This is a genomic window from Sphingomonas sp. 77B (genome assembly GCF_056497825.1).
Window position 1 is genome coordinate 2,213,789 of the sequence record NZ_JBWMBY010000001.1, and the last position, 55,359, is coordinate 2,269,147.

Annotated in this window: 56 protein-coding genes and 1 tRNA gene (2 of these 57 only partly in view); 26 read left to right on the forward strand and 31 right to left on the reverse strand. The window is 66.7% G+C overall.

Annotated features, from left to right (window positions below; all coding sequences use genetic code 11):
- A protein-coding gene (locus AC1GI4_RS10415) for a class I SAM-dependent methyltransferase (RefSeq protein WP_433909417.1) crosses the window boundary here: on the reverse strand, positions 1-38 show its start. 577 nt of this gene lie to the left of the window's left edge; only the first 38 of its 615 coding nucleotides appear in the window; its start codon is at positions 36-38; its stop codon lies off the left edge, out of view.
- A gap of 147 nt (positions 39-185) precedes the next feature.
- Between AC1GI4_RS10415 and AC1GI4_RS10420 the strand changes: the two genes are divergently transcribed.
- Positions 186-506, forward strand: coding sequence for an antibiotic biosynthesis monooxygenase family protein (locus tag AC1GI4_RS10420; protein WP_479629448.1), 321 nt, complete (start codon positions 186-188; stop codon positions 504-506).
- A gap of 211 nt (positions 507-717) precedes the next feature.
- Here AC1GI4_RS10420 and AC1GI4_RS10425 read toward each other — a convergent pair whose 3' ends face one another.
- A complete protein-coding gene (locus AC1GI4_RS10425) occupies positions 718-3,009 on the reverse strand; it encodes a CDC48 family AAA ATPase (protein WP_433909415.1) in 2,292 nt (763 codons plus the stop codon).
- Between the two features lie 262 nt (positions 3,010-3,271).
- Here AC1GI4_RS10425 and AC1GI4_RS10430 point away from each other — a divergent pair, with 262 nt between their 5' ends.
- Entirely contained in the window at positions 3,272-4,162 is an 891-nt protein-coding gene (locus AC1GI4_RS10430) for a LysR substrate-binding domain-containing protein (RefSeq protein WP_294268735.1), read from the forward strand.
- 228 nt (positions 4,163-4,390) lie between these two features.
- Here the strand turns inward: AC1GI4_RS10430 and rpmG are convergent, their stop codons facing one another.
- Complete coding sequence (gene rpmG / locus AC1GI4_RS10435) at positions 4,391-4,558, reverse strand: 50S ribosomal protein L33 (protein WP_007407030.1); 168 nt, start codon at positions 4,556-4,558, stop codon at positions 4,391-4,393.
- 172 nt (positions 4,559-4,730) lie between these two features.
- On the opposite strand from rpmG, the gene AC1GI4_RS10440 reads away from it, so the two are divergent.
- The 4 genes from AC1GI4_RS10440 to AC1GI4_RS10455 all read left to right on the forward strand — a co-directional run bounded on the left by AC1GI4_RS10440 (position 4,731) and on the right by AC1GI4_RS10455 (position 6,953).
- Positions 4,731-5,114, forward strand: coding sequence for a hypothetical protein (locus tag AC1GI4_RS10440; protein ID WP_479629449.1), 384 nt, complete (start codon positions 4,731-4,733; stop codon positions 5,112-5,114).
- Positions 5,114-5,683 (forward strand): TMEM165/GDT1 family protein, encoded by a 570-nt coding sequence (locus AC1GI4_RS10445; protein ID WP_479629450.1) that lies wholly within the window; start codon positions 5,114-5,116, stop codon positions 5,681-5,683. The genes AC1GI4_RS10440 and AC1GI4_RS10445 overlap by 1 nt, the downstream gene beginning before the upstream one ends.
- A 103-nt stretch (positions 5,684-5,786) precedes the next feature.
- Positions 5,787-6,284, forward strand: coding sequence for a Dps family protein (locus AC1GI4_RS10450; protein ID WP_294270314.1), 498 nt, complete (start codon positions 5,787-5,789; stop codon positions 6,282-6,284).
- 309 nt (positions 6,285-6,593) lie between these two features.
- A complete protein-coding gene (locus AC1GI4_RS10455) occupies positions 6,594-6,953 on the forward strand; it encodes a hypothetical protein (RefSeq protein ID WP_479629451.1) in 360 nt (119 codons plus the stop codon).
- Positions 6,954-7,013: 60 nt separating this feature from the next.
- Here the strand turns inward: AC1GI4_RS10455 and AC1GI4_RS10460 are convergent, their stop codons facing one another.
- Positions 7,014-7,376 (reverse strand): hypothetical protein, encoded by a 363-nt coding sequence (locus AC1GI4_RS10460; RefSeq protein WP_433909409.1) that lies wholly within the window; start codon positions 7,374-7,376, stop codon positions 7,014-7,016.
- Positions 7,377-7,509: 133 nt separating this feature from the next.
- On the opposite strand from AC1GI4_RS10460, the gene AC1GI4_RS10465 reads away from it, so the two are divergent.
- A complete protein-coding gene (locus AC1GI4_RS10465) occupies positions 7,510-7,695 on the forward strand; it encodes a DUF1328 domain-containing protein (protein ID WP_007407044.1) in 186 nt (61 codons plus the stop codon).
- A gap of 7 nt (positions 7,696-7,702) precedes the next feature.
- Positions 7,703-9,295 carry a cisplatin damage response ATP-dependent DNA ligase gene (locus AC1GI4_RS10470; protein WP_479629452.1) on the forward strand — a complete coding sequence of 531 codons (1,593 nt, stop codon included), beginning with the start codon at positions 7,703-7,705 and terminating at the stop codon, positions 9,293-9,295.
- 142 nt (positions 9,296-9,437) lie between these two features.
- Here AC1GI4_RS10470 and murA read toward each other — a convergent pair whose 3' ends face one another.
- Complete coding sequence (gene murA, locus AC1GI4_RS10475; protein WP_433909407.1) at positions 9,438-10,718, reverse strand: UDP-N-acetylglucosamine 1-carboxyvinyltransferase; 1,281 nt, start codon at positions 10,716-10,718, stop codon at positions 9,438-9,440.
- A gap of 160 nt (positions 10,719-10,878) precedes the next feature.
- On the opposite strand from murA, the gene AC1GI4_RS10480 reads away from it, so the two are divergent.
- Positions 10,879-11,619, forward strand: coding sequence for a Crp/Fnr family transcriptional regulator (locus tag AC1GI4_RS10480; RefSeq protein ID WP_479629453.1), 741 nt, complete (start codon positions 10,879-10,881; stop codon positions 11,617-11,619).
- A 36-nt stretch (positions 11,620-11,655) separates the two neighbouring features.
- Here AC1GI4_RS10480 and AC1GI4_RS10485 read toward each other — a convergent pair whose 3' ends face one another.
- Together AC1GI4_RS10485 and katG are read right to left on the reverse strand one after the other, a co-directional pair.
- Positions 11,656-12,006, reverse strand: a complete 351-nt coding sequence (locus AC1GI4_RS10485) for a thiol-disulfide oxidoreductase DCC family protein (protein ID WP_433909405.1) — start codon at positions 12,004-12,006, stop codon at positions 11,656-11,658.
- Between the two features lie 49 nt (positions 12,007-12,055).
- A complete protein-coding gene (gene katG, locus AC1GI4_RS10490) occupies positions 12,056-14,317 on the reverse strand; it encodes a catalase/peroxidase HPI (protein WP_479629454.1) in 2,262 nt (753 codons plus the stop codon).
- A gap of 332 nt (positions 14,318-14,649) precedes the next feature.
- Between katG and AC1GI4_RS10495 the strand changes: the two genes are divergently transcribed.
- Positions 14,650-15,600 carry an NAD(P)/FAD-dependent oxidoreductase gene (locus AC1GI4_RS10495; RefSeq protein WP_479629455.1) on the forward strand — a complete coding sequence of 317 codons (951 nt, stop codon included), beginning with the start codon at positions 14,650-14,652 and terminating at the stop codon, positions 15,598-15,600.
- A 33-nt stretch (positions 15,601-15,633) separates the two neighbouring features.
- Here AC1GI4_RS10495 and clpS read toward each other — a convergent pair whose 3' ends face one another.
- The 4 genes from clpS to AC1GI4_RS10515 all read right to left on the reverse strand — a co-directional run bounded on the left by clpS (position 15,634) and on the right by AC1GI4_RS10515 (position 21,945).
- Positions 15,634-15,978 (reverse strand): ATP-dependent Clp protease adapter ClpS, encoded by a 345-nt coding sequence (gene clpS, locus AC1GI4_RS10500; RefSeq protein WP_219021377.1) that lies wholly within the window; start codon positions 15,976-15,978, stop codon positions 15,634-15,636.
- Positions 15,979-16,293: 315 nt separating this feature from the next.
- Positions 16,294-19,593 carry an error-prone DNA polymerase gene (locus AC1GI4_RS10505; RefSeq protein WP_479629456.1) on the reverse strand — a complete coding sequence of 1,100 codons (3,300 nt, stop codon included), beginning with the start codon at positions 19,591-19,593 and terminating at the stop codon, positions 16,294-16,296.
- A 146-nt stretch (positions 19,594-19,739) separates the two neighbouring features.
- Positions 19,740-21,293, reverse strand: coding sequence for a Y-family DNA polymerase (locus AC1GI4_RS10510; RefSeq protein ID WP_479629457.1), 1,554 nt, complete (start codon positions 21,291-21,293; stop codon positions 19,740-19,742).
- Positions 21,184-21,945, reverse strand: a complete 762-nt coding sequence (locus tag AC1GI4_RS10515; RefSeq protein ID WP_479629458.1) for a hypothetical protein — start codon at positions 21,943-21,945, stop codon at positions 21,184-21,186. Before AC1GI4_RS10515 ends, AC1GI4_RS10510 begins: the two co-directional genes overlap by 110 nt.
- Before the next feature lie 131 nt (positions 21,946-22,076).
- Between AC1GI4_RS10515 and AC1GI4_RS10520 the strand changes: the two genes are divergently transcribed.
- Positions 22,077-22,151: transfer RNA gene (locus AC1GI4_RS10520), tRNA-Gly, on the forward strand.
- A 131-nt stretch (positions 22,152-22,282) separates the two neighbouring features.
- Here the strand turns inward: AC1GI4_RS10520 and AC1GI4_RS10525 are convergent.
- Entirely contained in the window at positions 22,283-22,996 is a 714-nt protein-coding gene (locus tag AC1GI4_RS10525) for a hypothetical protein (protein ID WP_479629459.1), read from the reverse strand.
- Positions 22,997-23,062: 66 nt separating this feature from the next.
- Between AC1GI4_RS10525 and AC1GI4_RS10530 the strand changes: the two genes are divergently transcribed.
- Positions 23,063-23,569 (forward strand): N-acetyltransferase family protein, encoded by a 507-nt coding sequence (locus tag AC1GI4_RS10530; RefSeq protein ID WP_479629460.1) that lies wholly within the window; start codon positions 23,063-23,065, stop codon positions 23,567-23,569.
- A gap of 3 nt (positions 23,570-23,572) precedes the next feature.
- On the opposite strand, the gene AC1GI4_RS10535 is transcribed toward AC1GI4_RS10530, so the two are convergent.
- A complete protein-coding gene (locus AC1GI4_RS10535) occupies positions 23,573-24,322 on the reverse strand; it encodes an SDR family NAD(P)-dependent oxidoreductase (RefSeq protein WP_479629461.1) in 750 nt (249 codons plus the stop codon).
- Between the two features lie 193 nt (positions 24,323-24,515).
- Here AC1GI4_RS10535 and AC1GI4_RS10540 point away from each other — a divergent pair, with 193 nt between their 5' ends.
- The 7 genes from AC1GI4_RS10540 (at position 24,516) to ribA (ending at position 30,442) form a co-directional block, all read left to right on the forward strand.
- Complete coding sequence (locus AC1GI4_RS10540; RefSeq protein ID WP_433909382.1) at positions 24,516-24,725, forward strand: hypothetical protein; 210 nt, start codon at positions 24,516-24,518, stop codon at positions 24,723-24,725.
- An 80-nt stretch (positions 24,726-24,805) separates the two neighbouring features.
- Positions 24,806-25,462, forward strand: a complete 657-nt coding sequence (locus tag AC1GI4_RS10545; RefSeq protein WP_479629462.1) for a DsbA family oxidoreductase — start codon at positions 24,806-24,808, stop codon at positions 25,460-25,462.
- A gap of 21 nt (positions 25,463-25,483) precedes the next feature.
- A complete protein-coding gene (gene msrB / locus AC1GI4_RS10550; RefSeq protein WP_479629463.1) occupies positions 25,484-25,945 on the forward strand; it encodes a peptide-methionine (R)-S-oxide reductase MsrB in 462 nt (153 codons plus the stop codon).
- 211 nt (positions 25,946-26,156) lie between these two features.
- Positions 26,157-27,557, forward strand: coding sequence for a carbohydrate porin (locus tag AC1GI4_RS10555; protein WP_479629464.1), 1,401 nt, complete (start codon positions 26,157-26,159; stop codon positions 27,555-27,557).
- A gap of 67 nt (positions 27,558-27,624) precedes the next feature.
- Positions 27,625-28,257, forward strand: coding sequence for a LolA family protein (locus AC1GI4_RS10560; RefSeq protein ID WP_479629465.1), 633 nt, complete (start codon positions 27,625-27,627; stop codon positions 28,255-28,257).
- A gap of 356 nt (positions 28,258-28,613) precedes the next feature.
- Positions 28,614-29,396 carry an exodeoxyribonuclease III gene (locus AC1GI4_RS10565; RefSeq protein ID WP_479629466.1) on the forward strand — a complete coding sequence of 261 codons (783 nt, stop codon included), beginning with the start codon at positions 28,614-28,616 and terminating at the stop codon, positions 29,394-29,396.
- On the forward strand, positions 29,393-30,442 hold the full coding sequence (gene ribA, locus AC1GI4_RS10570) for a GTP cyclohydrolase II (RefSeq protein ID WP_479629467.1): 1,050 nt from the start codon (positions 29,393-29,395) through the stop codon (positions 30,440-30,442). The genes AC1GI4_RS10565 and ribA overlap by 4 nt, the downstream gene beginning before the upstream one ends.
- Positions 30,443-30,626: 184 nt before the next feature.
- Here the strand turns inward: ribA and holA are convergent, their stop codons facing one another.
- Genes holA through AC1GI4_RS10590 form a run of 4 tightly spaced genes read right to left on the reverse strand, consistent with a single transcriptional unit; the run spans position 30,627 to position 35,132 of the window.
- Positions 30,627-31,646: a DNA polymerase III subunit delta gene (holA, locus tag AC1GI4_RS10575; RefSeq protein WP_479629468.1), complete on the reverse strand. Its 1,020-nt coding sequence runs from the start codon at positions 31,644-31,646 to the stop codon at positions 30,627-30,629.
- 13 nt (positions 31,647-31,659) lie between these two features.
- Positions 31,660-32,187 carry an LPS assembly lipoprotein LptE gene (gene lptE / locus AC1GI4_RS10580; RefSeq protein WP_479629469.1) on the reverse strand — a complete coding sequence of 176 codons (528 nt, stop codon included), beginning with the start codon at positions 32,185-32,187 and terminating at the stop codon, positions 31,660-31,662.
- Positions 32,184-34,685, reverse strand: a complete 2,502-nt coding sequence (gene leuS / locus AC1GI4_RS10585) for a leucine--tRNA ligase (protein ID WP_479629470.1) — start codon at positions 34,683-34,685, stop codon at positions 32,184-32,186. Before leuS ends, lptE begins: the two co-directional genes overlap by 4 nt.
- 12 nt (positions 34,686-34,697) lie before the next feature.
- The gene (locus AC1GI4_RS10590) at positions 34,698-35,132 is read right to left on the reverse strand and encodes a DUF3576 domain-containing protein (RefSeq protein WP_175311146.1); all 435 of its coding nucleotides are present in this window, start codon (positions 35,130-35,132) and stop codon (positions 34,698-34,700) included.
- 229 nt (positions 35,133-35,361) lie between these two features.
- Here AC1GI4_RS10590 and AC1GI4_RS10595 point away from each other — a divergent pair, with 229 nt between their 5' ends.
- Complete coding sequence (locus AC1GI4_RS10595; protein WP_433909373.1) at positions 35,362-36,072, forward strand: hypothetical protein; 711 nt, start codon at positions 35,362-35,364, stop codon at positions 36,070-36,072.
- A 28-nt stretch (positions 36,073-36,100) separates the two neighbouring features.
- On the opposite strand, the gene AC1GI4_RS10600 is transcribed toward AC1GI4_RS10595, so the two are convergent.
- On the reverse strand, positions 36,101-36,583 hold the full coding sequence (locus AC1GI4_RS10600; protein ID WP_479629471.1) for a hypothetical protein: 483 nt from the start codon (positions 36,581-36,583) through the stop codon (positions 36,101-36,103).
- Positions 36,584-36,649: 66 nt separating this feature from the next.
- Positions 36,650-37,147, reverse strand: a complete 498-nt coding sequence (locus AC1GI4_RS10605) for a thiamine phosphate synthase (protein ID WP_479629472.1) — start codon at positions 37,145-37,147, stop codon at positions 36,650-36,652.
- 40 nt (positions 37,148-37,187) lie between these two features.
- Between AC1GI4_RS10605 and AC1GI4_RS10610 the strand changes: the two genes are divergently transcribed.
- Positions 37,188-37,847, forward strand: coding sequence for a YggS family pyridoxal phosphate-dependent enzyme (locus tag AC1GI4_RS10610; RefSeq protein ID WP_479629473.1), 660 nt, complete (start codon positions 37,188-37,190; stop codon positions 37,845-37,847).
- Positions 37,844-38,512 carry an HAD family hydrolase gene (locus tag AC1GI4_RS10615; protein WP_479629474.1) on the forward strand — a complete coding sequence of 223 codons (669 nt, stop codon included), beginning with the start codon at positions 37,844-37,846 and terminating at the stop codon, positions 38,510-38,512. The genes AC1GI4_RS10610 and AC1GI4_RS10615 overlap by 4 nt, the downstream gene beginning before the upstream one ends.
- Positions 38,513-38,695: 183 nt before the next feature.
- Here the strand turns inward: AC1GI4_RS10615 and AC1GI4_RS10620 are convergent, their stop codons facing one another.
- The 6 genes from AC1GI4_RS10620 to AC1GI4_RS10645 form a co-directional block, all read right to left on the reverse strand.
- Positions 38,696-39,622: a ParB/RepB/Spo0J family partition protein gene (locus tag AC1GI4_RS10620; protein ID WP_479629475.1), complete on the reverse strand. Its 927-nt coding sequence runs from the start codon at positions 39,620-39,622 to the stop codon at positions 38,696-38,698.
- Complete coding sequence (locus tag AC1GI4_RS10625) at positions 39,619-40,410, reverse strand: ParA family protein (RefSeq protein WP_294269155.1); 792 nt, start codon at positions 40,408-40,410, stop codon at positions 39,619-39,621. The genes AC1GI4_RS10620 and AC1GI4_RS10625 overlap by 4 nt, the downstream gene beginning before the upstream one ends.
- Complete coding sequence (gene rsmG, locus AC1GI4_RS10630) at positions 40,407-41,021, reverse strand: 16S rRNA (guanine(527)-N(7))-methyltransferase RsmG (protein WP_479629476.1); 615 nt, start codon at positions 41,019-41,021, stop codon at positions 40,407-40,409. The genes AC1GI4_RS10625 and rsmG overlap by 4 nt, the downstream gene beginning before the upstream one ends.
- Positions 41,018-42,853: a tRNA uridine-5-carboxymethylaminomethyl(34) synthesis enzyme MnmG gene (mnmG, locus tag AC1GI4_RS10635; protein WP_479629477.1), complete on the reverse strand. Its 1,836-nt coding sequence runs from the start codon at positions 42,851-42,853 to the stop codon at positions 41,018-41,020. Before mnmG ends, rsmG begins: the two co-directional genes overlap by 4 nt.
- A gap of 68 nt (positions 42,854-42,921) precedes the next feature.
- Entirely contained in the window at positions 42,922-44,208 is a 1,287-nt protein-coding gene (mnmE, locus tag AC1GI4_RS10640; RefSeq protein ID WP_294269144.1) for a tRNA uridine-5-carboxymethylaminomethyl(34) synthesis GTPase MnmE, read from the reverse strand.
- A 7-nt stretch (positions 44,209-44,215) separates the two neighbouring features.
- Positions 44,216-44,440 (reverse strand): DUF6489 family protein, encoded by a 225-nt coding sequence (locus AC1GI4_RS10645; RefSeq protein ID WP_042486898.1) that lies wholly within the window; start codon positions 44,438-44,440, stop codon positions 44,216-44,218.
- A 70-nt stretch (positions 44,441-44,510) separates the two neighbouring features.
- Here AC1GI4_RS10645 and AC1GI4_RS10650 point away from each other — a divergent pair, with 70 nt between their 5' ends.
- Positions 44,511-45,212 (forward strand): dienelactone hydrolase family protein, encoded by a 702-nt coding sequence (locus tag AC1GI4_RS10650; protein WP_294269142.1) that lies wholly within the window; start codon positions 44,511-44,513, stop codon positions 45,210-45,212.
- A 125-nt stretch (positions 45,213-45,337) separates the two neighbouring features.
- Here the strand turns inward: AC1GI4_RS10650 and AC1GI4_RS10655 are convergent, their stop codons facing one another.
- Positions 45,338-46,909, reverse strand: a complete 1,572-nt coding sequence (locus AC1GI4_RS10655) for a lysine--tRNA ligase (protein WP_479629478.1) — start codon at positions 46,907-46,909, stop codon at positions 45,338-45,340.
- 377 nt (positions 46,910-47,286) lie between these two features.
- On the opposite strand from AC1GI4_RS10655, the gene AC1GI4_RS10660 reads away from it, so the two are divergent.
- Together AC1GI4_RS10660 and AC1GI4_RS10665 are read left to right on the forward strand one after the other, a co-directional pair.
- Positions 47,287-50,022, forward strand: a complete 2,736-nt coding sequence (locus AC1GI4_RS10660; RefSeq protein WP_479629479.1) for an ATP-dependent DNA helicase — start codon at positions 47,287-47,289, stop codon at positions 50,020-50,022.
- A complete protein-coding gene (locus AC1GI4_RS10665) occupies positions 50,019-50,552 on the forward strand; it encodes a SixA phosphatase family protein (RefSeq protein ID WP_479629480.1) in 534 nt (177 codons plus the stop codon). The genes AC1GI4_RS10660 and AC1GI4_RS10665 overlap by 4 nt, the downstream gene beginning before the upstream one ends.
- Before the next feature lie 72 nt (positions 50,553-50,624).
- Here AC1GI4_RS10665 and AC1GI4_RS10670 read toward each other — a convergent pair whose 3' ends face one another.
- Together AC1GI4_RS10670 and AC1GI4_RS10675 are read right to left on the reverse strand one after the other, a co-directional pair.
- On the reverse strand, positions 50,625-51,152 hold the full coding sequence (locus AC1GI4_RS10670; RefSeq protein WP_479629481.1) for a YceD family protein: 528 nt from the start codon (positions 51,150-51,152) through the stop codon (positions 50,625-50,627).
- Positions 51,149-51,682: a ubiquinol-cytochrome C chaperone family protein gene (locus tag AC1GI4_RS10675; RefSeq protein WP_433909359.1), complete on the reverse strand. Its 534-nt coding sequence runs from the start codon at positions 51,680-51,682 to the stop codon at positions 51,149-51,151. Before AC1GI4_RS10675 ends, AC1GI4_RS10670 begins: the two co-directional genes overlap by 4 nt.
- A gap of 144 nt (positions 51,683-51,826) precedes the next feature.
- Between AC1GI4_RS10675 and AC1GI4_RS10680 the strand changes: the two genes are divergently transcribed.
- Positions 51,827-52,321 carry an outer membrane protein assembly factor BamE gene (locus AC1GI4_RS10680; protein ID WP_433909358.1) on the forward strand — a complete coding sequence of 165 codons (495 nt, stop codon included), beginning with the start codon at positions 51,827-51,829 and terminating at the stop codon, positions 52,319-52,321.
- 352 nt (positions 52,322-52,673) lie between these two features.
- Here the strand turns inward: AC1GI4_RS10680 and rho are convergent, their stop codons facing one another.
- The 3 genes from rho to hemE form a co-directional block, all read right to left on the reverse strand.
- The gene (rho, locus tag AC1GI4_RS10685) at positions 52,674-53,930 is read right to left on the reverse strand and encodes a transcription termination factor Rho (protein ID WP_042486922.1); all 1,257 of its coding nucleotides are present in this window, start codon (positions 53,928-53,930) and stop codon (positions 52,674-52,676) included.
- 348 nt (positions 53,931-54,278) lie between these two features.
- Positions 54,279-54,740: a CopD family protein gene (locus tag AC1GI4_RS10690; RefSeq protein ID WP_294272066.1), complete on the reverse strand. Its 462-nt coding sequence runs from the start codon at positions 54,738-54,740 to the stop codon at positions 54,279-54,281.
- Positions 54,737-55,359, reverse strand: partial view of a uroporphyrinogen decarboxylase gene (gene hemE / locus AC1GI4_RS10695; protein WP_479630391.1) — the 3' portion only. It continues 400 nt past the right edge of the window; only the last 623 of its 1,023 coding nucleotides appear in the window; its start codon lies off the right edge, out of view; the stop codon is at positions 54,737-54,739. The genes AC1GI4_RS10690 and hemE overlap by 4 nt, the downstream gene beginning before the upstream one ends.

Sequence of the window (55,359 nt, forward strand, 5' to 3'; positions counted from 1 at the left end):
GTGCGGGACTTGCGCGCGGCGGTGGTCGAGCTGGGCATCGAGTTCCTGTCGTTCGTGATCCCCGCGTAAGGGACGCGCGAGGGAAATCCCCTCGTCGCACAGGTGCCGAACGACTTTCAAGCTATTGGGTTGCGCAGGAGGGGTGCATTCCGTCGCAAAGCGGATCGGAAAAAGGGCTGGGAACAATGGATCGGACGGGCCAGATCGCGGTGATTTTCGTGTCGCAGCGGACGCTTAACGACGACCAGGGCTATGCCGAAGCGGCCGAGGCGATGGACGCGCTCGTCGCGCGGCAGCCGGGCTATCGCGGCGTCGACAGCGTGCGCGGGGCGAACGGGTTGGGCATTACCATCAGCTGGTGGGCGGATGAGGCGAGCGCGTTGGCGTGGCGGGCGCATCCCGAACATGCGGCGATCCGCGAGCATGGGCGGGCGGAATGGTATTCGCGATATGAGGTTGCCGTGGCCGAGGTGGGGCGGAGTTACGGGTGGAGTGACAAATCCTAACCGCCGACCTTGCCGCTCCCCTCCCGCAGGCGGGAGGGGATGGGGGAGGGATCGGAGTCTCACCGAGACCATAGCTGGCGGCAAAGCCCCCTCCCCAAACCCAGTTTCAGGTAAACGATGCCCCGCATCGTTTAGGTCATGCCGGGGGCATGACCGACCTGAAACTCCCGTTCCGGAGGAGGGGCTTAAGTAGGAGGAGAGGCTTAGGAAATTACGGCTGCTTGTCCCCTCTCGGCGTCAGCATGCCCGGTGCGATGAAGCCGATCGGCTGGATCGCGGCGGCTTCCTGTTTCAGCTTGGCGGCGATCTGTTCGTAATCGCGCTCCATCTCCGGGGTCACGCTGGCCCGCGCCTCGGTCAGTGCCTCGTCGAAGGCGGCCATGTCGACCTGTTGCACGGTCAGCGATTTGCGTAGCGCGATCAGGCCTGCCCGGCGCACCACGTCGCCCAGGTCGGCCCCGGTGAACCGCTCGGTACGCGCCGCGACATCGTCCAGATCCACGTCATCGGCGAGCGGCATCTTGGCGGTCTGGATGCCCAAGATTCGTCGACGCCCCGCCTTGTCGGGCACGCCGACATAGATCAGCTCGTCGAACCGGCCGGGACGGAGCAGCGCGGGGTCGACGAGGTTGGGCCGGTTGGTCGCGCCGATCACGACAACCGACTGCAATTCCTCCAACCCGTCCATCTCGGCGAGGATGGTGTTGACTACCCGCTCGGTCACCTGCGGCTCGCCCAGCCCGCCGCCGCGTGCGGGCACCAGCGAGTCGAGTTCGTCGATGAAGATCACCGTTGGCGCCACCTGCCGTGCACGGGCGAATAGCCGGGTGATCTGCTGCTCGCTCTCACCATACCATTTGGACAGCAAATCGCTCGACTTGGTGGCGATGAAATTGGCCTGCGCCTCGCGTGCCACCGCCTTGGCCAGCAACGTCTTGCCGGTGCCGGGCGGGCCATAGAGCAGGAAGCCCTTGGCTGGCCGGATACCCAGGCGCCGGAACGCGTCCGGGTCCTTCAGCGGCAGCTCGACGCCCTCCTTCAGCTTCATCTGCGCGGTGTCGAGCCCGCCGACATCCTCCCAGCGGACGGTGGGGGCCTGCACCATCACCTCACGCATCGCCGAGGGCTGGACGCGCTTCAACGCCTCGAGGAAATCCTCGCGCGTCACCGACAGCGTGTCGAGCACCTCGGCCGGGATGGTCCGCTCCTCCAGGTTCAGGCGCGGCATGATCCGCCGCACCGCCTCGATCGCCGCCTCGCGGGTCAGCGCGGCCAGGTCCGCGCCGACAAACCCGAAGGTGGTGCGTGCCAGCTCGTTCAGGTCGACCCGATCGCCCAGCGGCATGCCGCGCGTGTGGATGCCCAGGATCTCACGCCGCCCACGTTCGTCGGGGACGCCGACGACGATCTCGCGGTCGAACCGGCCCGGCCGCCTGAGCGCCTCGTCGATCGCCTCGGGCCGGTTGGTGGCCGCGATGATGACCAGATTCGCGCGCGCCTCCAGCCCGTCCATCAGGGTCAGCAACTGCGCGACGAGACGCTTCTCGGCCTCGCCCTGCACGCGGTCACGTTTCGGGGCGATCGAGTCGATCTCGTCGATGAACACGATCGAGGGGGCAGACTTGGTCGCCTCCTCGAAGATGTCGCGCAGGCGCTGTTCGGACTCGCCATACGCCGAACCCATGATCTCGGGCCCGTTGATGAGGAAGAACTGCGCGTCCGATTCGTTGGCCACCGCCCGCGCGAGCCGCGTCTTGCCGGTGCCGGGCGGGCCATGGAGCAGCACGCCCTTGGGCGGCTCGACACCCAGCCGCTCGAACAATTCGGGGTAGCGCAGCGGCAATTCGACCATTTCGCGCAGCTGGTCGATGGTCGAGGCCATGCCGCCGATATCGTCATAGGTGACGTCGGCGCGCCGCGCCTCGCGCGGCTCCTCATATTCGGGGCGCAGCTCGACCTCGGTATTCTCGTCGATATGCACCACGCCCTTGGGGCTGGCAGCGACGACCGCGAGTCGGATTTCCTGCAAAGCGTAAGCGGGCGCGTTCATGAACTGCGCCACGCCCGGCGGCATGTTGGTGACGCGCTGCTGCCCCGCCGTCGCCACCACATCGCCCTGACAGAGCGGACGGTTGAAGAAGGTTCGCTTGAGCGCCTGGGCCGAGCCTTGAAGCCGCAGATTCTGCTGCGCGGGGGCGAAAACGACGCGAGTCGCGGGCTTCGATTCGACTTTCCGCACCTCGACGAAATCGCCCGAGCCAACGCCCGCATTGGCGCGCTGCAACCCGTCGATGCGCAACAGATCGAGGCCCTCGTCCTCCTGATAGGGGGCAACGGCCCGCGCAGGGGTCGCCTGCTTGCCGACGATCTCGACCACGTCGCCCTCGGTGATGCCGAGCGCGGCCATCAGGCTGCGCGGCATGTGGGCGAGCCCCCGGCCCGAATCCTCGGGGCGGCTGTTGGCCACCTGTATCTTGCGGGTCGGCGCGTCGCTGTCGGCCATGATCGTCCCTTGGCAAAGTGTCTGAAACACGAAAGCGCGGGACGTGGGGGCAGGTTCCGGCCGGTGAAAGGGCGGACGGTCGAGCCGAGGCAAAAAAAAGGGCCGATCGAAACGACCAGCCCATGAAAGTTTTTAGGAGAGGATGCCTGAAAGGCCCGTTCCTTTTGCGGTGCGAAACGTTATGTTGCAAGTGCGAAAAGCTTGGCTATGATTGCAGTTTGTGCAATCCTCTGACCAATAGGTCAACGAGTACAGGTACACCATGCGCAGGCTCCCCCCGCTCGGTGCGATCGAAGCATTTGTCCAGGTCGTGCGCCTGGGCTCCATCAAGGCCGCGGCCGAGGAGCTGGCGCTGTCCGCCCCCGCGCTCAGCCGCCGGGTGCAGACGCTGGAACGCTTCGTCGGCAAGCCGCTGTTCGCTCGGCGGCACCAGGCGATGGTGCCCAATGAAGACGGCCAGCGCCTGATGGAACAGATCGCGCCGCTGCTCGACCAGTTGTCCGATGCGGTGGAGGCGATGACCAGTGGGCAGGAAGTGCTGCGCCTGCGACTCGGCGTCCTGCCGCTCTATGCCTCGCAGCGCTTGTTTCCGCACATGGGGCTGCTCCGCGCGGCGCATCCCGAACTGCATCTGGACATCGACACCGCCGGGCATGGCATCGCGCGACTGGGCGAAGGGCTGGATGCGGTGATCGCGCTGGGCCGCGAGATCGATCCCTCGCTTTATGCCAAGCGACTCGACCGCAACAAGGTCTATGTCATCGGTGCCAAGCGGTTGCTCGAAGGCCCCAATCCCTTGCTTCGCCCCGAGCAGATGAACGGCATGACCGCTTTGCTGCACCGCGAAATGCCCGACGCCTTTACCGCCTGGTGCCAGGCCGCCGGGCTGAACGACATCAAGCCCAAGGCGATCGACTTCTTCGATTCGGGCGGCCTGATGCTGGAGGCGGTGGCGCAGGGGCTGGGCATCGCCTTCATGCATGCCAGCCATTTCGAACACGCCCACGACCCGCGCCTGGTGCGGCTGTTCGACATCGAGGTCGACAGCCCCTACAGCCACTGGTTCGTCTGCCGCCCGCGTGCGCTGCAGCAGAAGTCGGTAAAGCTGTTCCACGACTGGCTGATCGCCACGCTGTATCCGGAAGCGGCCTGATTCCTCCCCCTCCCGCAGGCGGGAGGGGGTCGGGGGGAGGGCTGGAAGTCTCACCGAGACAAGCGCTCGTGGCCTTCCCTCCCCCATCCCCTCCCGCCTGCGGGAGGGGAGCGGCAAGATCATCGTTCAGCGCAAGAACCAACGACAAAACGCCGCGCGCCCTCTCGGACGGCGGCTTCACGCCTTCAAGCATCCACGGGGCGACGCGAACGGCCGCCCCCGCGCGAATTACTTGATCTTGGCTTCCTTGAACTCGACATGCTTGCGCACGACCGGGTCGTACTTGTTGAAGCTCAGCTTCTCGGTCTTGGTGCGCGGGTTCTTCTTGGTGACGTAAAAGAAGCCGGTATCAGCCGAGCTGACGAGCTTGATCTTGACGGTGGTCGGCTTGGCCATGACCTGGTTCCTGTATGCGTGAAAAAGCGAAAGCGGCAGCCGGAGCCGCCGCTATATAAGGGCCGCCCATGGCCCATGGCCCCGCCCGAGTCAAGCATTTCACCCGATTTAAGCCCCTCTTTACGGCCAATGCCTATGGTAACGGGGGCGCTTACCGCTAACGGGGCCGGGCATGATAGCGACGATCATCACGAGGGAAGCGGGCGAATCACCCGATCGCGGTAGGGATCCCGACGGGGATCACCACAGGGCCGGTGCCGAGATTCGCATCCAGTTGTGCGCGCGGATCGCCGCGCTCGACGTGTCGGCCCCCTATGCGCGTGCGACCGACCTGATCGACGGGGTGGAGGCGATTCGCCGAATCGCCCATCGCCACGGCCTGACCTCCGTGGTCACCGTCACCCATTTCATCGACCGCGCCCTGATGCGGGAACGGAACGAGCTGCCGGTCCATGGCTGGTTCGCGATCCTGAACGACGCGATCGCCAGCGAACGACAGGATTGGCAGAGCGCGAACGCTTTTGCCGAGGCCTGCTCGGTGCGTCTGGCCAGCTGATGGACGCGTTGATGATCGTTCTGGTCGCCACCTTGCTGTCACAGGCAGGCGGGCGGCTGAGCGGTTTTACCGAGCGGCTGGTCGAGCGAACCGATCGTGCCCTGCCGGTGCTGGCCGGGGTCATGCTGGCGCAAGGGGTGCTGGCGGCGGCGGCGATTCGGATCGGGATGCTGCTGGCGCCGCAGGTGACGCCCGAGTCGCGCAGCGTGTTGCTGGCGGTCGCGTTGGTCCTGCTGGGGATCGGCATGATGGGGCGGTTGCCGCGCCCCGGCTCGACCTTCGGTTCGCCGCGACTGGGCATGTTCGGCACCGCAAGCCTGGGGGCCGCGGTGATCCTGTTGGCGGATTCGGGATTGATGCTGGTCGCTGCCGCCGCCGCGCGCTCCCCCCTGCCCTGGGCCGCATGGCCGGGCGCCATGCTGGGGCTGCTGGGCGCGTTGCTGCCTGCGATCCTGCTGGGCGCACGCGAATGGCGACGCCTGCCCTGGCGCGCGATCCGCGTGGCGGCAGGCAGCGTGATGATCCTGATCGGGCTCATCATCGTGCTATCGACGAACGGATTGATCTAGCCGGTCGATCAGACAGCACGGGCATTGTCCTTGGACAGCGGGGGAGCATTTCCGCCATCGGATCGTTTACGCAACGATCCCATCCAGACAGCGGGAGCATGTCATGTCCGATATCAATCCGGCGCTCGATACGCCGACCGATCTCAACCGCAACGCCACCGCCAGCGTCGCCGACGCGCTGAACGGCGCGCTGGCCGATTGCTATGCGCTGTACCTGAAGACCAAGAATTTCCACTGGCACGTCTCGGGCCCGCATTTCCGCGACTATCACCTGATGCTCGACGATCAGGCGGCGCAGATCCTGGGCGTGACCGACGCCATTGCCGAGCGGGTGCGCAAGACCGGCAACGTCACGCTGCGCTCGATCGGCGACATCGCCCGCCGTCAGACGATCGCCGACAATGATCGCGAGTTCGTGTCGGCGGCCGACATGCTGGTCGAGCTGCGCGACGACAATCTGAAGCTCGTCGAACGCTTCCGCGCGGTCAAGGACGCCGCCGAAGAGGCCAAGGACAATGCCACCAGCGGCATCGTCGACGAATGGACCGACCAGGCCGAGGAACGCGCCTGGTTCCTGTTCGAGGCGGGCCGCAAGGGCTGAGCCTGTCCGCGGTCTCGTGACAAAAAGCCCCGGTGAGAGCCGGGGCTTTTTGTGGGCGATGCCCGGATACCTGCAGTGGGAGCACGCGGTATGTCCGCTATTGGTGAATAACGAAACGACGGCTTTCGGCACTGCGAGACACCAAGCTGCCTATCCGCTATCGTGGTTCGCGATCAGAAGTGAAAGACGGGGTAAGACATGCATACCCGCGCGACGATATTCTGGCTTTCGTTTTCAGCGCTTTATCAAGGATCGGCGAATGCGGCCGCCCCGCAGATTGAAGGGCAGTGGACAACGGAATATTAGATAGTGGATGTCAGCAACTCGGCCGCCCACCCGAACGCCCTCAAGTCATTGAAGATGTGGATCGGCCACAAGTATGGCGGCTCAAATTGCGTGACGGCGGGTGATACATCGAGCCTACTGCGATCGGCTTATCCATGGGACACGAAATCAAAGCCCGGCGTGAGCTTTGATGAATATGGCGGATTGAGATCGACCAACCGCTATTTCGGAGGGTTCGCTATTCCAGGCCACGGAACAGAAACGATCGTCGGAGCTGTCGATGGTGACCACCTCATCGGTGTGGTGGACATCGATCTTGACTGGGAAGGCGGGACCCACGTTCGTTCCGTCATGAGGGCGACGCGATCAGGTCCATGTAAATGACGCGCTCTCCGTCGACCGCTTAGGGGAACGCGAGGAAACCCTGAACGGCAATGTCTGGGGCTACCGAACGTTTGACGTAGATGGCGCAGAACAGGTTGAAGCAATCTTCGGGGGCTGCTTCCCGCCAAAGCCAATCGGCATTGGAAACCACGTGTCCCGCAGCTTTTCGCCGGGCGTGGCGATTGGCCATCTTAGCCGATGAACCCATGCCAGCATGTCTCTGTCGGCCTGCGCGTCCCGCGTACTCGCGAGAATATAGGCACCGTTCACATCGCCCTTCTTCGATACATTTATACACACAGCACCCGAGGCGTTTAACAGCGTGGCAGGAACTGGCGGCAATTCCTGTGCGACGGCCGGCATGGCGACGGCCTGAACGGACAGCGCAACGACGAGGGCGAGGCGGGCCAGGCGGATGAACATCCAAGGACAATGGCAGGACTGACGATTGTCCGCAAATGGGCGAAACCCGTCTTTCGCGCGCCCCCCCTATCCGTAACCGGAACACCAACCCTCCCCGCCAGTTAACCCCTTATCAGGTCAGGAGGATTGCCCCATGCTCAAGCTCGCCATCACGTTTCTGGTCGTCGGATTGATCCTCGGCGCGCTCGGTTTCGGCGGCATCGGCGGCGCGTTCGTCGGTATCGCCAAGATCCTGTTCTTCATCGCGATCGCACTGTTCGTCATCTTCCTGGTGCTCGGGCTGGTCGCGGGCAAGTCGGTGAAGAACGCGATCGACTGACGCGTTCATGCGCGCACTCGCGGAGCTGCTCGATGCGCTGATCTATACGCGCTCGCGCAACGCCAAGCTGAAGCTGGTCGCGGATTACCTCGCCGCCACGCCCGATCCCGACCGGGGTTGGGCGATGGCGGCGTTGACGGGGGACCTGGACCTGCCCGGCGTCAAGCCCGCGCTGATCCGCGCGCTGATCGAACAGCGGGTCGACCCCGTCCTCTTCCGCATGAGCCGCGACTATGTCGGCGACACGGCCGAGACGGTCGCACTGCTCTGGCCCGCCCCCGAGCGCCCCCTCGATCCCGAACCGCTCTCGGTCAGCGCAGTGGTCGAGCGGTTGCGGCATCTTTCGCGCTCCGACGCGCCTGCCGTGCTGGCTGACATGCTCGACCGGCTGACCGCCGAGGAGCGGTTCGCGCTCCTCAAGATGGCGACCGGGGGCCTGCGCATCGGCCTGTCCGCGCGGCTCGCCAAGACCGCCTTTGCGGAAGCTTACGGGCTGGATGTCGAGGCGGTCGAGGAGGTCTGGCACGGCCTGTCCCCGCCCTATGCCGAACTGTTCGCCTGGGGCGAGGGCACCGGCGCGCAGCCGACGCCCGCCGATGTGCCGGTCTTCCGCCCCTTCATGCTGGCCCATCCGCTGGAGGATCTGCGGGTCGACCTGACCGACTATGCCGCCGAATGGAAATGGGACGGCATCCGGGTGCAGATCGTCCATGTCGCCGGGCAGACGCGCCTCTACAGCCGCACCGGCGACGATGTGACCCACGCCTTTCCCGATGTCGCGCAGGCGTTCGACGCCGTGGGTGCGGTCGATGGCGAGTTGCTGGTCAAGGGCGAGCATCAGGGCGGCACGCTGGAGGATGGCGGGGGTGCCGCCAGCTTCAACGCGCTGCAACAGAGGCTCGGGCGCAAGACGGTGTCGGCGAAGATGCTGGCGGACTACCCCGCCTTCGTCCGGCTCTACGATATATTGGTGGACGGGACCGAGGATGTCCGCGCCCTCCCCTGGACCGAACGGCGTCAACGGCTGGAGGCGTTCACGGCGAAGCTCGACCCCGATCGCTTCGATGTCAGCGCAGTGATCGAGGCGGAGGATTTCACCGCGCTGGAGGCCTTGCGCGCCACCGCCCGCGATGCCGCGATCGAGGGGGTGATGCTCAAGCGCCGCGATTCCCCCTATAGCGGCGGGCGGCGTGTCGGCCTTTGGTACAAATGGAAGCGTGATCCGCTGACCGCCGACTGCGTGATGATGTACGCACAGCGCGGCAATGGCCGGCGGTCGAGCTATTATAGCGACTATACCTTTGGCTGCTGGACCGATGAGGGCGAATTGCTGCCGGTCGGCAAGGCCTATTCGGGGATCACCGACGAGGAGCTGCGTGCATTAGACCGCTTCGTGCGCGCGCATACCGTCCAGCGCTTCGGCCCCGTGCGCGAGGTGGAAAAGACGCTGGTGCTGGAGATCGCGTTCGATTCGATCCACGAGTCGAAACGGCACAAATCAGGCGTCGCGATGCGCTTCCCCCGCATCGCGCGCATCCGCACCGACAAGCCCGCCGAGGAAGCGGATCGGGTGGAGACGCTCAAGCGGCTGGTGACGTAGGCAGGTTCGTTCCTCCCCTGCAAGGGGAGGTGGCAGGGCGAAGCCCTGACGGAGGGGTGTCACGGCTGGCGATCTGGCCCCTCCACCACCTGGCTCCGCCGGGCGGTCCCCCTCCCCAAGCACAGCTTGGGGAGGATTTTGGTCAGTCGCCGACGCGTTCGATATCGGCACCGACCGCCGACAGCTTCTCTTCCAGACGCTCATAACCACGGTCGAGGTGGTATACACGGCTGACCGCGGTCTCGCCCTCGGCGGCCAGACCCGCCAGGATCAGGCTCATCGAGGCGCGCAGGTCGGTAGCCATCACCGGCGCGCCGGTCAGCTTCTCGACGCCCTTCACCATCGCGGTGCGGCCATGGACCTGGATGTCCGCACCCATCCGCGCCAGCTCGGGCACGTGCATGTAGCGGTTCTCGAAGATCGTCTCGGTCAGGGTGCTGGTGCCGCCGGCCTTGCACAGCATCGCCATGAACTGCGCCTGCATGTCGGTGGCGAAGCCCGGATAGGGCGCAGTCGACAGGGTCAGCGGCTGGAGCGGGCCATCCGCCTTCACGCGGATCGAATCGCGGCTCTCCTCGACGGTCACGCCCGCCTCGGTCAGCGCCGAAAGGGTCGCGCGCATATCCTCGGCACAGGCGCCGACCAGTTCCAGGTCGCCGCCGGTGATCGCGGCGGCACAGGCATAGGAACCCGCCTCGATCCGGTCGGGCATCACCGAATAGGTCGCACCGTGCAGCCGGTCGACACCCTCGATGGTCAGCGTCTCGGTGCCGACGCCATCGATCCGCGCGCCCATCGCGATCAGCAGGCGGCACAAATCGACGATCTCGGGCTCACGCGCGGCATTGCCCAGCACCGACGTGCCCTTGGCCGTCACCGCGGCCATCAGCGCATTCTCGGTCGCGCCGACCGACACCACCGGGAAGGTGTAGCGCCCGCCCGACAGGCGTCCGCCCGGCGCGCTGGCCTTCACATAACCGGCGGTCAGCTCGATCTCGGCGCCCAGCGCTTCCAGCGCCTTCAGGTGCAGGTCGATCGGACGATTGCCGATCGCGCAGCCGCCGGGCAGAGATACCCGCGCCTCGCCCATGCGCGCCAGGATGGGGCCGAGCACCAGAATCGACGCGCGCATCTTGCGCACGATGTCATAGGGCGCCTCGGTCGAGAAGAGCTGGCCCGCCCGGATCGTCATGACCCGGCCGAAATCCTCCGGTCGCGTCCCCTCGACCCGCGTCGACGCGCCGATCTGGTTCAGCAGATGGCCGAAGCCGTCGACATCGGCGAGGCGCGGCAGGTTGCGCAGCGTGACCGGCTCGTCGGTCAGGATCGCGCAGGGCATCAGGGTGAGCGCGGCGTTCTTCGCGCCCGAGATCTTCAGGCGGCCCGACAGCCGGTTGCCGCCGCGAATAAGGATACGGTCCATAGACCCGCCCTCCTAGCGGACCTCCGGGGCATCGCCAAGGGTCGCACCCCGTCCGTCCGCTCGAAAGGCGGTCGAAAAGCCAAGAAAAGGGTCGGTTGATCGATATCAATGCGTGACCACACCCTTGGTGGCTAAGGCTTTCCTCCGCTCGGGGGATGAGGTGTCAGTGTCAAATTGCGGGCTTGCCGATCGGCTGAACAGATGGGTTGCGCTGACCCCGGCCGAACGCGATGCCCTGGCACGGCTGGAGGAGCGGCCAAGGGCGATCCGGCGCGGCGCGGTGCTGATGGAGGAACAGGCGCGCAGCGATGAGCTGTTCGTCGTGCAGCAGGGCATGCTGATGTGCTATATCCTGCTCGACGATGGCAGCCGACAGGTCGTGCGCTTCCTGTTCCCCGGTGATCTGTTCGCGTTGTCGGCGCTGGTCTATGGCCGCTCGCCCGACACGGTGGTCGCCGTTTCCAACGCGGTCGTCTGTCCGTTCGACCGCAGCCATTTCGCGATCCTGGCGACCGAGCATCCCCGTCTGTCCAGCCTGGTCCTCGTGCTCAACCAGATCGAGAGGGTCATCACCACCGACCGTCTGGCGGGACTCGGCCGCACCTCGGCGCGGGTGCGGGTCGCGACGCTGCTGCTGTCGCTGCGTGGCCAGATGCGCCACGCGGGGCTGGCGGTCGACACCTCCTTTGCCCTCGGCCTGACCCAGGAGGAGATGGGCGACGCGATCGGCCTGACCGCCGTCCACGTCAACCGAATGCTTCGCCAGCTGGAGGACGATGCCCTCATCAAGCGGGAGGGCGGCCGAGTCTATCTGCTCGACGAAGCGCGACTGGTGCGCGAGGCGGGCTATATCGATCGGTTCGAGGGACTGGACCTCAGCTGGCTGCCGCCGGGGCGGTAGGCATATTTGTTCCTCCCCTTGCAGGGGTAGGAATGTTCAGGCGCCCGCCCAACGTTGCAGACGCGGCCGGACCTTGAGGAAACGCCGATAGCCGCGCTCGAGCAACGCCAGGATGCGGGGCGAGCGGGCCGCCAGGCCCAGCGGGCGGAGCAGCGGGATCGCCCGCCACATCGCGGCAAAGGCTGCCGCGCCCGACAGCATCCGCCCGTCCTCGCGTGCATGGAAACGCGAGAGCAGCGTGTCGCGATCGATCGGGCACTGGTCGGGCCCCTCGCCGCCGATCGGGACAAAATCGATCCGCCCGCGCACATCCAGCCGCCGCATCAGTGCGATCTCGCGCCGACACAGCGGACAGGCGGCATCATACCAGACGGTGACGGTCGTCATGCTCTTCTCCGGCAAGGGCGGCCCGATCACGATCGGGCCGCCTCCACCATCAGAAAAGATCGGCGGTCATCACCTTGTTCCAGACCTTCACGAAGTCACGGACCATCCGGGGATGACCGTCTTCGGCGGCATAGAATTCGGCGATGTTGCGCAGCTGCGAATTGGCCCCGAAGACCAGGTCGTTGCGCGTCGCGGTGTAGCGCGTCTCACCGCTATCGCGGTCGTCCAGGGTAAAGCGCAGGCCCTTCTCGTCCGTCTTGGTCCAGACATAGTCCATGCTGGTCAGCACGCGGAAGAAGTCGTTGCTCAGCACGCCCACCCGGTCGGTGAACACGCCCGCCTCGCTTTCGTCCCAGTTCGCGCCCAGCGCGCGCAGGCCGCCGGTCAGCACCACCCATTCGGGGGCACTGAGCTTCAGCAGCGCCGCCTTGTCGAGGAACAGCTCCTCCGGTGCGACGCGGCCCTGGGTGATGGTGTCGAACTGATCGTCGACATAGTTGCGGAAGCCGTCGACCACCGGCTTCAGCCATTCGAAGCTGTCGGCGTCGGTCAGGTCGTCGGTGGTGTCGCGACGCCCGGCGGTGAAGGCCACCGCTTCCGCCACGCCCGCATCCGCCGCCGCCTTCTCGACCGCCGCCGTGCCGCCCAGCACGATCAGGTCGGCCAGCGAGACGCGCTTGCCGCCGGTCGCGCCGTCGTTGAACGCGCCCATGATCTCGCGGAGCTTCGCGATGACGGGCACGGTACGACGATTGACCGCCCAGTCCTTTTGCGGGGCGAGCGCGAGGCGCGCACCGTTGGCCCCGCCGCGCTTGTCGCTGTCACGATAGGTGACGGCGGCGGAGAAGGCGGTGAACACCAGGTCCGACACCGACACGCCGCTGTTGAGGATCTGCTGCTTCAGGGTCGCGATGTCGGCGGCGTCGATCAGTTCGTAATCGCGCGCGGGAATCGGGTCCTGCCAGAGCAGGTCGGGTTCGATCGTGACCTCGGGCCCGACATAGCGCTCGCGCGGCCCCATGTCGCGGTGGGTCAGCTTGTACCACGCCTTCGAGAACTGCTCGGTGAAATAGTCGAAGTCGTTCAGGAAGCGCTCGCAGATGGGGCGATAGACGGGATCGACCTTCAGCGCGATGTCGCTGGTCATCATCATCAGCGCATGGGTCTTGCCCTCGATATGCGCATCCGGTGTGCGCGGCGCGTCCCCGCTGACCGGCGTCCATTGCAGCGCGCCCGCCGGGCTGCGCGTCTGTTCCCACTCCAGGCCCAGCAGGTTTTCAAGATAGCTATTGTCCCACTGGGTCGGGTTCTGGGTCCAGCTGCCCTCGATGCCGTTGGTCATCGTGAACTCGGCATTGCCGGTGCCCTCGGGGTTGTGCCAGCCGAGCCCCATCTCCTCAATCGCGGCGATCTCGGGCGGCGCGCCGATGCGGTCGGCCTTCACCATGCCATGGCTCTTGCCGAAGGCATGGCCGCCCGCGATCAGCGCCACCGTCTCCTCGTCGTTCATCGCCATGCGGGTGAAGGTGATGCGGATGTCCCGCGCCGAGGCCATCGGATCGCCGCTGGCATAGGGGCCTTCGGGGTTCACATAGATGAGCGACTGGTGCGAGGCGGCCAGCGGCTGCTCCAGGTCATAGTCGGCGTCGCCATTCTGCCCGCGCCAGCGCTTGTCGCGATTGACCATCTCGTCGAACGAATCGACCTTGGTCATGTCGAAGACTTCGGGGCCCCAATAGGTGGCGTCGTCGGCCTCCCACGCATCCTCGCGCCCGCCGCCGAAACCATAGGTCGGCAACCCCATGATCTCGAGCGAGCAGTTGCCGGTCAGGACGATCAGGTCCGCCCAGGACAGCGCCGCGCCATATTTCTGCTTGATCGGCCAGAGCAGGCGACGCGACTTGTCGACATTGCCATTGTCCCACCAGCTGTTGATCGGCGCGAAACGCTGCATCGCCTCACCTGCGCCGCCGCGTCCGTCGGCGATGCGATAGCTGCCCGCCGAGTGCCACGACATACGGATCATCTGCGGCCCGTAATTGCCATAGTCGGACGGCCACCACGCCACCGAGCTGGTCAGGAAGCGCTTGATCTCGGCCTTCAGCGTATCGAGGTCGATCTTGGCGAATGCGGCGCGATAATCGAAATCCTCCCCCTGCGGATTGGCGCGGGGGCCATGGCGGTGCAGCTGCTCGACCCGAAGGCGGTTGGGATACCATTCGGCCAGCGTCGGCGGCGTGGTGAAGGCACCACCGATCCGGTCACCGCCAAAGGGGCACTTGCCTTCGAGTACCGTCTTATAGTCTTCCATGCCGCAAGCTCTCCGGGTTCGTCCTGTAAAAACTCCGGGCGCACGAAGAAACGACGAGCGACAGGCTCGCCAGCACGCCCGATGGGCGCGATTATGTCAGCTTTGTCATGAACATAGGCCGCGCATGGTCTTCCCTCGAGCGATGGAAACCACCGCTCGCCGCCATCACAACGTCGGGCTCGCCCGGTCGATCCTTGCCGACACCGCCGGGCATCCAAAAATTCTAGCCTGGATCAGTCCGGTTACTTGGGCCGATGCCCGGGGCGGCTCACCGATGAGACGGATCGTTCGGCGGCACCGGGCGTAACGGTCGATTGGCCCGATAGGGGCGAATGACGAGGGAACGGGATATGGCCGGATCGGCGGCGATCGTCGGCGCAGGGATGGCGGGTCTATCCTGCGCCACGCGGCTGGCGGAGGCGGGATGGCGGGTTGCGCTGTTCGACAAGGGACGCCGGCCGGGCGGCCGTATGGCGAGCAAGGTCGTGACGGCGCAAGGGCTGTGCTTCGCCTTCGACTATGGCGCGCAATATCTGACTGCGCGCGATCCCGCCTTCGTCGCGCAGGTTCGGGACTGGGAGCGGCAGGGCGTCGCGGCGCGCTGGCCAGCGGCGGGCGAGGATGGCTGGGTCGGGATGCCCGCCATGAATGCGCTCGTCGCGCATATCGCCGAACCGCTGGGCGTGGCATGGTCGACCCATATTCGGGCCATCCGACGGGACCATGACGGATGGTGGCTCAGCCATGACGAGCGCACCGAGGGGCCGTTCGATGTTCTGGTGCTGGCGCTACCCGCGGACCAGGTTCCGGCGCTGGCGGCGGAGCATGACCCGGCGCTGGTCGAACTGGCCGAGGCGCATCCATCGGAGCCGTGCTGGACGGTGCTGCTCGGTTTCGAGACGCGCCTGTCCGCCCCTGACATCCTGTCCGCCGCCGACCCGATCGACTGGGCCGCGCGCAACGGTGCCAAGCCCGGTCGCGAAGGCGGCGAGGCTTGGACGATCCATGCCACGCCCGACTGGTCGCAACGCCATGTCGAAAGCGACCGGACCTCGGTGACGGCCTCGCTCCTGCGCGCGCTGGAGGAACAGGTGGGCACGCTGCCCGTGCCGGTCCATGCGACGGCGCATCGCTGGCGCTATGCCCGGTCGGACAAGGCGGGGATCGGCGCCTATCACCGCCCCGACATCGCATTGGCGGCCTGCGGCGACTGGCTGATCGCACCGCGCGTGGAAAGCGCCTGGCTGTCGGGACGTCAGGCGGCGGACACGCTGATCGGATGATCTTCCCCTATAGGGAGGAGGGTCGGCTCTGGGTTACGCCTTTTCCAGCGTACACTGGAGCGGATGCTGGTTGGCGCGGGCGAAGTCGATCACCTGCGCCACCTTGGTCTCGGCGACTTCGTAGGAAAAGACGCCGCACACGCCGACACCGCGCTGGTGGACGTGCAGCATGACGCGGGTCGCATCGTCCATGCTCATGCGGAAGAAACGCTGCAGGCACAGCACGACGAATTCCATCGGCGTATAGTCGTCGTTGAGCATCAGGACCCGGTACGGCGTCGGCTGCTTGGTACGTGTCCGGGTGCGCGTCGCGACGCCCAGCCCCGTGCCCTCGTCATCGCCATGATCGGGACCATGCCCCGGGCCATCGCCCGCCATTCCCAGAGGATGGGTGAGAGTGTCGCTGTTCTGGGCCATGACGGTAAAATATGGCATGGCGGGGGGTGCGCACAAGCCCTTGGGGACAGGGTCGAACGTATAAATCGGAACGTTCGGGCCAAGGCGGATTGATATTAAGGACGGTCCTTCCCTCATTCCTCCCCTCGCAGGGGAGGGGGACCATGCGGAGCATGGTGGAGGGGTGTCCACGGTGGCGAGCGTCGACCAGCTTCTCCCACCGGGACACCCCTCCGTCAGGCCTGCGGCCTGCCACCTCCCCTGCCAGGGGAGGAATAGGGTGAATGACGATCACCGCTAATGGAAATCGCGCGAGCGGGGCAGCAGGCGGACATCGCGAGGATGCACGCCGCGCTGCGCCGGGGTTCCGCGCGGGTCGTGCGAGCGGGTGGGCGCGACCGGCACGTCCTCCAGCCGCGAGAGCATCATACTGCGATCCTCGACGCCCGCCGTCATCAGATGGACGACGCCCTCCTCGCTGCGCTGGACGACGCCGTGGATCAGCATCAGCCGCGAAGCCATTACGGCCCGCCGGTTCGCCTCGAAATCGCGCGCCCATAGCAGCGCGTTGACGATGCCCGTCTCGTCCTCGATCGTGATGAAGATCGCATTGCCCTTGCCCGGTCGCTGACGGACCAGCACCACGCCCGCCACCTTGGCGCGCCGCCCATCGGCCAGACGATTCAGATCGGCGGCCGACAGGATACCCTCCCCCGCCAGCTCACGACGCAGGAACGCCATGGGATGGCCCTTCAGCGACAGTCGCGTCGCCCGGTAATCGGCGCTGACCTGTTCGGACAGCGGCATGGGCGGCAGCGTGACATCGGGTTCGGCCGCCATTTCGGGCGCCTCCATCGCGGCGAACAGCGGCAGCTGCACCGACTTCATCCGCCGCGCCTCCCACTGCCCCTCGCGCCGCCCGCGCCCCAATGAGCGATAGGCGTCGGCCTGCGCCAGCAGATCGAGTGCGCGACGGGGCAGGTGCGCGCGGATCGCGACCGACTCGATGGTGTCATAAGGAGCATGGGTGGCGATTTCTGTGCCCCAAGCCTCCCGAAAACCATCGACCTGCCGAAAGCCCAGCCGCAACGCCAACGCCCCGTCCGCGCGCCGCTCCAGCCGATTGTCCCAGCCACTGGCATTCACATCGACCGGCCGCACTTCGACCCCGCCATTTTCGCGCGCGTCGCGGACCAGCTGCGCGGGCGCATAGAATCCCATGGGCTGCGCATTCAGCAGCGCACAGGTGAAGATCGCGGGCTGGTGGCATTTCAGCCAAGCCGAGACATAGACCAGCCGTGCAAAGGACAGCGCATGGCTTTCGGGGAAACCATAGGAACCGAACCCCTCGATCTGCTTGAAGCAGCGTTCGGCGAATTCGGGATTATATCCCCGCGCGACCATGCCGCCGATCATCTTGTCGCGGAAACCCTTGATCGTCCCGACATTGCGGAAGGTCGCCATCGCGCGGCGCAGGCCATTGGCCTCGTCGGGGGTGAAATTGGCCGCGACGATGGCCAGCTTCATCGCCTGTTCCTGGAACAGCGGCACGCCGTATGTCTTGCCGAGCAGGGTACGTAGCTCGTCCGCCGGGCCATGATCGGGATGCGGCGAGGGATAGGTGACGGCCTCCTTCTCCGCCCGCCGCCGCAGATAGGGATGGACCATATCGCCCTCGATCGGCCCCGGCCGGACGATCGCGACCTGCACGACCAGGTCGTAAAACTCCCGGGGCTTCAGACGCGGCAGCATATTGATCTGCGCACGGCTCTCCACCTGGAACACGCCGATGCTGTCGCCCTTTTGCAGCATCTTGTAGACCCGCTCGTCCTCGTCCTGCGCCAGATCGTCGAGGGTCGGACGCGGCAGCCCGTTGGCCTCCATCAGGTCGAACGCCTTGCGGATGCAGGTCAGCATGCCGAGCGCCAATATGTCGACCTTCATGATCTTCAGCTCGTCGATATCGTCCTTGTCCCATTCGATGAAGGTCCGCCCCTCCATCGCGCCGTTATGGATCGGCACGGTCTCGTCGAGCCGTCCTTGGGTCAGCACGAAGCCGCCGACATGCTGCGACAGATGGCGCGGTGCGCCGAGCAGCCGGTCGACCAGCGTGCGCAGCCGTGCGATCTCGGGATTGTCGGGCGAGAAGCCGGTCTCGTGGAAGCGCTTTTCCTCGAACTGTTTGGAAAAGCTGCCCCACACGGTACTGGTCAGCCTTTGCGTCACATCCTCGCTCAGCCCCAGCGCACGGCCGACCTCGCGCACCGTGCTGCGCGGGCGGTAATGGATGACGGTCGCGGCGATGGCGGCGCGGTGGCGGCCATAGCGGCCATAGATATACTGGATCACCTCCTCGCGCCGCTCATGCTCGAAATCGATGTCGATATCGGGCGGCTCCTTGCGCTCGGTCGACACAAAGCGCGAGAAGAGCAGGTCATGCTTGGTCGGGTCGACCGAGGTGACGCCCAGGATCCAGCACACCGCCGAATTGGCCGCCGAGCCCCGCCCCTGGCAGAGAATGGGCTGCGGCCGACTGCGCGCGAAACGCACCACATCATGCACGGTCAGGAAATATTGGGCGTAGCCGCAATCGCGGATAAGCGTCAGTTCCTCGGCCAACGTGGCTTGCAGCTTGGCGGGCACCCCATCCGGAAAACGCTCGGCCGCCCCCCGCCGCACCAGCTCCTCCAGCCAGTCCTGCGCCGCCCACCCCTCGGGCACCGGCTCATGCGGATAGTCGTAGGACAGATGGTCCAGCCGGAATAGGATCCGGTCGAGGATCGCCATGCTCTCCGCCACCGCGCCCGGACGGTCGGCGAACAGGCGCGCCATCTCGTGCGCAGGCTTCAGGTGTCGCTCGGCATTGGCCGCCAGCCGCCGTCCGCCGGTACGGATGGTCAACCCTTCGCGAATACAGGTCAGTATATCCTGTACCGGACGGTCTGCGGGGCTCGCGAACAGCGTATCGGTGGTGGCGAGCAACGGCACCCCCCGCGCCTCGGCCAGTGTGGCATGCGCCATCAGCCGCCGCCGATCCGCGCCCTGTCGCGGCATGGTCACCCCCAGCCACACCCGCCCCGGCGCCACCGCCACCAGCCGGTCGAGCGTCGCCGCCAGTCCCGGATCGGCGCGCTGCGGGGGCAGCATCGCGTCGACCATCGGCTCGCAGGGCCGCGCGCTCGATGTCGGCAGCGCGATCAGCAGCAGATTCTCGGCATGGCGGATCAGGTCGCCCAGCCCCAGGATACAGCCGCCCTTGCGCGCCCGCTTGTTGCCCAGCGTGAGCAATCGGGTCAGCCGTCCCCAGCCCGTCCGGTCGACCGGATAGGCGACGATGTCGGGTGTGCCATCGGCAAAGACCAGGCGCGCGCCGACGACCAATGTCGGCGGTGGCGGAGCCCCGATCTCTTCGGCCAGGGCGCAGGCCTTTCGCCAGGCCCTGAGCGCCCGCACCACCCCCGCCACGGTATTGCGATCGGCAATGCCGATGCCCTTGAGGCCCAGTTCATGGGCGCGAGCCACCACGTCCTCGGCCGCACTCGCCCCGTCGAGGAAGGAATAATGCGTCGCCGCGACCAGTTCGGCGAACCCGGGCATTTAATCCTCCCCGGCACGGGGAGGGGGACCATGCGCAGCATGGTGGAGGGGGCATGCCGCAAGGGACGCCCCCAGCGGCACGCCCCCTCCGTCAGCGCTCCGCGCTGCCACCTCCCCTTGCAGGGGAGGAATAGCGACCCGCCCCCTCACGCGAACAGCCCGTGCACATACCAGCGCGGCCGCTCGGTCTCGGTGTAGAGCCCGTGGCGAAAGATCCAGAAACGCCGCCCGCGCACATCCTCGACCCGGTAATAGTCGCGGGTCGGCGGCGCCATGTCGGCGCGGCGCCACCATTCGCCCGCAATCCGCTCCGGCCCTTCCGCGCGCGCCACGTCATGCATTTTCCGTCGCCAGCGGAACCGCGCCGGAGGGCCATCCGGGGTTTCGGCAGCAAGCGATTCGATCGGCTGGGGCGGATCGAACAGATGAATCGGGCGCAGGGGCGGGTCGCCCGGTTCGGGCCGGGTCCACTCCGCCCTGGGCGCAGGATCGGTCGCAGGCAGCAGCAATTCGGCCTGTTCGGGCATGTGGCTGTCACGCGGATGGATTCGCCGCACCCGCTCGCGCCCCAGCCGCGTGCCCAGCCGGTCGATCAGCGCGGCGACCGCCTCCGCCTTCGCCTCACCGCCCTCCAGCCGCAGCTGCACCGCGTCCAGCTTCTCGGCCAGCCCGACATCCAGGCGAATCAGGTCATATCCGAAACCGGGGTCGAGCGGATCGGCCAGCGCCTCGATCCGCTCACGGAACAGGCGGAGCAGCACGGCGGGGTCGCGGGTCGGTTGCCCCGTCTCGACCCGCAAGGCCTGCACCTCGCCATCGCAGCGGAACAGCCGCGCGTCCCAGCGCCGCCCGCCCTCATGCCGCTCCTCCAGCGTCCGCGCCGCCTCAGTCGCCAATTCCTCCAGCACGCCCAGCATGTGCTCGGTACGCGCCACCGGCTCGGCAAAGCGCCGCTCCACCCCGATCGGCGCCGCGACGACACGCGGGGTCAGCGGGCTGTCCTCCTCGCCGGTCAGCCGCCGCAGCGCCGTCGCCGCCTCGCGCCCGAATCGCGCCGCGATCGTCGCCATCGGCCGCGCCAGCACGTCGCCGACCGACTTCAGCCCCGCCGCGATCAGCGCCGCGCAGGCATCCTCGTCCAGTTCCAGCGCGGCGACGGGCAGGCGGCGGATCGCGCCCATCTCATCGGGCGCCGGAGCCCCGGCATGTCGCGCCAGCGCACGTGCCGCCTCGGGCGTATCGCCATAGGCCAGCCGCACGGTCAGTCCCCGCCGGGCCATCCGCGTCTCGATATCCTCGGCAAGGCCCCGCTCGCCGCCGAACAGGTGATCCGCGCCGCCCGAATCGAGCACCAGCCCCTGCGGCGGATCGAGCGCCACCGCCGGGCTGTAGCGCCGCGCGCCCTCGGCCAGCCGCTCCAGCCAGTCGGCATCGGCGGCGGGATCGTGCGGGAATATCTCGACCTCGGGCACCCGCGCGCGCGCATCGGCCAGCGTCAGCCCGACCGACAGCCCCGCCGCCACCGCCTGACCATTGAGCGCCGCCAGGCGAATCGCGCCGCCGACCGACTCGGCAAAGGCGATCGGCGCCTCATCCCGCGCCACGAACAGGTGCGGGCGCCGGGCCCGCAACCGCTCGATCGGCAACCAGGGGAAGACGAGCGCCAGATAGCGGCGCGGGGTCGAAGCTCTGCGTGTCACGGTTCCACTCCACGCGCCACCGGGCGCCCGCGGGCCCTCCCCTTCGGCGCAGCAATTCCAGATCATAGGCCGGCGCTCCCGGCGCCTCCGCCGCCAGCGCCCGCGACGGCGCCGAGGCCACCGACCAGCGGGTGGTCGCCGCGCTGGGCACCACCTGCCCCCCGACGCGCAGCACCAGCATCACCACGCCCGAGGCTTCGGCCGCCAGCATCAGCCGCCGCGACGCGGTCAGGTCCAGCCCGCGCATCGCACCCCAGCCCTCCGCGATTACCGTGCCCAGCCCCGGACAGCGCGCGCCATCGGCGGCGGCGCGCAGCAGCGCGGCATCGTCGGCAACCACCACCACGACCAGATCGGCGGGATCGAGCCCCATCGCCAGCAGCCCCGGCCCATGGAGTCGCCCGCCCTGCCGCTCGGCCGCCTCGGTACGCAGCCACAGGATCGGCCGTGCCCCCACCGCCAGCGCGCACCCCAGGGCAAATCCCGCCCCGCTTGCCGATTCTTCCGACGAAAGCGCATGGATTTCATGCAGTTGCCCGGCGGCCAGCCGAACCTCGAAGCCACCGCCCGCCTTTTCTCCACCGTCATGCCCGTCCGCCACCAGAGCGGCGGCGCGGCGCAAACGGTCGATCAGGGCGAAGGGCTCCTCCATATATGTTCTTGTAATGTTCCCTGTCTGGAGTCGCCAGCCGTAAAAAAACTGAAAAAAGTGCTTGCCGGATTCGAAACCCACATCTAATAGCCCGCCTCACCCCAGCCGGTCAGCCGGTTCGGAACGCCAGAGCGGGCGTAGCTCAGGGGTAGAGCACAACCTTGCCAAGGTTGGGGTCGAGGGTTCGAATCCCTTCGCCCGCTCCAGCGATTCCCTAGATGGAATCGCCTTTGTCGCCGAGCGAGCGACCTATCTACCATCTGCCAGAAAATTTTCCTCGCATGAAACTTCATGCGTCGAAAGACCCCGGTTTTTTACCGAGGTCTTTGCCCGACCTTCAGATGGGTCGGCTTTCCAACAATGTGCCTTCCCAGAACATCAGCTTGTCCAGCAGGCGACGCTCGATAAAGGAATCGGGGACACCAATCTGGTCCGCCATGACATCCCCGCCCGCCCCATGGCGAAAATCGGCGATCAATCGATCCCGTACCTGCTGAAAGTCGGTTTTTCCTCGTTCCTCCTGCCGCGCCTGATCGCAGGCGCGCCAGAAGGCGGGGTAATCGTGGCGGCCATCGGCATCGTAAAGCCGCCCGAGATATTTTGCTCCTACGCCCCCATTGCGAACCCAATCGCGATGGCGCGCCGCCTTGCTGGCCAACCGATCCCAGATATAGATTTCGTCGCCTGGGCGGGCAAAGGTCGCGATCTTGCTGGCCGCCGAGCTATATTGGCGCCGCTGCCCCCTCGAAATCGGCAGGGTGTCCGCCCACTGGGGAATGTCGACGCACGGGTCGAACGCCTCTGCTGCATGGATCGCCTTGATAGCCTCCGCCACCCCTGCGCGGTCCCAGGCGACGAACTGGGTCAGTTGGAACGTCGACAGGAAGAGGCGCGCGTCATTCGCTTCCACCTGTCCTGAAAAAACCGCCAGCCAATGCGTGTCGGGATGGCGGCCACGATCGACCCGCTCCTCCCTCGGGCAACACCAGCGGCGGACATCCTCTTCCGCTCTGGCCAGCAACATCCGGCGAATATCGTGTGGAAATGGCATGTCGTTCCTCCCGTCCCAGGCGTTAGGAGGGGGGCGGAAGCATCGAACATCCGGGAAGATTCAGGATTGCCATCACCATCGGAAACGAAGCGGTTCATTCGCCCCGCCCTTCCCCAGGACGCCACCGCCATCGCCGCGATCATCCTGCCGGTGATCCGGGCGGGCGAAACCTATGCGCTCGACCGCGCGATGTCGGAGGAGGAGGCCCTCACCTATTGGTTCGGCGCCGACAAGGCGGTCTTCGTGTTTGAGGAAGAGGGCATCGTCCTCGGCACCTATTACCTCCGCGCCAATCAGGCGGGCGGCGGGAATCACGTCGCCAATGCGGGCTATATGACCGGCCCTGCCGCGCGTGGGCGGGGGATGGCGCGGGCGATGGCGTCGCATTCCTTCGACGAAGCCCGTGCGCGGGGCTTTGCCGCGATGCAGTTCAACTTCGTGGTCGCCAGCAACGAAGCGGCCGTGCATCTGTGGACGGCACTGGGCTTCGCCACGGTCGGGCGGGTGCCGGGGGCGTTCCGGCACCCGCATCTGGGGCCGGTCGATGCCCTGGTGATGCACCGACCGCTATAGGACTTATGCCGTGCGTGCGACCTGGAAGCCCGCAAAGGACTGGCTGACCGGCATCAGCTCCAGCCGGTTGATGTTCAGATGCGGCGGCAGCTGGGCGACCCAGAGGAGCGTCGCGGCGATATCATCCGCCGTCATCGGATCGGAGCCCGCGTAAAGCGCGTCCGATGCCGCCTGGTCGCCGCCGGTGCGGATGGTGGTGAACTCGGTCTCGACCATGCCCGGCTCGATCGAGGTCACGCGCACCCCCTTGCCATGCAGGTCGGCGCGCAGGTTCAGCGAGAATTGCTTCACGAACGCCTTGGTCCCGCCATAGACGTTGCCGCCGGTATAGGGATAATTCGCCGCCACCGAGGACAGGTTGATGATCCCCCCGCGCCGCGCGATCAGGCGGGGCAGCAGGCGGTGGGTGATGGTGATGAGCGCGTCGATATTGGTCGCGATCATCGTGCGCCACTGGGCCAGGTCGCTGTCCTGTGCGGGCTTGGTGCCGAGCGCGAGGCCGGCATTGTTGATGAGCCAGTCGATCTCGGCAAATTCGGGTGGCAGGCCGTTCAGCGCGGCATCGAGCGCATCCTCATCGGTGATGTCGAAAGCCAGCGGATGAAAGGCCGCCCCCAGTTCGTCGGCCAGAGCCTGGAGCCGGTCGGCGCGGCGCCCCGTGCCGATCACCCGCCATCCCGCCGCGACAAAGGCCCGCGCGGTGCCCGCCCCGATCCCGGCGGTCGCGCCCGTCACCAGAACTGTCTTCGTCATCCGTCCATCTCCTCATCAACGCGGATCGATGCTGGTATCCGGCGGAACCGGACATGGCAAAGCGTGCGCGGTGCAGAAGGCCGCAACATGGGCCTCTGTTCCCGGCTTTCATCCAAGTGCACGGAATACAGGGCTTTTCCCGGATGGCCGGGCGCGCCGAACGGCGCCAGGATGGGCGCCGGGAGAGATTGGCATGGATCATCCGCCGGGCCAGCCGCGACGAATCGCCGGTGACCGTAGGCGCGGTCCCTTTCCGCGTGCGCAGGGCGGGTGGTGCGATTTCCGCCCGGCCCTGACCATGCCGCCCGCCGCGCCGGACGATCCCGCGACCGTCCGCACGGTCTATCCCTGCCCCGCGCCTGGCGACGACATGGTGGGAGGCTGGGTCCGGGTCCGCTGGTAGCCCCCACGGTTGCGGGGGCCGGATCGCCCTCCCACATAAGCGGGGCGGCCGCCTTGAGGTCGCATCAGCCAGGACGTCCCATGCCCCGCCGCCTTCGTATCGACTTCGTCTCCGACATTTCCTGCCCCTGGTGCATCATCGGGCTGCGCGGTCTGGAGATCGCGCTGGAGCGGTTGGGGGACACGGTCGAGGCGGACATCCACTTCCAGCCGTTCGAGCTGAACCCCGCCATGGCGCCCGAGGGCGAGAATATCGTCGAGCATATCGGCCGCAAATATGGCGCGACGCCCGAACAGTCCGCCGCCAACCGCGCCAATATCCGCGAGCGAGCGGCCTCGGTCGGCTTCACCATGGCGATGGCCGATGATGCGCGCATCTATAACAGCTTCGACGCGCACCGGCTGCTCCACTGGGCGGAGATCGAGGGGCGGCAGGCGGCGCTGAAGCACGCGCTGTTCGACAGCTATTTCACGCGTGGCGAGGATATCTCGAACCACGACGTGCTGATCGCCGCCGTCACCCGCGCCGGGCTGGACGCCGACGCGGCCGCTACGATCCTGTCGTCCGACCGCTATGCCGCCGAGGTGCGCGAGGCGGAACGGCTGTGGCAGGGGCGCGGCATCCAGTCGGTGCCCGCCATCGTGATCGACAACCGCTATCTCATCTCGGGCGGACAGCCGCCCGAATCCTTCGAGCAGGCGCTGCGCCAGATCGCCGCCGAACCTGCTGACGCCTGATTTTACGGAGAGGACACCCCCATGGCCGACACCCGCTATAGCAAGACTGAGGAAGCCCTCGCGAAGCTGACCCCCGAGCAATATTATGTGACGCAGGAGAGCGGCACCGAGCGCCCCGGCACCGGCGAATATCTCCACACCCGCGAGCCGGGCCTCTATGTCGATATCGTCTCGGGCGAACCGCTCTTCGCCTCGGCCGACAAATTCGATTCGCATTGCGGCTGGCCCAGCTTCACCCGGCCGATCGAGCCCGCGCATGTCAACGAGTTGCGCGACACCACCCACGGCATGATCCGCACCGAAGTCCGCTCGGCGCATGGCGACAGCCATCTGGGCCATGTCTTCCCCGACGGCCCGCGCGATCGGGGCGGCCTTCGCTACTGCATCAACTCCGCCTCGCTGCGCTTCGTGCCGCTGGGGGATATGGAGGCGGAAGGTTACGGCGATTACGTGGATCAGGTCCGCGCGGCCGAACAGGGCTAAAATTCGTCCCCGGTTCGGGGAGGTGGCAGGGCGCAAGCCCTGACGGAGGGGGGCTTCCTCAAGCGAATCGCTTGACGGCACACCCCCTCCACCACCGCTTCGCGGCGGTCCCCCTCCCCTTGCAGGGGAGGAATTCCCATAACGTTTACGGCACCTTTTCCTCGTCCGATCGTTTGGCTCCCGCAACGATAAGGGTCGGGGAAAAGGGGCAATGTTGACGACGATGATTTGGACGCCGCTGTTGATGGCGGCCCCGCTGGTGCCCCAGCAGACGACCGATCCGGTACCCACCGCCGCCCGCGTCACCCCCGATGCCGCGACCGGCGATACGCAGCGGACGCCCACCCGCCGCCGTCCGGTTCGCGTGTCGGACAGCGCACCCTCGGCGATCACGGCCGATACCCGCCGCGCGCCGCCGCCGGGGATCATCGGCGACTGGCATGACATCCGCACCCGCCTGAACGAGCGCGGCATCACCGTCACCGCGCGCTATGCCTCCGAAAGTGCAGCCAACGTCACCGGCGGGCGCAAGACGCTGTTCCGCGAGACGGGACAGTTCGACGCGGGCGCGCTGTTCGATCTGGAAAAGGTGATGGGGCTGAAGGGCGGTGCGCTCCAGGCCACCCTCACCTATCGTCGTGGTCGCAACCTCAGCGACGACGCCAATCTGGGCACGCTGCAACAGGTGCAGGAGGTTTACGGCCGCGGCCAGACGCTGCGCCTGACCCAGTTCTGGTACGAACAGCGAATCGGCGAGCGCTTCGAGCTGAAGCTGGGCCGCACCAATCCGGGCGAGGATTTCGCGATCTTCTCCTGCCACTTCATGAACCTGAGCTTTTGCGGTTCGCAGCCGGGCAATCTGGTGGGCGATTATTGGCAGAATTGGCCGGTCAGCCAGTGGGGCGCGCGGCTGCGCTACGAACCGCGCGACGACCTGTATGTCCAGGGCGCGGTCTACGAGATCAACCCGCGCAATCTCGACAACGACTTCTTCATCGCGCACTTCAAGGGCGCGACCGGCGTACTGGTCCCCGCTGAAGTGGGCTGGATCAACAACCCCAGCGCCGGGCGGATCGGGTCGTACAAGCTGGGCGGCTGGATCGCCACGGCGGATGCGCCGGACGTGTTCCTCGACGTCAATCGCCGCCCGATCGCGATCACTGGCCTGGCGCCGCTGGAGCGCAGCAGCCGCTACGGCGTCTATATCAACATCCAGCAGCAACTGACCGGCGAGACCAAGGACGGCAAGGCGGAGAACGGCCTCAGCGTCTTCCTGAACGCGACCCAGGCCGACCGCGCGACCAGCGTCACCGACAATCAGGTCGCGGCGGGCCTGTTCTACAAGGGGCTGGTCCCCGCCGTGCCGGGCGACGTGCTGGGCTTCGGCGTGGCGCGGACCCATGTGAACGGGCGCGTGGCGGACGGCCAGCGGCTCGACCCCACCCGGCCCGCCGTGCAGGGCTCGGAATACGCCTCCGAAGTCTATTACAGCATCCACCCCACCGAATGGCTGGAGATGCGACCCAACGTCCAGTTCGTCCACCATCCCGGCGGCTATTCGCAAGCCGAGGACGTCACCATATTGGGGCTGAAGGCCGCCTTCATCCTGTAGCGCCGCTAATTCACGACCCATTCAATAGGCGGCGCGCAAGGACAGGCGTGCCCAAAGGAGTGATTTGATGATCCGTTCGATGATGGCGTCCGCCCTGCTGGCGCCGACCGCCATGGCGATGATCGCCGCCCCCGTGCCCGCCTTTGCGCAGGCCAATGGCGACCTGGCGGCGGTACAGCGTCACCTGCAATCGGTGCAGACGATGACCGCCGACTTCACCCAGACCGACCGCGCGGGCAAAGTGCTGACCGGCACGCTGACCATGAAGAAGCCGGGCAAGATCCGCTTTCAGTATGAGAAGGGCGTGCCGCTGCTGATCGTCGCGGACGGCGGCGCGCTGACCTTCATCGATTATTCGGTCAAGCAGGTGCAGCGCTGGCCGATCAAGAACTCGCCGCTGGGCGTGCTGCTCGATCCCAGTCGCGATATCGGCCGCTATGCCAAGGTGGTGCCCAGCGCCGACCCACGCCTGCTCTCGGTCGAGGCGAACGATCCCAAACATCCCGAATATGGCAAGATCACCCTGGTCTTCGCCCGCGATGCTTCGGCGCCGGGCGGGCTGATGATGCAGGGCTGGGTCGCGCTCGACAGCCAGAACAACCGGACGACGATTCGCCTGTCCAACCAGCGTTTCGGGGTGCCGGTGGACGACAAGGCGTTCCGATTCAACGACCCGCGGAGAACGGCGGCGCGTAACTGAACGATCGGGGGCCGTTTCATTCATCTGCCCGACAGGTTCGCTGCCCTATCAAGGCGTTGCGGTTGAGGGGCCTTCGAGATTCCCCCCTGTTGCTCGGACGAGCACCCTCATCCCGCCTGCGTGACGAACGCTAGGTCGGCCCTCGCTCCATGCCCCCGGAGCGGGGGCCTTTCCTTTTACTTTATTCCTCCCCTGCAAGGGGAGGTGGCAGGGCGTCAGCCCTGACGGAGGGGTGTCACCCCTCTCGATAGCGGGACACCCCTCCGACGCGCTGCGCGCGCCACCTCCCCTTGCAGGGGAGGAATGGCACAGGGGTAATCTTGTCTCCCCCCCCTGCCCCCGCTACATCGCATCCCGTGAAAATCGCCTCCTGGAACATCAATTCGGTGCGTTTCCGCGCCGCGATCGTCGAGCAATTCCTGAAGGAAGCCGCGCCCGATGTGCTCTGCCTTCAGGAGACGAAGGTCGTCGACGACGACTTCCCCTTCGAGATGTTTCGCTCGCTCGGCTATGAGCACATCATCATCCATGGCCAGCGGATGCACCACGGCGTCGCCATCGTGGCGAAGGTGCCGATCACCGAGGACGACCGGCTGGACTGGCAGGCCAATGCCGAGGCGCGGCATGTCGGCATCCGGCTGCCGGGCGGCGTACGGCTGGAGAATGTCTATATCCCGGCGGGCGGCGACGTGCCCGATCGGGAGGCGAATCCGAAATTCGGCCAGAAGCTCGATTTCCTCGGCCGCATGATCGAATGGTCGGGCCAGCTCGACTGCCCGACGATCCTGACCGGCGACTTCAACATCGCCCCGCTCGAATCGGACGTCTGGAGCCACAAGCAACTGCTGGACGTGGTCAGCCATACGCCGATCGAGGTGGAGACGCTGGGCAAGCTCCAGGCGTCGAACGACTGGGTCGATCTGGGCCGTCACTTCATCCCCGCGCCGGAGCGGCTCTACACCTGGTGGAGCTACCGCGCGAAGGACTGGAAGGCATCGGATCGCGGGCGGCGGCTCGATCACATGTGGGCGACCCGCGACGTGGCCGACAAGGCGGTGTCGCATCAGGTGTTCGAGGGGTGCCGCAGCTGGCTGAAACCCTCCGACCATATCCCGATCATGACGGAATTCGATTTTTGAGCGCCGATCCCAAGTCGGCGGCGCGCGCGATCGATGCGCTGCGCCGGGGCTGGCCGATCGCGATCGCGGGCCAGCCTATGCTCGCGGTCGAGACGGCCGATCCGCTGCGTTTGGCCGCTTTCGATCCTGACGGACAGGCGCCGGTCCTGATCTCGGTGGGGCGCGCCGCGACGCTGAAGCTGACCAACCAGCTGGAGGCGGCCGATCCCGACGCCGCCGTGCTGGTCGAGCGTGCGCCCTGGGTCGACTTCGCCGCCGCGACCGCGCTGGCCGATCCGCAGTTCGACCTCGCCACCCCGCTGAAAGGTCCGTTCCGTGCGCTCCCCCTGCCCAACCCGGCGATCGCGGCGGCGGCGATCCGGTTCGCGCGGATCGCAGGGATGCTGCCCGCCTTCTTCGTCGGCGGCACCGGCGTCGAGGTCGAGATTTCACTGGCCGACATCGCCGCGCATGAAAATGCCGAGGCGCTCGCCATCGCCACCCGAGCGCGCCTGCCCGTGGCGGGGGCGGAGGATGCGGAGATCGTCGCCTTCCGCTCGCCCCATGCGGCGGGCGAGCATGTCGCGCTGCTGATCGGCCAGCCGAACGGCCAGCCACCACTGGTACGCCTCCACAGCGAGTGCCTGACCGGCGATGTGCTGGGCAGCCTGAAATGCGATTGCGGGCCGCAGCTTCATGCCGCGATCCATGCCATCGCCACATCAGGCTGGGGCATATTGCTCTATCTGCGGCAGGAAGGGCGCGGCATCGGCCTGGTCAACAAGCTGCGCGCGTACCAGCTTCAGGACCAGGGCTTCGATACGGTCGACGCCAATACGCGGCTGGGCTTCGCGATCGACGCGCGCGACTTCGGCGTGGCGGCGCGGATGCTGACCCTGATGGGGCAGGACAAGGTGCGCCTGCTAACCAACAACCCGGCCAAGGTTGCGGGATTGGGAGCCGCAGGGGTGCAGGTGATCGAACGCGTCGCGCACAGCCTGCCGCCGAACCCGCATAACGAACGCTATCTCGCGACCAAGCGGGACCGGACGGGGCACCAGCTTTAAGGAGCGCGTCGCGTTCTTTCAAAAGAATGGTTCGCGCGGAGACGCGAAGACGCGGAGAGGAATCGCTCGCGGTTAGGTGGAACTGCTTTCACTGCGGTTGTAATGAGAGGGCCGCTGTCGCGGCAAGCCAGACACCTCTGCGTTCTCCGCGCCTCCGCGCGAACATCATATCTTCTTATAAACCTTACCCCCGCCGCGCGATTCCCTGCGCGATGATCGTCGCCTCCGCCTCGGCCAAGACCGCCCCGGCATTGCCCGGCGCCATCACCGCGCGTTCGGCCGCGCGGATCCGGGCCATCGCGCGCGACAGCATGGCGGGGGTCCAGCGGCGCAGCGCCCGCGCGGTCTTCGCCTCGTCGCGGAAGAACACGCGGTGGCGCTTCATCACCGCCTCGACCGGCTCGCCCGCATCGATATCGGCGCGCATCTCGGCCAGCGCGACCAGCCGCCGGGCCAGCGCGCGCAGCCAGGGAATGGGCGAGGCCCCGCCCTCGTCGAGCAACGCCAGTTCGCCACCCAGATCGCTCACGCGGCCCTCGACGACGGCCTCGACCGCATCGCCCATCTCGACTTCGCCCAGATCGGCGCCGATCGCATCCATCGCGGCGTGATCGACCTCGCGCGGGCGGTCGGGCGCGGCGTCGAGATAGAGGGCTAGCTTCTCCAGCTCGCGCATCATCACCGATCGGTCGGCGGCCGCCGCCTCGACCAGCCGCGCAGGCACCCCCGCCGCGAGCCGCAAGCCCATCTCGCCGCCGATCGTCGTCGCCAGCCGCTCGGCATCGGCGGCGGTCGGCGCGTAGCAACCGAAGGCCATCGCACGCGGTGAGTCGAGCGCCAGTTTCACGATCTTGGCGGTCGTCTTGACCGTGGGGGCGATGGCAACGACCGGATTGCCCGCCGACTCGGCCTCCAGCAGCGCGGTGAAGGCGGCCAGCCCCTCCTCGCCGACGCTGGCGATGCGGATATGGCGCGGGCCACCGAACAATGACATGGACGCCGCTTCGTCGGTCAGGCGGGCGGGATCGCTTTTCAGCGTCGCCGAATCCAGGTCGATCCGCTCGGCATCCTGACCCATCGCATTCGCCAGGATACGCGCCAGCTCGCTCGCCCCCGCCTCGTCGGGACCGTGGAGCAGATAGAGGCGGATATCGGCGGAGGGGCGGCCCAGCGCCTGGCGAATCTGGTTGGCGTTAGCCTTCACGGCCGATGCGCTTTCACGGGCGGGCGGGCACCATCGCCTCGCCGGGCCGCGACCGGGCATAGGTGGCGAGCCGCGCGACGATCTCGTCCGCGACGATCACCGACAGCCGCTCCAGCGCGGTGTTCTCCGCCGCGATCGTCGCATATTCGGAACGCACGACGTCGATCCCGGCGTCCGATCCGGCGGTGGCGTCGACCAGCACCGCGTTGCTCGTCTGGTCGACCAGCTGATAGCGCGCGCGCAGGATTCGCCGTTCGCGCACCACCGAGTCGTCGCGCCGCACGCCAAGCCCGCGAATCTGGTCGTCCAGCTTCACGTCCAGGCGGTAGCGCGCATTGCCCGTCTTGCCGCCCAGCCGGTCGTTCAGCGCATTGGCCATCAGCCAGCCCGCCTTCCCCTGAATCGGCGCGACCTCGATCTGCGACAGCGCGGTGGCGACCGGGCCGGAACTGCCCCCCGCATAGAGCGGATGCAGCCCGCAGCCCGACAGACCGAGCGTCAGTGCCAGACCGGCGGCGATCAGGGGAAGAGCCCGGCTCATGCGACGATATTCACCAGACGGTCGGGCACCACGATCACCTTTTTCGGGCTGGCACCGTCCAGCGCACGGACGATCTTCTCGGACGCCAGCGCGGTCGCCTCCAGCTGATCCTTGGGCAGCCCCTTGGCGACGGTCAGCGTGTCGCGCAGCTTGCCATTGACCTGCACCGCGACGGTGACCTCGTCCTCGACCAGCAGGCTTTCGTCGACTGCGGGCCAGGCGGCATCGGCGATCAGGCCGTCCTGGCCCATCCCGGCCCAGGCTTCCTCGGCCATGTGCGGGACCATCGGCGCGACCAGCAACATGGTGGTACGGATCGCCTCGTTGCGGGCGGCCGAGGGCTTGGCCTTTTCGATGGCGTTGACCAGCTCGTACAGCTTGGCGACCGCCTTGTTGAAGGCCAGCGCTTCGATATCCGCTGCGACGCCCGCGATGGTCTGGTGCAGCTTGCGGGAGAGCGCCTTGTCTTCGCCCTCGGCGGCTTCCGACCCGTCGAACAGACGCCACAGGCGCTGGACGAAGCGCCACGAGCCCTCGATGCCCGATTCCGACCAGGGCAGGTCGCGTTCGGGCGGGCTGTCGGACAGCATGAACCAGCGTACCGCGTCCGCGCCATACTGGTCCACGATGGGCTCGGGATCGACGGTGTTCTTCTTGGACTTGGACATCTTCTCGACGCGGCCGACGGTGATCGGCTGACCGGTCGCGATTTCGATGCCGTCGCGGATCTCGCCGGGTGCCAGCCAGCGGCCGTCCGAGGATTTGTAGCTCTCGTGCGTGACCATGCCTTGCGTGAACAGGCCTGCAAAGGGCTCCGCCACGTCGATCAGACCGATATGCTTGAGCGCACGGGTCCAGAAGCGGGCATAGAGCAGGTGCAGGATCGCATGCTCGACGCCGCCGATATATTGGCCGACGGGCAGCCACTTCTTGACCACCTCGGGATCGAACGGGCGATCCTTGGGCTGGCTGGCGAAGCGGATGAAATACCAGGACGAGTCGACGAAAGTGTCGAGCGTGTCGGTCTCGCGCCGGGCGGGCTTGCCGCAGGTCGGGCAGTCGACATGCTTCCACGTCGCGTGGCGGTCGAGCGGGTTGCCGGGCACGTCGAAGGTCACGTCCTCGGGCAAGGTGACCGGCAGCTGGTCCTTGGGCACGGGCACCGCACCGCAATCCTCGCAATGGATGATCGGGATCGGCGTGCCCCAATAACGCTGGCGGCTGACGCCCCAGTCGCGCAGGCGGTAGACGGTCTGGCCCTGGCCCCAGCCTTCGCTCTCGGCACGGGCGATGACGGCGGCCTTGGCGGCTTCCACATCCAGCCCGTCGAGGAAACGGGAATTCACGATCGCACCCGGACCGGTATAGGCGGTGTCGCCTTCAAAGGTCAGGTCGGTTGTGCTGCCGTCTGAAACGACGCGGCAAACCTCAAGGCCATATTTCCGCGCGAAATCCAAGTCGCGCTGGTCATGAGCGGGTACACCCATGACCGCGCCGGTGCCGTAATCCATTAACACGAAGTTCGCGATATAGACCGGCAATGTCCAACCCGAGTCGAACGGGTGCAGAACCTCGTAACCCGTGTCGAAACCAAGCTTTTCCTGGGTTTCCAGCTCCGCTGCGGTCGTGCCGCCTGCCTTACAACGTTCGATGAACGCAGCGGCTTCGGGATTCCACTGGGCTACTTCGCGCGCGATCGGGTGGTCCGCCGCGATCGCGATGAAGCTCGCCCCGAAGATCGTGTCGGGTCGCGTCGAGTAGACCTCGATGGCTTCGGTCAACGGCGTGAGAGGCGCGAAGCGGAACTGAAGGCCCTGGCTGCGGCCGATCCAGTTCTCCTGCATCAGCTTCACCTTGTCGGGCCAATGCTCGAGCGTCGTCAGCCCCTCCAGCAGCTCGTCGGCGAAGTCGGTGATCTTCAGGAACCACTGGTTCAGCTTGCGCTTCTCAACGAGCGCGCCCGAGCGCCAGCCGCGCCCGTCGATCACCTGTTCATTGGCCAGCACGGTCATGTCGACCGGGTCCCAGTTGACCGCCGATTCCTTGCGATAGACCAGCCCGCCTGCATAAAGGTCGAGGAACAGCGCCTGCTCATGCCCGTAATAATCGGGCTCACAGGTCGCGATCTCGCGCGTCCAGTCGAGCGCGAAGCCCAGCCGCTTCAGCTGCGCCTTCATCGTCGCGATATTGTCGCGCGTCCAGCCGCCCGGATGGACGCCCTTTTCCATCGCGGCATTCTCGGCGGGCATGCCGAACGCGTCCCAGCCCATCGGGTGCAGCACCTCATGCCCGATCATCCGCCGATAGCGCGCCAGCACGTCGCCCATCGTATAGTTGCGGACATGCCCCATGTGGATGCGCCCCGAGGGATAGGGAAACATCTCAAGGACATAGGACCGGGGCTTGGTGCTGTGGTCGTCGGCGGCGAAGGTGCGCCGCTCCTCCCAGATCCGCTGCCAGCTCGAATCCGATTTCAGGGCATTGTAACGCGAGGCCATTCGGGTCGTCTTTTACTTCGTGATCGAGGCGCGGCGCAGGTCGCGCGCCTTGGTGAGGATGATGTCTTCCAGCTTCTGGGTCGTCGCGGCCTGGACCGGCGCTTCCACCCACTGGCCGCCGCGATTGACTTCGCGCAGCGCGGTGACGCGCAGCGCATCGGCGCGCAGATCCTGGTCCAGGATGGTGACGGTGACCTTCATCCGCTCGGTCGGGACCTGCGGATTGACGTACCAGTCGGTGACGATGACCCCGCCGTTGGAATCGGTCTCGGCCAGCGGCATGAAGCTCAGCGTGTCGAGGCTGGCGCGCCACAGATAGGAATTGACGCCGATCGTGGTGATCTTCGACGCGGCCAGGTCACCCTGCGGGCGTTCCTTCTTACCGGCACAGGCGCCGAGCGACAAAGCGGCGATAACCGCGAACGCGGTGGCGGAACGGCGAAGCATCGGCATTATCCTGACTGCGATGAAGGATGGAATAAGGGTTACCTATGCCTCTACAGGGGCCCCGCCACCCCGGCAAGCGCCCGGTCATCATGAACGAGACGACCGATTCTGTGGAAGTTGCGCAACACTCGGACAAGATTCGCGATTGCCTGCGTAACAATGGGATCGCTCACGGATGATTCCATGTTAGGAGCAATCTCGTAAAAGGGTCTCATAAAAGGGGTGGACCGTGTCGTTCGGGCGTGTGGTGATCGGAATCGCAATCGGGGCGCTGGCCGCCACGACGGCGATGGTCGCGCCCGCCATCGGCGCGGTCGATCAGAACAAGCCCCCGGTTCGGCCTCGCGGACTCAGCCTGCTGGCCCGTGGCGGCTTCACCCCGGCTGCGGCCGATCCCCGGCTTGCGGCGATCTTCGCCAAGAGCGGGCTGGACACCGGCGACCTGCGTTTCACCCCGGCGGAAAGCCAGCGCGGTGCCAACCGTCCGGTCGCCGTCGCGATCCGCGCACAGAGCAGCCGTACCAATGCCGAGCGAATCGCGGCCGATACCGCCCCGACCGTGGGCCTGGCCCCGATCTCCTATAATCTGGGTGCCTCGGTGGGTTGGAAGCGCGTGGCCCTGTCGGGTGACATCGCCCGCGTCGATCTGGCCGGTCTGCCGGGCAGCCGCGAAAGCGCCGACGTGGCGGTCAGCTATACCGCGAATCGCTTCACCGGCCGCGTGAAGGCGTCGAGCGACCGTCCGCTCGACAATGCGCCCAAGATGATCGACATGCCCGCCAGCTATTCGCTCGACATGGGCGGGTCCTATTCGCTGACCCGCAATCTCGATGTGACGGCGGGTGTCCGCTATCGCTCGGATCGTGAGCGTCTGGCCCGGATCGACGACGATCGCCGCAACAGCCAGGCGGTGTATCTGGGTACGGCCTTCCGCTTCTAAGCGCTGTCGGCGGACGACTGCCGGTATTTCAGGGCGATGGACGTAGTTCCTCGGCAACGATGACGGTCCTGCCGCGATCGAGCCCATTTATCGGCTGGGCTGGCGCCATGCTGGGATTGGTGGGGTACGTTTCCCCATCAAAGCGCAGCCGTGCGCGATAACCCGGCAGGATCCCCCCACCGGCGACCAGAACGCTCAGATCGTGCCAGCCATGTGACGCGGTGGACAGGATACGGATCGGCGGACGCGTGACGCTGATGGCTGAAATCCGGCGATAGCCGTCTGGGCGAAGTGCCAAAACGTAAAGCCAGCATCCGCCGGAACCGCAAAAATCCGGCTGCCCCTCACCGTGCGTCGACGCGATGGCATAGACCAGCGCTTCCGGGCGGCCATCGCCATTCAGATCGGCCAACGCATAGTCGTAGCGGGTCAGTTTCTTGTCCCGGATAAAGTCGGCAAGGCCTTTGGGAAGCGGCGCATGTGTCGCCATCGTCAGGATCAATGCAAACACAGCCCCATTCCTCCCGATATGGTTGCAGGATCATCGGACGATTCGCATGACGAATCCTGGACCCGGTCATGACGAATACTGGCCCCATGCATCGATCGCCGCCCAGCCGTGAAAGTGGCGGCGCAAGATGCGAAACCGGGCCGCGTCCATTCCGCCCAGCGCGATTCGCGGCAGGCGCAACCCACGACCGATCTGAACGGCACGCCCCAAACCCAATGCGGGTGCGCCGGGATGCGACCGGGTGGGATAAACCGGCGACACGAACAACAGATGCGCACCAGCCTTCCATCCCGCCATCGCTTCCGCCCGGTCATGCGCCGGCCAGCTTTGCATGCCGCTCGTCCGCCCGCTTTTATGGACCCCGTCACCCGGCAGGCCCCCCCCCGCCACCAGCAGCACCAATCCCCGTGCCCTGGTGATTCGCCAGACCCGGCGGTGGATCGCCCGCCGCTCGGCCGGGGGCGTCGCGTGATGGCGGAACACCACCCCCGAACCCGGCGGCAGTCTGCGCAATGCGGTCCAAAGCCCCTCCCCCAGCCGCTCGTCGGTCATCAGCCATGTCACGGGGTATCGGTCGGCCATTGGGGGCATTATAGCGCCGGGCATGACCGACGACAGCGTTTCCCGCCTTGCCACCGTCTCCGCCCAGCTTCAGCACGCTGCCAAGCTGGGGAAGCACGCGACCCCGACCCTGATCGCGGTGTCGAAGACCCATGATGCCGACACGATCCGCCCATTGCTCGACACCGGGCACCGTGTCTTCGGCGAAAACCGGGTGCAGGAGGCCGCCGCCAAATGGCCCGATCTGCGCGTGGCCTATCCGGGCGTCGAACTGCACCTGATCGGCCAGCTTCAATCGAACAAGGCCGTCGATGCGGTCGAACTGTTCGACGTGATCCACACCGTCGACCGCCCCTCGCTGATCGCCGCGCTGGCTGAGGCGATGGACAAGAGTGGCAAGCGGCCCGACTGCTTCCTTCAGGTGAATATCGGGGACGAGGATCAGAAGGGTGGCTGTGCCATCGGCGAAGCCCCCGCCATGCTGGCGGCGGCGCGCGATGCCGGGCTTCCCATTATCGGCCTGATGGCGATCCCGCCGCACGGGCTGGACGCCGCCCCCTATTTCGCGCTGCTTGCCAAGATGGCGCGCGAACTGGGGCTGGAAAAGCTCAGCATGGGCATGTCCGAGGATTATGAGGTCGCCGCGATGCTGGGCGCCAGCCATGTCCGCATCGGCAGCGCGCTGTTCGGGGCGCGGGCATGAGTCGCTTCGCCGCGCTCCTGTTCGATTTCGACGGCGTCCTGATCGACAGCGAATATGAGGGCAATCGGCACCTCGGCGAATGGCTGACCGCCAACGGCCATCCGCATACGCCCGAAGAAGCGATGCACCATTATATGGGGCTGGCGGGCAAGGACTTCATCGCGGCGATCGAGGGGCGGATCGGTCACACCCTGCCCGAGAGCTTCTACGAAGCCCGCCGCGCCGAGGACGTCCGCGCCATGGCGGAAGGCGTGGCCGCGATTGAGGGTGCGGTGGCGTTCGTAAAGTCGCTCCCCGCCAATTTTCCCAAGGCGATCGTCTCGTCCAGCCCGACCGTCTGGATCGACCGCCATCTACGCCATATCGGCCTGCGCGAGTTGTTCGGTGAGCATATCTATAGCGGGCGCGAGCATGTCACGCACGGCAAGCCCGCCCCCGACCTCTATCTCTACGCCGCCAAACAGCTGGGGGTGCGGATCGAGGATTGCGCGATCCTGGAGGATTCCCCCGTCGGGGCGACCGGCGCGGTGGCGAGCGGCGGGCATGTCATCGGCATGTGCATGGGCACGCACTGCGCGATCGGCCATGACCAAAGGCTGCGGGACATCGGCGTCGCCGCGATCGCGCAGGATTATGGCGATGTGCGGCGCGAACTGGGGTTCTGAAATCCGTCACGCACCCCACATCCGTTCACACTGAGCGAAGTCGAAGTGCACGTTCCGCGCTGAGCCACGAGGGTCATTCCCATGGCCGTCGACTTCGCTCACGCTGAACGGCGGCGGGATCAGCCCCCGTCAAAAATCAAAAGAGAATTGCGCCGGACCCAACAGGGCTCTTGCGTATCCCTTTCAAATCCCCTCACCTGTCAGTCGCTGGCACACCATGTCGAGCTGGTCGAGCGTCGAATAGCTGAGGGTCAGCGTGCCCCCCTTCTCGCCATGCGCGATGCGAACCGACAGGCCGAGCAGGTCGGCAAGCTGCCCCTCCAGCGCGGCGATGTCGGCATCGGGAGCATCCTGTCCCCCCGGCCCCTTGGCTCCGCTCTTTTCCGCACCGTCCGAACCCTTGCGGCCCCCCCCCTTGGCCTCGCGGGTCAGCTTCTCGGTCTCGCGAACGCTCAGGCCGCGCGCGATCACCTGATCGGCCAGCGCCTCGACCTCATTGGCACCGAGCAGCGCCCGTGCGTGGCCCATCGACAGCGCCCCGCTGACGACCTGCCCCTGCACCGTGTCGGGCAGTTCGAGCAGGCGCAGCAGATTGGCGACATGGCTGCGCGACTTGTGGACGATCTTGGCCAGCGCCTCCTGGGTATGGCCGAACTCACCGGCCAGCCGTTGATAGGCCTGCGCTTCTTCGATCGCGTTCAGGTCCTGCCGCTGGATATTCTCGATCAGCGCGACTTCAAGCGTCTGGGCATCATCGAAATCGCGGACGACGACCGGCACCTCATGCAGGCGTGCACGCTGCGCCGCGCGCCAGCGACGCTCGCCCGCGACGATCTGATAGTCCTTGCCATGCGGCCGGACGACGATCGGCTGGATCAGCCCGCGCGCCGCGATCGAGGCGGCGAGTTCGTCGAGTGCGGCCTCCTCGAAATGGCGACGCGGCTGGTCGGGATGCGGTTGCAGCGAGCCAACCGGCAGCATGCGTACGCCACCCGGCGTCGGCTGATCGCCGGGGCGGATCGGGGCCTCGCGCGCGATATCGCCGAGCAATGCCCCAAGGCCGCGACCCAGGCCGGGACGCGGCCGTTTGGCAGTCGTGTCACCGCTCATGCTGCCGCCGCCCCCGGCTGGGTGCCGAGCGGCAGCCGCGCGATCATCTCCCGCGCCAGTGCGATATAGGCCTGGCTGCCCACGCAGCGATGGTCATAAATCAGTGCGGGCAGACCATGGCTGGGCGCCTCCGACAGCCGGACGTTGCGCGGAATCACCGTATCGAACACTACACCCCCCAAAACGGCGCGGACATCGGCCGACACCTGGTCGGTCAGCCGGTTGCGCCGGTCATACATCGTCAAGGCCACACCCAGGATCGCCAAGCCCGGATTGAACCGCGCGCGGATCCGCTCGACCGTGGTCAAAAGTTGCGACAACCCCTCCAGCGCGAAGAACTCGCATTGCAGCGGCACGAACAGCGAATCGGACGCGACCATCGCATTGATCGTCAGCAGCCCGAGCGAGGGCGGGCAGTCGACCAGCACGATATCCCAATTGCCCTGCGTTCGCCGCAGCGCATGGTCCAGCCGATGCGTCCGATTTTCGAAATCGACCAGCTCCAGCTCGGCGCCCGACAGATCGACCGTCGCGGGCACCACGTCGAGACGCGGCACCTGGCTATGCACCACCGCATCGTCGATCCGCGCTTCGCCCAGCAGGACATGATAGCTGGAGAACATCCGCTGGCTGTTGGGAATGCCCAGACCCGTCGAGGCATTGCCCTGTGGATCGAGGTCGATCAGCAGGACGTTCAGGCCGGTCGCCGCCAGCGCGGTGGCAAGGTTGATGGCGCTGGTGGTCTTGCCCACCCCACCCTTCTGGTTCGCGATGGCAACGCAGATCATCGGGCCTCTACTCGGTCGAGGATCACGATCGACGATTCCGCCGACGTGATGCTATGTTCCACGTGAAACACGAAGCGCCATTGCCGCTTGAGGGTCTTGATTTCGCGCTCGTCCAGGCGGCCGCGCGGCAGCAGCCACCGCGTCTCTTGTTTGCCGCAGTGGACGGCCGCGCGCAAAAGATTTTCGACTGTCGCCACCGCACGAGCAGAAATAATATCGGCCTGGAGCGGCACCGCTTCGATCTTGGCGGCATGGACCGTCACCCGGTCCCCCATGCCCAGCCCGTCGACACATTCCTGCAGGAACTCCGCCCGCTTCTTGCGGGGCTCGACAAGGGCCACGCGGCCGGGCCAGGCGATCGCGACGATCATGCCCGGAAAACCACCGCCGGTGCCGATGTCGATCCACTGCCCATCGGCCCGGTCGGCCAACGGAATCAGCTGTGCCGAGTCGATCGCATGACGACTCCAGATCGTGCCGATGGTGGAAGGCGAGATGAGATTCTGCTGGTCGTTCTCGACGACCACCCGGTCCAGGAACCAGTCGATCCGGGCCGCGGCGTCTTCGCCAAAGCGCTCGGCCGCCCAGTCGCGGGCCTGATCCTCGTTCATGCGGCGACCTTTCGAGCGTAGAGAAGCACTGCCGACAAAGCAGCGGGGGTGATGCCGCGAATGCGCGAAGCCGCCGCCAGCGTGGCGGGACGCGCGAGGGTGAGCCGGTCGATCATCTCCTGCGACAGGCCGGGAATGGCGGCGTAATCGAGCGCAGGCGATAACAGGATCCGCTCGTCGGCGCGGAGCCGGGCAACCTCTTCCGCCTGCCGTTCGACATAGGGAGCGTAACGCGCGTCCTCCAGCGTCTCCGCAACCACGGCCGGATCGCACCCTTCGGCCGCGTCGGGGGCGACATGCGCGAGCGTCACGCCATCGAAGCGCAGCCACTCATAGGCCGTCCGCCGGGCGCCATCCTGCGCGATGGCTGCCCCGCCGCGCGCCACGTCGGACGCGGTACGCACCACGGACAGCCGCTCCCGCAACGTCGCTTGTTGCTCCTGTCGCCGCCGTCGATGCGCCAGCCGTTCGGGCGACAGACAGTCAGCGGCTTCAGCAATTCCGCCCAGCCGCGTCTCGGCATTGTCGGCGCGTAGCGAAAGACGATACTCGGCCCGCGCGGTCAGCATGCGATACGGCTCGGTCACGCCCTGCAGCACCAGATCGTCGATCATCACGCCCAGATAGCTCGATGCGCGGTCGAGGATCACCGGGGAGAGATCACATGCATGGGCGGCCGCATTGAGCCCGGTGATCAGCCCCTGCCCCGCCGCTTCCTCATAGCCGGTCGTGCCGTTGATCTGCCCCGCGCAGAACACCCCCGCCAGCGCCCCCAGCGCCAGCCGGGCGTCGAGCGCGCGCGGATCGATATGGTCGTATTCCACCGCATAGCCCGGCAGCGTGACGACCGCCCGCTCCAGCCCCGGCATGGAGGCGATCATCGCCGCCTGCACATCGGTCGGCAGCGAGGTCGACAGGCCGTTGGGATAGACCAGCGGGTCGTCCAGCCCCTCCGGCTCTAGGAATATCTGGTGGCTGTCACGGTCGGCGAAGCGTTTGATCTTGTCCTCGATCGACGGACAATAGCGCGGGCCATTTGCCTCGATCGCGCCGGTGAACAGCGGCGAGCGGTGAAAGGCCGCCGCTATGATCGCATGGGTCTGCTCGGTCGTCCGGGTGATCGCACAGGCAATCTGGGGCAGTGGCCGGGCCGCCGTCATCGGCGACATGGTCCAGGGATCGGTGTCGGAGGGCTGCTCGTCCAGCTTCGCCCAGTCGATCGTCCGGCCATCGAGACGCGGCGGCGTGCCGGTCTTCATCCGCGCCATGGGCAGGCCCAGCGCGCGAAGCTGCTCGGCCATCCGGGTCGCGGCGCGCTCGCCGATCCGCCCGCCCAGATGCCGTTCCTCGCCGCGGAACAGCCGTCCGCCCAGGAACGTCCCGGTCGCCAGCACCACCGCACGCGCCGACAGGATGCTGCCGTCGCCCAGCTGCACCCCGGCCACGCGCTCGCCGTCGAGGACCAATGCTTCGGCCTCGCCCTCGACGATGGTCAAATTGGATTGCGCGGCGAGCATCGCCTGGATCGCCCCGGCATAGCGCCGCCGGTCGGCCTGGACGCGCGGGCCCTGAACGGCGGTGCCCTTGCTCCGGTTGAGCATCCGGTAATGGATCGCACCCTGATCGGCCGCGCGACCGATCAGCCCGTCAAAGGCATCGACCTCGCGCACGATATGGCCCTTCCCCAATCCGCCGATCGCCGGATTGCAGGACATGGCGCCCAGGCCATGACGATCAAAGGACAAAAGGGCCGTCCGCGCACCCCGGCGCGCAGCCGCCGCAGCGGCCTCGGTTCCCGCGTGACCGCCACCGATCACTACGACATCAAACATGCTCCCGCCCTACCGGAACGGGCGGGCAGCGTCAAAGCCAAGCATGGTTAACGTTCCACGTGGAACATTCACTTACCGAGGCAGAAGCGCCCGAACAGAGCGTCAAGCATCGTCTCCGTCGCGCTGACGCCCAGCACCTCGGCCAGTGCCTGCCGGGCGACGCGCAACTCCTCGGCCATCAGCAGCACATCGTCGGTCGGCGCGGCGATCAGTGCATTGGCCGCGCGGCGGCACTGGTCCTGCTGATGCCGCTTGAAGCCGACCGCATCCTCGCGCGGGAGCAAGGCCGCGGCCGCCCCGGCCAGGGCATCCCAAACCGCCGCCACGCTAGCGGGATCGTCACGCCGCACCGCCAGCCGCCGCCCCTCGGGCAAGCCGTCTCGCCCCGGCAGATCGGCGCGCGAATGGAGCCAGATCGCATCGACACGCGGCGGGGGCGCGTCGGCCATCCACAGCAGGATGTCCGCCTGAACGATCGCTTCCTGCGCGCGGGTCACGCCGATCGCCTCGATCACATCGTCGGTATCCTCGGCCAGCCCGGCGGTGTCGGTCAGCACATAGGCGACCCCTCCGCGTAGCACGCTCGCCTCGATCCGGTCGCGGGTCGTGCCCGCGATCGGAGAGACGATCGCCGCCTCGCGTTCGACCAGCAGGTTCAGCAGCGTTGACTTCCCGCTATTGGGCGGCCCGGCCAGCACCACGCGAATGCCGTCGTGAAGCCGATCGACCGAGGGCCGCTCAACCACCTCCAGCATGGCGATGGCGAGCGCGTGCATCGCGTCCTTGATCCGCGCCACCGCCGCCGCATCGAGCGGCACGTCATCCTCTTCGGCGAAGTCGAGCATCGCCTCGATCATCGCCGACAGCATCGCCAGCCGGTCCATCCAGCCGCGCACTTCCTGGCTCACCCGCCCCTCGACGGCGGCCATCGCCGCGCGTCGCTGCCGCTCGGTCTGCGCCTCCAGCAGATCGGCCAGCCCTTCCGCCTCGGCCAGATCGATCCGGCCGTTGAGCAGGGCGCGCCGGGTGAACTCCCCCGGCTCGGCGCGACGGGTGCCGGGAAGCGCCGCCAGCGCCGCCTCCACCGCCGCGACCACCGCGCGCCCGCCATGGCAATGCAGCTCGACCAGATCCTCGCCGGTTGCGGTCGCGGGCCCAGGAAACCGCAGCAGCAAGGCCGAATCCAGCGCCGCCCCCGCCCCGTCCTTCAAGGTGCGCAGGCTGGCCCGCCGCGGCTCGGGCAAAGGCCCGCCCAGCCGCTCGGCCGCCGCAAAGGCCGCCGGGCCGCTGACCCGGATCACCGCGATGGCGGCGGGCGGCTGTCCGCTGGAGACGGCGAAGATCGTGTCGGTCATGACAGGATCAGCCCTTCTGCCCCTCGAACATGCGGCGCCACATGGTCATGCTCGCCTCCCCCATCGGGGCCCAGTTGCGCATCATCGCCTCGATCATCTCGGGCTTCACCCCCGACTGCATCGTATCGAGCATCATCTGGACATAACGCTCATGGATCGGCGTGAGGTCGGGCAGGCCCATGGCGCGGCGCGCCTCTTCGGGCGTGCAGTCGATTTCCACATTCACTTTCATGCGCCATTCTCCATCACGCGACCAAGTCCGGCATAAGGCGTTATGGTCGCGACGACCACAGGAGACCCGCATGACTGCCACCAAGACCATCGCCGCCGCGTCCGGCGAAGGCCAGTTCAACGCCTATTATGCCGAGCCGGAGGGAAGCCCCAAGGCCGCGATCATCGTCATCCAGGAAATCTTTGGCGTGAATGCCGGCATCCGCCGCAAGTGCGACACGCTGGCCGAGGCGGGCTATCTGGCCGTCGCACCCGATCTTTTCCATAAGATCGCGCCCGGCATCGAACTCGACCCGGACGTCCCCAACGAGATGGAACAGGCGCTCGACCTGATGGGCAAGTTCGACCAGGATGGCGGCATTCGCGATATCGAGGCGACGATCAAGGCGATCCGTGACGAACATGGTGCCGACACCAAGGTCGGCGTCGTCGGCTATTGCCTGGGCGGGCGGCTGGCCTTCATGACCGCGGCGCGCACCGATGTGGACGCCAGTGTCGGCTATTACGGCGTCGGCATCGACGGCCTGCTCGGCGAGAAGCAGGCGATCGCCAAGCCCGTGCTGCTCCATATCCCCGAGGAAGATCACTTCGTCGACAAGGACGCGCAGAAGCGGATGCACGAGGGGCTGGATAACCATCGCAAGGTCACGCTGTACGATTATGCGGGCGAAGATCACGGCTTCGCGACCGAGTTCGGTCAGCGCCGCTCCGAGGAGTCGGCCAAGCTGGCGGACGAACGCACCATGGCGTTCTTTGCCGAACATCTCGGCTGATATGAAAAAGGGGGGAGCAAGCCGCTCCCCCCTCCTCCGTCATTGCGAGCGCAGCGAAGCAATCCAGGGCGATCAACCCAGACGCTGGATTGCTGCGTCGCTCCGCTCCTCGCAATGACGACGGCTTATGCTTTGGCCAGCGCCTCGGCGATCAGCTTGCGGCTGTTATCCACACCGTAAAGCGCGATGAAGCTGCCCATGCGCGGGCCCTGCGCCGAACCCAGCAGCGTCTCATACAGCGCCTTGAACCAGTCGCGTAGCGACGGGAAGGCGTCGGTCTTGCCGATCTCATACACGATATTCTGGATGTCCTCAGCCGTCGCCCCCACCGGAAGCGCTGCGAGCTGCGTGTCCAGCTGGCGCAGAGCCTCGGCCTCGTGCGGTTCGGGCGCACGGCGCTGGAGCGTCGGCGCGACGAAATCGCGGGCATAGGCCAGCGCATGGTCGATCAGCCGGTCGAGTTCGGGATATTTCTCCGCCGACGCTGCCGGCACATAATTGGCGAGATAGCCCCAGACCTGATCCTTGGTCGCCTCGCCCATCACCCCGACCAGGTTGAGCAGCAGGCCGAACGTCACCGGCAACTCACCCTCGGGCAGCTTGCCGTCATGGATATGGTGCACCGGATTGCCCAACTGCTCCTTGAGCGACTGGTTGGGATAGTTGACCCGGAACTGCCAATATTCGTCCACCGCACGCGGGATGACGCCCATGTGCAGCTGCTTGGCCTTTTTCGGCTCGCGATAGGCGAAGAAGGCTAGGCTCTCCTCCGGCCCATAGGTCAGCCACTGATCGAGGCTGAGGCCATTGCCCTTGGACTTGGAGATCTTCTCGCCATGCTCGTCGAGAAACATCTCATAGTTGAAGCCCTCGGGCGGACGACCGCCGAGCACGCGGGTGATTTTCGACGACTGGGTGACCGAGTCGATCAGGTCCTTGCCCGCCATCTCGTAATCCACGCCCAGCGCGACCCAGCGCATCGCCCAGTCAACCTTCCATTGTAGCTTGGACAGGCCACCCAGCGCCGACTGGACGATCCGCTCGCCCTCATCCTCGAACGCGATCAGGCCCGCCTCGGCGTCGATCACCTCGACCGGCACCTGCAGGACGATGCCCGACTTGGGGCTGATCGGCAGGACGGGCGAATAGGTGGCGCGACGCTCGGCGCGGAGCGTCGGGAGCATCACGTCCTGGATGCCCTGATAATGTTTCAGCACCAGCCGGAGCGCGTCGTCGAACCGACCCGAGGTGTAATATTCGGTCGACGAGGCGAACTCGTATTCAAAGCCGAACCGATCGAGAAACTGGCGCAGCAGCGCGTTGTTATGCGCGGCGAAGCTGTCGAACTTTTCGAACGGATCGGGCACCTGGGTCAGCGGCTTGCCGAGATGTTCGCGGAGCATCTCCTGGTTCGGCACATTGTCCGGCACCTTGCGCAGACCGTCCATATCGTCCGAAAAGGCAATGAGCCGCGTCTTCTGGTCGGACAGCGCGTGGAAGGCGTTGCGGACCATGGTGGTGCGCAGCACTTCGTTGAACGTGCCGATATGCGGCAGGCCCGATGGGCCATAGCCCGTTTCGAACAGGATCGGCTCGCCGCCCGGCTTGCCATCGGGATAGCGTTTGAGGAGCTTGCGAGCCTCCTCATAGGGCCAGGCCTTGGACTCGAGAGCGGTGGAGCGGAGTTCGTCTGTCATGGTGATGCTCTGGCAAGCCGGGGCGTGATGCACAATGGGTTTTGCATTGTGCCGGTTTTATGCACGGGGTTATCAACAGGGTGAACTTGTTCCACGTGGAACAGGAATGTGGTCCTACAGGGCCTTCCCTCCCCAAACCCCTCCCGCCTGCGGGAGGGGCTTACCGCGTAAGGCGCGCGCTACGCTTCAACAATACACACCCCTCCCGCAGGCGAGTTTTGGGTCGGTCATGCCCCCGGCATGACCTAAACGATGCGGGGCATCGCTTACCCGAAACTGGGATGGGGGAGGGCCAGCGCCAAACAACCCGGCGTTGAAAACGGACAAATCCCACACGCCCCGTTGCCAACCTGTTCCCGCTCCCCCAAATCAACAGAGTGACCGCGCTTCCCCACCCCGCCCTTCATGCCAGCCATAGCGGTGTGTGGATTTCCACCGGCGGACAGACCCGCGCCGTCTCACGCGGCGAAGCGATCGGGCTGGCCTCCGAAACCCCGGTCATCCTGCTCAACGCGCCGTTGATTGGCCAGCGGCTGGGCTATGCCGAACTCTCCGGTCTCGACATCCTCGAACTCTTCGCATTCCTACGCCCCACGCGGTTTGCTGTCCCCACCCCACATGGTCTTGCTCGCGCTTGCGGACTGGAGCCGCCGGAGAGCGATGCCGAGGTCGCCGCCTTCCTGCTCCGCGCGACCGAGACACTGCTCGCCACTCCCGACGGGGCCTGGCCCGAGCGGGAGGGGGCATGGACCACCGCGCAGAGCCTGGCGCGACTTCGCTGGCCCTGGGCCCCGCTGATCGGGCCCCGCTTGACCCGGCCCGAGCGCAACGAGCGATGGCTGTTCAGCGCCTTGCCCGAATGGGAGGAGGACGCCCCCCGCCCCGCCCCGCGCACCATCGACCTGCCGCCCGCCGATGCCGAGGACCGGCTGCGCCACCTGACCGGCGAGGGCGCGGAGGAACGCCCCGGACAACGCGCCTATGCTGCCGCCGTCACCGCCGCCTTCGCGCCGCGCGCGGTGCGCGACACGCCCAATATGGTGCTGGCCGAAGCGGGCACCGGCATCGGCAAGACGCTGGGCTATCTCGCCCCCGCCAGCCTCTGGGCCGAGCGGGCGGGCGGCGCGGTGTGGATATCCACCTATACCAAGGCACTGCAACGCCAGCTGAGCGGCGAGACCGCGCGCATCTTTCCCGACGAAGTACTGCGCAAGGAACGCGTCGTCACCCGCAAGGGGCGGGAGAATTATCTCTGCCTGCTCAATCTGGAGGATGCGTTGCAAGGCGGCTTCGCCGGACGCGCGGCGGTGCTGGCGCAACTGGTCGCGCGCTGGGCGGCCTATAGCAGCGACGGCGATATGGTCGGCGGCGACCTGCCCGGCTGGCTGACGACGCTGTTCCGCCGCAACGGCTCAGCCGCGCTGACCGACCGGCGCGGCGAGTGTGTCTATGCGGGCTGCCCGCATTACCGGAAATGCTTCATCGAGCGCGCCGCCCGCGCCTCGGTGCAGGCGGACATCGTCATCGCCAACCATGCGCTGGTCATGGTCAACGCGGCGCGCGGCCGCGAGACGCAGACACGGCCGACCCGCTATGTCTTCGACGAGGGCCATCACCTGTTCGACGCGGCGGACTCGATGTTCGCCACGGCGCTGACAGGTTCGGAGACCATCGAGCTGCGCCGTTGGATTCTCGGCCCCGAAGCGGGATCGCGCGGGCGTCGCCGGGGACTGGCGGCGCGGCTGTCCGACGTCGCCAGCTATGACGAGGGCGGCAACCGCGCGATCGGTGACGCCGTACAGGCCGCCCAGGCGCTGGCGAGCGAAGGCTGGCTCGGGCGACTGGCGGAGGGCCAGCCCTTCGGCCCGATCGAGACGTTGCTGGCGGCGGTGCGCGGCCTGGCCTTTGCGCGGGCCGAACAGCCGGGCGATGCGGGCTATGGGCTGGAGACCGAACTGGCCGATCCCTCGCCCGCGCTGATCGAAGCCGCCGGGCCCGCCGCCCAGGCGCTCGACGCACTGCTGCGCCCGCTGGTGACGCTCGGCCAGAGGCTGGAGGCGGTGTTGCAGGAAGCACCCGACTGGCTCGACGGACAGGCGCGCGCGCGGGTGGAAGGGGCGATCGCCTCCATCGCATGGCGCGCGGAGACGGTGGCGGCATGGCTCTCCCTGCTCGCTCGGATCGGTGGGCCGGTCGATCCCGACTTCGTCGACTGGCTGGCGGTTGATCGGGCGGAGGGGCGCGAATATGATATCGGCCTGCATCGCCACTGGCTCGACCCCACCCGCCCCTTTGCCGAGATCGTGCTGAAGCCCGCGCACGGCGCGCTCGTCACCTCAGCCACCTTGCGCGCCGGGGGCGACTGGGACGTGGCGGAGGCGCGGACGGGGGCCCCGCATCTGGCGCGCGGGCCCGCCCATTTCGTCGCGGCCAGCCCGTTCGACTATCCCAACCGCGCCGAGGTGCTGATCGTCACCGATGTGAAGCGCGGCGACATTCCCCAGCTCGCCAATGCCTATGCCCGGCTGATCGCGGCGGCCAAGGGCGGGACGCTGGGGCTGTTCACCGCGATCCGCCGGTTGCGCGGCGTGCATGGTCGGATCGCCGACCGGCTGGCGCGCGACGGGCTGGCGCTGCATGCGCAGCACGTCGACCCGATCGACACGGGCACGCTGGTGGATATCTTCCGCGACGATCCGTCCGCCTCGCTGCTTGGCACCGACGCGCTGCGCGACGGGGTGGACGTGCCCGGCTCCTCGCTGCGGCTGGTGGTGATGGAGGGTGTGCCCTGGCCCAAGCCGACGGTGTTGCACGCCGCGCGCAAGCTGGCGGGCGGCGGCAGCGCCTATGACGACCGGATCGTGCGGGCGCGGCTGGCGCAGGCGTTCGGGCGGTTGATCCGGCGCGCCGACGATCGTGGCGCGTTCGTGCTGCTGTCCGCCGCCATGCCGTCACGATTGCTCGACGCTTTTCCGCCGGGTGTCTCGATTTCGCGCGTGACCCTGGATGAAGCGGTCGCGCGGGTCGCAGGGCGGCTTTCCTCCGACGCGCCGATAGGGCATGGCAAGCACGAAACCCTGCCAGCCGCCGCGACGGAGACGCCGATCCGATGAAGACGCTGACACTGCTTCGCCATGCCAAGTCGAGCTGGGACGATCCGGTCGCCCGCGATTTCGACCGGCCGCTCAACGCCAAAGGACGGCGCGCGGCGGCGATGATCGGGCGGCACCTGAAGGCGGAAGGGTTCACCTTCGACCATGTCCTCGCCTCTCCCGCCATCCGCGTGATCGAGACATTGGACGAGGTGTGGAGCGGTTACGGCCGGACTCTGGAGCCGGTCTGGAACCGCGCGCTGTACCTCGCGTCCGCCGCCAGCCTGCTCGATCTGGTCCAGGCGCTGCCCGATGACGCGGACCATGTTTTGATGGTCGGCCACAATCCGGGGCTGGAGGATCTGGTGCTCGACCTGACGCTGGATGGCGAATTGCGGGAACGGGTCGAGGATAAATATCCCACCGCGACGGTGGCGCAGATGACACTGCCGGTCGATCGCTGGGCGGAGGCGCGGGCCCATAGCGCGACGCTGGTCGCATTCATCCGACCGCGCGACCTGGACCCGACGCTGGGGCCGGATACGCCTTAAACCGCCTACCCCTCCACCCACGGGCTGGCGCCCGGCGGTCCCCCTCCCCAAGCGAGCTTGGGGAGGAACAGGTCACTTCTTGCCTTCGAGCATCGCCTTCAACCCCGACAGCGCGCCGAGCGGCCCGGCTTCCTCCTCGCTGATGACGCCCGCTTCCTTCAGAGTCGCCGCCGCCTCGGGGCTGCGCGGAAAGGGATCGAGCGACAGCGCCATGGTTTCGGCCGCCGCCTCGCCCAAGTCGATCGTGCCGCCCTCGATCTCGATGGTGTCGAGCGAATCCTCGGACAGTTCAATTTCCTCGTCCGTACCGTGACTGGAAGGCTCGACGAAGCGCAGCGCGACCGGCTCGTCGATCTTGGCGGGGACCGGGTCGCCGGTCACCGAACAGGGCTGCACCACCGCGCCGCGCACCGTGCCGGTGACCAGGATACCCGCCGCATCGCGCCGCACGACCAGATCCGCGGACAGCGCATCGACCGACAGCAACCCGAACCGCCCGGCCAGCGCCCGGCGTTCGTCGGGCGTGGTGTCGATCGACACCGGCTTTTCACGCTCGCCGATCGTGTTGATCTTTTCGGGGCGGCTCCATTCGGGGGTCACGGCAATTCTCCAAGGGTGAGTCGGACGAGCGAAACGTCCGCCAATCGTCCATGTAGGGTGCGAAGCGCCTCGCGAACATGGGCAAGTGCTTGCGGATCGGCGGGCGCCTCGCCGCGATACAGGTTGCGCAGCAACGCGGCGTCCATCGCCGCCGCATCCCCGGCCAGCCCCTCGCGATAGGCGGTCAGACGCCCGCCCAGCATCGCCATCATCCGGCCGATATGCTTGCCGACCACGATGTCGCCGATGCCCAGTTCGCGCAGCTGCCCGTCCATGTCGGTGACGAAGCGTTCGGTCAGCCGCGCCGCCATCTCGGTTCCTTCAGGCAGCGCCTCCAGCCGGATCAGGACAAGCGAGAGGATCGCGGCGATCATGTCGAACCGGCCATCGACCGTGTCGGGCACCCCACCGTCCAGATACCAATGCGGTTCGCGCGCGTGCAGCACCACGGCATTGTACAGCGGCAACGCCGCATCCCCGTCGCGTCCGAAATAGCGTGCGATCGTCCGCTTCAGCCAGCCTGAGGCCATCCGCCCCTCCCCTTTATCCTGCACGATCATCACCGCGCCATGCTTGTGCGCGCCCTTCCCTTCGCATATCGAGGGGGCGACGGTCGAGCGGATCGATCGCCAGTGCTGACACCCGCGTAGTGCGGCCGATCACCCGGCCCGGAGATGATGATGAGCGTTTCTTCCACCCGGCTCGCCGCCCTCGGGATCGGCCTGGCCCTGGCCGCGGGCGCCTGTACGCCGCTGCGGTCGCATCAGGGTTATGTGGTCGACACCGATCTCGTCAACTCGATCCAGCCGGGCGTCGACAATCGCCAGTCGGTGCTCCAGACGCTGGGCACGCCGACGATCACCAGCCAGTTCAATGGCGGCGACTGGTATTATGTCGCGCGGGACAGCCGCAATCTGGGCTACACCCTGCCGCATCCAGTGTCGCAGATCACGCTGCAGATCAGCTTCGACCAGGCGGGCAACGTCACGACGATCCGCCGTGCGGGCGTCGATCAGGTCGCCGACATCTCGCCCTATGGCAAGACCACCCCGACCCTGGGTCGCCAGCGCGGTTTCTTCCAGGATCTGTTCGGCAACATTGGCGCGGTCGGCGCGCCGGGGGCTGGCCCCGGCCAGGGCGGCATGGGCGGCGGGCGTACCCGGCCGTAAGGGCTGGGTTTCTCTCTTACCCCGTCGAACCCTTAACCTCCGTTCAGCCTGAGCGAAGTCGAAGGCCACGGGAATCCCTTGGCCAGTGATGGGGCGTGCACTTCGACTTCGCTCAGTGCGAACGGAGGTAGAGGTGGCTGGCTTGGCAATAATGGCCCCACCCCCGTTTGGCCGCGTCGCGTGTTAAGCAACGACGCGGCCGTGCCGTGCTTGGACCGGCACGATCCCGAAAGGGGGTGGGATCGGGCCTGCTAACGCCCCAAAACGAAAATGGGTTCGCAAGCGGGCCTATTTCCCGCCAGCGAACCCATCAAACCGTAACGTCGGCGGGGCCGAAGCCCCGGCGCGCGCCTTACTGGTTCATCGAATCGAAGAAATCCTCGTTGGTCTTCGAATTCTTCATCTTGTCGAGCAGGAACTCCATCGAGTCGATCGTGCCCATCTGCATGAGGATGCGGCGCAGCACCCACATCTTGGACAGCTTGTCCTTCTCGACCAGCAGTTCTTCCTTGCGAGTGCCCGACTTGCCCACATCCATCGCCGGGAAGATGCGCTTGTCGGCGACCTTGCGGTCGAGGACGATTTCCGAGTTGCCGGTGCCCTTGAACTCTTCGAAGATGACCTCGTCCATGCGGCTGCCGGTGTCGATCAGCGCGGTGGCGATGATCGAGAGCGAACCGCCCTCCTCGATGTTGCGCGCCGCACCGAAGAAGCGCTTGGGCCGCTGGAGCGCGTTGGCGTCGACACCGCCGGTCAGCACCTTGCCCGAGGACGGGACCACGGTGTTGTAGGCGCGGCCGAGGCGCGTGATCGAGTCGAGCAGAATGACGACATCTTTCTTGTGCTCGACCAGGCGCTTGGCCTTTTCGATCACCATCTCGGCGACCTGGACGTGGCGCTGTGCGGGCTCGTCGAAGGTCGAGGACACAACCTCGCCGCGCACCGAGCGCTGCATATCGGTGACTTCTTCCGGACGCTCGTCGATCAGCAGGACGATCAGGAAGACTTCGGGGTGGTTGTCGGTGATCGCCTTGGCGATGTTCTGCAGCATCACCGTCTTACCCACGCGCGGGGGCGCGACGATCAGCGTGCGCTGGCCCTTGCCCTGCGGCGAGACGATGTCGATGACGCGCGCCGACTTGTCCTTCTGGGTCGGGTCGGCGGGGTCGAGGATCAGCTTCTGCTCGGGATAGAGCGGGGTCAGGTTGTCGAAATTGACGCGATGGCGGACGGCTTCCGGGTCATCGAAATTGACGCTCGTCAGCTTGGTCAGCGCGAAATAACGCTCGCCATCCTTGGGCGCGCGGATCTCGCCTTCCACCGTGTCGCCGGTGCGCAGGCCGTGCTTGCGGACCTGGTTGGGCGAGACATAGATGTCGTCGGGACCGGCCAGATAGTTCGCTTCGGGCGAACGCAGGAAGCCGAAGCCGTCGGGCAGCACCTCGATCGTGCCCAGGCCCATGATCTGGTCGCCCTTTTCCGCCTGCTCCTTCAGGATGGCGAATAGCAGGTCCTGCTTGCGCAGCGTGGACGCGCTCTCGACCCCCAATTCCTCGGCCAGCTGCACGAGGTCGGCGGGGGTTTTCTTCTTGAGGTCTTTCAGATGCATGATCGGTCCGGATGGTCGGAGGGCGTCGGTCGGCGAGGATCGCGGCGAAACGAGGCTGTCGATAAGGAAGCGTACCCGACGCGAGGACCGCGCCGTACGGGGCAGGAGTTAGAATTGGGGGTTCGCCAAGTCAATGGGGAAAGGAGGCGGTTGGTTCCTCCCGCAGGCAGCACCGCTTTCCTTCTTACTCCCCTCCCGCAGGCGGGAGGGGCGGGGGGAGGGAAAGCCGCGGGCGTCGGTCTCGGTGAGACTCCCTGCCCTCCCCCGACCCCTCCCGTTTACGGGAGGGGGGCAAGAAAGGGGTCCCCTCCCGCTTGCGGGAGGGGAGCAAGAAGGGGAGTAGGACGGTCAGAACGGCTTGATGACGACCAGCACCACGATGATCGTCGCTGCCAGCGCGGGCACTTCGTTAATCATGCGCAGCTGCTTGCCGCTGAGCTTCGTCACCCCGCGCGCCAGCTTCTTGGAATAGCCGACCATCCAGCCATGATAACCGCTGAGCAGCAGCACGAAGAACAGCTTGGCATGGAGCCAGCCCAGCCCCGGCACGCCCGAGAACAGCCCCAGCGACGCCGCCAGCAACAGCCCCAACACCCACACCGCGATCATCGCGGGCGTCAGGATGATGCTGCGCAACTTGCCCTCACGCTCGACCCAGCGGGCGGCGTCGGCGGCATCGCCCGCGACCAGCGCCTCCTGATGATAGACCAGGTAGCGCGGCATCATGAACAGCCCGGCCATCCAGAAGATCACGAAGATGATATGCGCCGCCTTGATCCATTCATAGGCGGCCCCCAGCAATCCGATCATGCTTGGTTCCTCACACGGGCGATCAGCCGCTCGACATGCGCGATCGGCGTGTCGGGCAATATGCCGTGACCCAGGTTGAAGATATGCGGCCGTTCGGTGAAGGCCGCCAGGATACGATCCACCGCGCCGTCCAAGGCCTCACCCCCCGCGATCAACGCCAGCGGATCGAGATTGCCCTGCACCGGCAGACCTTGGGGCAGAGAGGTGTCGGCCCAGACCGGATCGACCGTCTCGTCCAGCCCGACCGCGTCGACCTCGGTTTCGCGCGCATAAGCAGGCAGCTTGCCCCCTGCCCCCTTGGGGAAGCCGATCACCGGCACCCCCGGGCAGCGCGCCCGGAATCCTTCGACGATCGCGGCATTGGGCGCGATCACCCAGCGTTCGAACTGCGCCGGGGATAGCGAACCCGCCCAGCTGTCGAACAGCTGCACCGCCTCGACGCCGTTGGCGACCTGTCCCGCCAGATAGTCGATGGTCATCTCGACAATCGCATCAATGATCGCCCCGAAGCCCTGCGGGTCGGCATAGGCGAAACGCCGCGTCTCGCCCTGGTCCTTGGACCCCTGCCCCGCCACCATATAGGTCGCGACCGTCCAGGGAGAGCCCGCAAAGCCCAGAA

Excerpts from the sequence above, each read along its gene's own strand:
- AC1GI4_RS10420 (WP_479629448.1), top strand. The coding sequence starts at position 186 with ATGGATCGGACGGGCCAGATCGCGGTGATTTTCGTGTCGCAGCGGACG.
- AC1GI4_RS10425 (WP_433909415.1), bottom strand. The coding sequence starts at position 3,009 with ATGGCCGACAGCGACGCGCCGACCCGCAAGATACAGGTGGCCAACAGC.
- AC1GI4_RS10430 (WP_294268735.1), top strand. The coding sequence starts at position 3,272 with ATGCGCAGGCTCCCCCCGCTCGGTGCGATCGAAGCATTTGTCCAGGTC.
- rpmG (WP_007407030.1), bottom strand. The coding sequence starts at position 4,558 with ATGGCCAAGCCGACCACCGTCAAGATCAAGCTCGTCAGCTCGGCTGAT.
- AC1GI4_RS10440 (WP_479629449.1), top strand. The coding sequence starts at position 4,731 with ATGATAGCGACGATCATCACGAGGGAAGCGGGCGAATCACCCGATCGC.
- AC1GI4_RS10445 (WP_479629450.1), top strand. The coding sequence starts at position 5,114 with ATGGACGCGTTGATGATCGTTCTGGTCGCCACCTTGCTGTCACAGGCA.
- AC1GI4_RS10450 (WP_294270314.1), top strand. The coding sequence starts at position 5,787 with ATGTCCGATATCAATCCGGCGCTCGATACGCCGACCGATCTCAACCGC.
- AC1GI4_RS10460 (WP_433909409.1), bottom strand. The coding sequence starts at position 7,376 with ATGTTCATCCGCCTGGCCCGCCTCGCCCTCGTCGTTGCGCTGTCCGTT.
- AC1GI4_RS10465 (WP_007407044.1), top strand. The coding sequence starts at position 7,510 with ATGCTCAAGCTCGCCATCACGTTTCTGGTCGTCGGATTGATCCTCGGC.
- AC1GI4_RS10470 (WP_479629452.1), top strand. The coding sequence starts at position 7,703 with ATGCGCGCACTCGCGGAGCTGCTCGATGCGCTGATCTATACGCGCTCG.
- murA (WP_433909407.1), bottom strand. The coding sequence starts at position 10,718 with ATGGACCGTATCCTTATTCGCGGCGGCAACCGGCTGTCGGGCCGCCTG.
- AC1GI4_RS10485 (WP_433909405.1), bottom strand. The coding sequence starts at position 12,006 with ATGACGACCGTCACCGTCTGGTATGATGCCGCCTGTCCGCTGTGTCGG.
- katG (WP_479629454.1), bottom strand. The coding sequence starts at position 14,317 with ATGGAAGACTATAAGACGGTACTCGAAGGCAAGTGCCCCTTTGGCGGT.
- AC1GI4_RS10495 (WP_479629455.1), top strand. The coding sequence starts at position 14,650 with ATGACGAGGGAACGGGATATGGCCGGATCGGCGGCGATCGTCGGCGCA.
- clpS (WP_219021377.1), bottom strand. The coding sequence starts at position 15,978 with ATGGCGGGCGATGGCCCGGGGCATGGTCCCGATCATGGCGATGACGAG.
- AC1GI4_RS10505 (WP_479629456.1), bottom strand. The coding sequence starts at position 19,593 with ATGCCCGGGTTCGCCGAACTGGTCGCGGCGACGCATTATTCCTTCCTC.
- AC1GI4_RS10515 (WP_479629458.1), bottom strand. The coding sequence starts at position 21,945 with ATGGAGGAGCCCTTCGCCCTGATCGACCGTTTGCGCCGCGCCGCCGCT.
- AC1GI4_RS10525 (WP_479629459.1), bottom strand. The coding sequence starts at position 22,996 with ATGCCATTTCCACACGATATTCGCCGGATGTTGCTGGCCAGAGCGGAA.
- AC1GI4_RS10535 (WP_479629461.1), bottom strand. The coding sequence starts at position 24,322 with ATGACGAAGACAGTTCTGGTGACGGGCGCGACCGCCGGGATCGGGGCG.
- AC1GI4_RS10540 (WP_433909382.1), top strand. The coding sequence starts at position 24,516 with ATGGATCATCCGCCGGGCCAGCCGCGACGAATCGCCGGTGACCGTAGG.
- AC1GI4_RS10545 (WP_479629462.1), top strand. The coding sequence starts at position 24,806 with ATGCCCCGCCGCCTTCGTATCGACTTCGTCTCCGACATTTCCTGCCCC.
- msrB (WP_479629463.1), top strand. The coding sequence starts at position 25,484 with ATGGCCGACACCCGCTATAGCAAGACTGAGGAAGCCCTCGCGAAGCTG.
- AC1GI4_RS10555 (WP_479629464.1), top strand. The coding sequence starts at position 26,157 with ATGTTGACGACGATGATTTGGACGCCGCTGTTGATGGCGGCCCCGCTG.
- AC1GI4_RS10560 (WP_479629465.1), top strand. The coding sequence starts at position 27,625 with ATGATCCGTTCGATGATGGCGTCCGCCCTGCTGGCGCCGACCGCCATG.
- lptE (WP_479629469.1), bottom strand. The coding sequence starts at position 32,187 with ATGAGCCGGGCTCTTCCCCTGATCGCCGCCGGTCTGGCACTGACGCTC.
- leuS (WP_479629470.1), bottom strand. The coding sequence starts at position 34,685 with ATGGCCTCGCGTTACAATGCCCTGAAATCGGATTCGAGCTGGCAGCGG.
- AC1GI4_RS10590 (WP_175311146.1), bottom strand. The coding sequence starts at position 35,132 with ATGCTTCGCCGTTCCGCCACCGCGTTCGCGGTTATCGCCGCTTTGTCG.
- AC1GI4_RS10610 (WP_479629473.1), top strand. The coding sequence starts at position 37,188 with ATGACCGACGACAGCGTTTCCCGCCTTGCCACCGTCTCCGCCCAGCTT.
- AC1GI4_RS10615 (WP_479629474.1), top strand. The coding sequence starts at position 37,844 with ATGAGTCGCTTCGCCGCGCTCCTGTTCGATTTCGACGGCGTCCTGATC.
- AC1GI4_RS10620 (WP_479629475.1), bottom strand. The coding sequence starts at position 39,622 with ATGAGCGGTGACACGACTGCCAAACGGCCGCGTCCCGGCCTGGGTCGC.
- AC1GI4_RS10625 (WP_294269155.1), bottom strand. The coding sequence starts at position 40,410 with ATGATCTGCGTTGCCATCGCGAACCAGAAGGGTGGGGTGGGCAAGACC.
- rsmG (WP_479629476.1), bottom strand. The coding sequence starts at position 41,021 with ATGAACGAGGATCAGGCCCGCGACTGGGCGGCCGAGCGCTTTGGCGAA.
- mnmG (WP_479629477.1), bottom strand. The coding sequence starts at position 42,853 with ATGTTTGATGTCGTAGTGATCGGTGGCGGTCACGCGGGAACCGAGGCC.
- mnmE (WP_294269144.1), bottom strand. The coding sequence starts at position 44,208 with ATGACCGACACGATCTTCGCCGTCTCCAGCGGACAGCCGCCCGCCGCC.
- AC1GI4_RS10645 (WP_042486898.1), bottom strand. The coding sequence starts at position 44,440 with ATGAAAGTGAATGTGGAAATCGACTGCACGCCCGAAGAGGCGCGCCGC.
- AC1GI4_RS10650 (WP_294269142.1), top strand. The coding sequence starts at position 44,511 with ATGACTGCCACCAAGACCATCGCCGCCGCGTCCGGCGAAGGCCAGTTC.
- AC1GI4_RS10655 (WP_479629478.1), bottom strand. The coding sequence starts at position 46,909 with ATGACAGACGAACTCCGCTCCACCGCTCTCGAGTCCAAGGCCTGGCCC.
- AC1GI4_RS10665 (WP_479629480.1), top strand. The coding sequence starts at position 50,019 with ATGAAGACGCTGACACTGCTTCGCCATGCCAAGTCGAGCTGGGACGAT.
- AC1GI4_RS10675 (WP_433909359.1), bottom strand. The coding sequence starts at position 51,682 with ATGGCCTCAGGCTGGCTGAAGCGGACGATCGCACGCTATTTCGGACGC.
- AC1GI4_RS10680 (WP_433909358.1), top strand. The coding sequence starts at position 51,827 with ATGATGATGAGCGTTTCTTCCACCCGGCTCGCCGCCCTCGGGATCGGC.
- rho (WP_042486922.1), bottom strand. The coding sequence starts at position 53,930 with ATGCATCTGAAAGACCTCAAGAAGAAAACCCCCGCCGACCTCGTGCAG.
- AC1GI4_RS10690 (WP_294272066.1), bottom strand. The coding sequence starts at position 54,740 with ATGATCGGATTGCTGGGGGCCGCCTATGAATGGATCAAGGCGGCGCAT.